Annotated in this window: 27 protein-coding genes; 22 read left to right on the top strand and 5 right to left on the bottom strand. The window is 51.2% G+C overall.

What is annotated here, in order from left to right; genetic code table 11:
* The first annotated feature begins 134 nt into the window (after window positions 1–134).
* Both NFR55_RS08665 and NFR55_RS08670 read left to right on the top strand, forming a co-directional pair.
* A complete protein-coding gene (locus NFR55_RS08665; RefSeq protein ID WP_251548349.1) occupies window positions 135–2,786 on the top strand; it encodes a transglutaminase domain-containing protein in 2,652 nt (883 codons plus the stop codon).
* Window positions 2,787–2,884: 98 nt separating this feature from the next.
* Complete coding sequence (locus NFR55_RS08670; RefSeq protein ID WP_251548351.1) at window positions 2,885–4,234, top strand: CCA tRNA nucleotidyltransferase; 1,350 nt, start codon at window positions 2,885–2,887, stop codon at window positions 4,232–4,234.
* Between the two features lie 40 nt (window positions 4,235–4,274).
* Here NFR55_RS08670 and NFR55_RS08675 read toward each other — a convergent pair whose 3' ends face one another.
* Entirely contained in the window at window positions 4,275–6,218 is a 1,944-nt protein-coding gene (locus NFR55_RS08675) for a glycerophosphodiester phosphodiesterase (protein WP_251548353.1), read from the bottom strand.
* Between the two features lie 453 nt (window positions 6,219–6,671).
* Here NFR55_RS08675 and NFR55_RS08680 point away from each other — a divergent pair, with 453 nt between their 5' ends.
* The 12 genes from NFR55_RS08680 to NFR55_RS08735 all read left to right on the top strand — a co-directional run bounded on the left by NFR55_RS08680 (window position 6,672) and on the right by NFR55_RS08735 (window position 26,781).
* Window positions 6,672–8,309 (top strand): bacterial Ig-like domain-containing protein, encoded by a 1,638-nt coding sequence (locus tag NFR55_RS08680; protein ID WP_251548354.1) that lies wholly within the window; start codon window positions 6,672–6,674, stop codon window positions 8,307–8,309.
* Window positions 8,310–8,368: 59 nt separating this feature from the next.
* Window positions 8,369–13,411 carry a glycoside hydrolase 5 family protein gene (locus tag NFR55_RS08685; RefSeq protein WP_251548356.1) on the top strand — a complete coding sequence of 1,681 codons (5,043 nt, stop codon included), beginning with the start codon at window positions 8,369–8,371 and terminating at the stop codon, window positions 13,409–13,411.
* Window positions 13,412–13,424: 13 nt separating this feature from the next.
* Complete coding sequence (locus NFR55_RS08690) at window positions 13,425–14,951, top strand: extracellular solute-binding protein (RefSeq protein ID WP_251548358.1); 1,527 nt, start codon at window positions 13,425–13,427, stop codon at window positions 14,949–14,951.
* Between the two features lies 1 nt (window position 14,952).
* Window positions 14,953–15,858 carry a carbohydrate ABC transporter permease gene (locus NFR55_RS08695; protein ID WP_251548360.1) on the top strand — a complete coding sequence of 302 codons (906 nt, stop codon included), beginning with the start codon at window positions 14,953–14,955 and terminating at the stop codon, window positions 15,856–15,858.
* Window positions 15,858–16,700 carry a carbohydrate ABC transporter permease gene (locus NFR55_RS08700; protein ID WP_251548361.1) on the top strand — a complete coding sequence of 281 codons (843 nt, stop codon included), beginning with the start codon at window positions 15,858–15,860 and terminating at the stop codon, window positions 16,698–16,700. Before NFR55_RS08695 ends, NFR55_RS08700 begins: the two co-directional genes overlap by 1 nt.
* 5 nt (window positions 16,701–16,705) lie before the next feature.
* Entirely contained in the window at window positions 16,706–18,787 is a 2,082-nt protein-coding gene (locus tag NFR55_RS08705; RefSeq protein WP_251548362.1) for a beta-galactosidase, read from the top strand.
* Window positions 18,788–18,866: 79 nt separating this feature from the next.
* Complete coding sequence (locus tag NFR55_RS08710; RefSeq protein WP_251548363.1) at window positions 18,867–19,952, top strand: GntR family transcriptional regulator; 1,086 nt, start codon at window positions 18,867–18,869, stop codon at window positions 19,950–19,952.
* Window positions 19,949–20,902 carry a discoidin domain-containing protein gene (locus NFR55_RS08715; protein WP_251548364.1) on the top strand — a complete coding sequence of 318 codons (954 nt, stop codon included), beginning with the start codon at window positions 19,949–19,951 and terminating at the stop codon, window positions 20,900–20,902. Before NFR55_RS08710 ends, NFR55_RS08715 begins: the two co-directional genes overlap by 4 nt.
* A 160-nt stretch (window positions 20,903–21,062) precedes the next feature.
* Window positions 21,063–23,048, top strand: a complete 1,986-nt coding sequence (locus NFR55_RS08720; protein ID WP_251548365.1) for a leucine-rich repeat domain-containing protein — start codon at window positions 21,063–21,065, stop codon at window positions 23,046–23,048.
* Between the two features lie 61 nt (window positions 23,049–23,109).
* Window positions 23,110–24,591, top strand: coding sequence for an oligosaccharide flippase family protein (locus NFR55_RS08725; protein WP_251548366.1), 1,482 nt, complete (start codon window positions 23,110–23,112; stop codon window positions 24,589–24,591).
* Window positions 24,592–24,657: 66 nt separating this feature from the next.
* Window positions 24,658–25,917, top strand: coding sequence for a serine--tRNA ligase (serS, locus tag NFR55_RS08730; protein WP_251548367.1), 1,260 nt, complete (start codon window positions 24,658–24,660; stop codon window positions 25,915–25,917).
* Between the two features lie 12 nt (window positions 25,918–25,929).
* The gene (locus NFR55_RS08735) at window positions 25,930–26,781 is read left to right on the top strand and encodes a hypothetical protein (RefSeq protein ID WP_251548368.1); all 852 of its coding nucleotides are present in this window, start codon (window positions 25,930–25,932) and stop codon (window positions 26,779–26,781) included.
* 164 nt (window positions 26,782–26,945) lie between these two features.
* Here the strand turns inward: NFR55_RS08735 and NFR55_RS08740 are convergent, their stop codons facing one another.
* Window positions 26,946–27,926: a serine/threonine protein kinase gene (locus NFR55_RS08740; protein WP_251548369.1), complete on the bottom strand. Its 981-nt coding sequence runs from the start codon at window positions 27,924–27,926 to the stop codon at window positions 26,946–26,948.
* A gap of 97 nt (window positions 27,927–28,023) precedes the next feature.
* On the opposite strand from NFR55_RS08740, the gene trhA reads away from it, so the two are divergent.
* The 5 genes from trhA (at window position 28,024) to NFR55_RS08765 (ending at window position 35,346) form a co-directional block, all read left to right on the top strand.
* The gene (gene trhA, locus NFR55_RS08745; protein ID WP_251548370.1) at window positions 28,024–28,743 is read left to right on the top strand and encodes a PAQR family membrane homeostasis protein TrhA; all 720 of its coding nucleotides are present in this window, start codon (window positions 28,024–28,026) and stop codon (window positions 28,741–28,743) included.
* Between the two features lie 18 nt (window positions 28,744–28,761).
* On the top strand, window positions 28,762–31,872 hold the full coding sequence (gene ileS / locus NFR55_RS08750) for an isoleucine--tRNA ligase (RefSeq protein ID WP_251548371.1): 3,111 nt from the start codon (window positions 28,762–28,764) through the stop codon (window positions 31,870–31,872).
* Entirely contained in the window at window positions 31,869–32,741 is an 873-nt protein-coding gene (locus tag NFR55_RS08755) for a class I SAM-dependent methyltransferase (protein ID WP_251548372.1), read from the top strand. Before ileS ends, NFR55_RS08755 begins: the two co-directional genes overlap by 4 nt.
* Window positions 32,742–33,096: 355 nt before the next feature.
* Entirely contained in the window at window positions 33,097–33,804 is a 708-nt protein-coding gene (locus NFR55_RS08760) for an RluA family pseudouridine synthase (protein WP_251548373.1), read from the top strand.
* Between the two features lie 21 nt (window positions 33,805–33,825).
* Complete coding sequence (locus tag NFR55_RS08765; protein ID WP_251548374.1) at window positions 33,826–35,346, top strand: UDP-glucose--hexose-1-phosphate uridylyltransferase; 1,521 nt, start codon at window positions 33,826–33,828, stop codon at window positions 35,344–35,346.
* Here the strand turns inward: NFR55_RS08765 and NFR55_RS08770 are convergent.
* Both NFR55_RS08770 and NFR55_RS08775 read right to left on the bottom strand, forming a co-directional pair.
* Entirely contained in the window at window positions 35,309–35,677 is a 369-nt protein-coding gene (locus NFR55_RS08770; RefSeq protein ID WP_251548375.1) for a hypothetical protein, read from the bottom strand. The two genes, NFR55_RS08765 and NFR55_RS08770, sit on opposite strands and share 38 nt — an antisense overlap.
* The gene (locus tag NFR55_RS08775; protein ID WP_251548376.1) at window positions 35,674–35,946 is read right to left on the bottom strand and encodes a YabP/YqfC family sporulation protein; all 273 of its coding nucleotides are present in this window, start codon (window positions 35,944–35,946) and stop codon (window positions 35,674–35,676) included. The genes NFR55_RS08770 and NFR55_RS08775 overlap by 4 nt, the downstream gene beginning before the upstream one ends.
* A 327-nt stretch (window positions 35,947–36,273) precedes the next feature.
* Between NFR55_RS08775 and NFR55_RS08780 the strand changes: the two genes are divergently transcribed.
* A complete protein-coding gene (locus NFR55_RS08780) occupies window positions 36,274–38,622 on the top strand; it encodes a Tex family protein (protein ID WP_275556922.1) in 2,349 nt (782 codons plus the stop codon).
* Between the two features lie 305 nt (window positions 38,623–38,927).
* Here the strand turns inward: NFR55_RS08780 and NFR55_RS08785 are convergent, their stop codons facing one another.
* On the bottom strand, window positions 38,928–39,134 hold the full coding sequence (locus tag NFR55_RS08785; RefSeq protein ID WP_251548377.1) for a hypothetical protein: 207 nt from the start codon (window positions 39,132–39,134) through the stop codon (window positions 38,928–38,930).
* Window positions 39,135–39,377: 243 nt separating this feature from the next.
* Here NFR55_RS08785 and NFR55_RS08790 point away from each other — a divergent pair, with 243 nt between their 5' ends.
* A complete protein-coding gene (locus tag NFR55_RS08790; protein ID WP_251548378.1) occupies window positions 39,378–46,010 on the top strand; it encodes a leucine-rich repeat protein in 6,633 nt (2,210 codons plus the stop codon).
* A 162-nt stretch (window positions 46,011–46,172) separates the two neighbouring features.
* Window positions 46,173–47,294 carry an InlB B-repeat-containing protein gene (locus tag NFR55_RS08795; RefSeq protein ID WP_251548379.1) on the top strand — a complete coding sequence of 374 codons (1,122 nt, stop codon included), beginning with the start codon at window positions 46,173–46,175 and terminating at the stop codon, window positions 47,292–47,294.
* Window positions 47,295–47,522: the final 228 nt, after the last annotated feature.

Consider the following 47,522-nt stretch of genomic DNA (forward strand, 5'->3'; position numbering starts at 1 on the left):
TCGCAGTTCTGCGCACTGCTCGCAATGACAAATAAACCTAACCGTCATTGCGAGCGGCGTAGCCGCGCGGCAATCTCCCGCATTGAACCCATGCAATCATTGACGATTTTATTTTATTGTGGTACAATAATAAAATGAAAACCTTCTCTAAGAAAATTTCGGCGGCTTTGCTGTCGGTAATAATGATATGCTCGTTCGTATTCGTATCGGGATGCGGGCTTTTCGACGTTTCGGTTACGGGTATCGCGTTTGTTTCGCAGGGCGAAACTATATCGCAGACCGAATTGACTCTCGGCGACAGGTTGGATTTGAGCTCTATGGTTTCGGTTCGCCCCGCGCTCGCTTCAAACAAGAGTTTCACCGTTCGGAGCGATAACGCCGCCGTGCTCGAAGTGGAGTCGGTCACGTCGGGCGGAGTGCGCAGAATGTACGCGCAGTCGGTGTCGGTGGGAACGGCAACGCTTACCGCAACCACCGAAGAGGGCGGCAAGACCGCCGAACTCGAGGTTACCGTAACTTACGCCGAGCCGAGCGGCATAACCGCGCAGGCGGCGGGCGAGAGCACCGCGGTGCGCGGCACGGTGATAATAAACTCGCGCGATATAGGCAAAGAAATCGCCTTTGAGTCGGTGCTCGGCGAGAATACCGACCCGCAAACCGAGGTGAGTTGGAGCGTTAGCGGAAGCGATACCGTTGTGAAAAAGACGGCGGGCGAAACTTTCGCGTTTACGCCGCAGGCGGTGGGAAGATACGAAATCACCGCTTCGGTTAACGCGGCGCAAAACAAGTCTTTTTCCGATACGGTTGCGGTTCACGTTACCGATACCGTTACGGGCGCGATTTTGGAGTGCGACGGAAGCACGGAGCAGGAAGCCGAAAGATACACGGCGGTGCGGTTCGGCATTAAGCACGACCCGTTGCCCGAGGGTAATCCCGAGCCTATAACGGAGTGGCTCGTAAACGGCGAAGCCGCGGCGTACGGCTACACGTTCGTTTATACTCCGTCGTCGCCGGGACTGCACGAGATAGAGGCGCGGATTAACGGCGAGAGCGCGGGCAAAAGGGAGGTGCGCGTGAGCGGTACGGTAGTGCCGCAAAACGTGTACGTGGATTTCGACAACTGCTATCCCGAAATATGGATACGTTGGGATACCGTTCCCGCCAAAGTGGACTATAAAATTTCGGTTACGGATATTGCCACGGGCAGAGAGGTGAGCAACGATATTACCTCTCGCAATTCGGCTATTGCCGACAAATTCACAAACTCGGGCTTCAACGCCTCCGATTTTATCACCGATATATTTTCGAGCCGTTATGCGGTAAAGGTTAAAACGCTGGGCGACGGCGACTTGTTTGCCGAGTCCGATTGGTCCGACTCTTTCACAACGCCCGAGCTCTCCGAGCGCGCACGCGAATATCTTAACAGTAAGTTTTACGACGGCGCGCGCAACCGCTATATTGCGAGCCGCGACGAGTTTTACGAGTGGTTCGAATACGCCATGCTGTGGCGCACGCCGCAAGTAGAGAACGGCGAAAAGCTGTATCTTGCGTACGATTACGTTTCCGCCTCCGCCGAAATAGAGTGGGCGATGGGCGCACAGCACTTTACCGGCTCTTATCTTTACGGCGCGAGCGAAGACCGAAGAAACAGGCGGGAATGCACCTTTACCATAGAGTTTCAAACCGACGGTTCGCCGTCGTTGCGCACAACGGGTCACAGCGGCGAGGCTTGGAACGCCATGCGCCCGCACGTTAACTACGACTCGAGCAAAGCCCGCCCCGCAAAATACGAGTTTCCCATAGACAAACTCACGCCCGTATCGGTGAGCACGAGCGACCAACTTTATTACACGGCGCAGCTCGGATACCGACCCGTGCCCGTGAGCGGCAGCGCGGCGGAAAGGCTGTATAATTACGCGCGGCGCACTTTGCGATATATAATCACCGACGAAATGGACGATGTGGAAAAGTTGCACGCAATTTACGACTGGATAATGTGGCGCAACATTTACGACTACGAGGTTCTCTCTTACACCTCGCTTTCCGCGGCTGTGAAATACGAGGCGTATTATCTCGAAAGCATATTCACCGATATAAACCACTACGGCGTGTGCGACGCCATGAGCAAGGCATTCGCGCTCATGTGCAGTATAGAGGGCTTTGAGTGCATGCGCGTTACGGGCACTGCGGGCACCGGCAGAGACAGCGGCGGTCATGCTTGGAACAAAGTAAAACTTTACGGAAAGTGGTATATAGTGGATTGCACTTGGGGCGACGTGAACGTACAGCTCTTCACGGGCGGCGACGCGCGAGAGTCGGCGAGTCACATGTATTTCCTCGTTACCGACGCCGACGTTAAGAGCACGCATTTCGAAGACGATTTCATAGGTTTTCCCAAAACCGCGACTACGCGCTATCCGTGGTACGATAAAGACGAGGAGTTCGGCGACAAAACCGTTAACGGCTATTTCGGCAGCGAGATATCGGCTGCGGAGTTCGGTTCGCGGGTTGCCGACTATGCCGAATACATGGTGAGCGCCGCACGCTCTGCGGAAAAGACCTACAAAGTGGGGTTTGACGAAGCCAACCGCACCGCGCCTATGTATATCGCGTTCGAAATCGTGTCGTCTGTAAAGTGGGGAAGCGGCGAGCGTTCGGTGTTGAAAACCGCGCTCGAAAACGGACTCAAAAAGCAGGGGCTTTCTTACTCTCGGCACTACTATATAGTTACGAGCACAATGGGCACGCTCGTGCACGCAATGGTGTTTTTGAGTAACGCGGTATAGGCGGTTTGCTTACTGTACGAGTTGCACAAATTGCACAAACAAATATGTGCTTGTTTTCGTTGCCAAAAAATTACGGGTTTGTTATAATTAAATAAATTATGGATATTTTTATACCGGAAGCGGTCAAAAGACTTGCGGCAGCCGCGGGCACGCCTATTTATCTTGTGGGCGGTTGCGTGCGCAACGCATTCGGCAATTTGGGGGATACCGACGTAGACTTATGCGGTCCGCTGATTGCCACCGCGCTCAATTTGCCGCGCGGCGCGCGCGTTAAGATAGTGAACTACAGGCTCGGAACCGCCCTTATATCGTTTATGGGCGGCAATTACGAATACACTCCGTTCCGACTCGAAAAGTACGCCGAGGGCGGCGGGCACACGCCCGTGGAGGTGAAATTCACCACCTCTCTCGAAGCCGACGCAATGCGCCGCGATTTTACCGTAAATTCGATATACGTAAACGCATCTACGGGCGAGGTAAAAGACCCCGTGGGCGGCATTGCGGATATTGAACGAAAAGTTTTGCGCTCCTATTCGCCCGAACGCACTTTCGCGTCCGACGGGTTGCGCCTTTTGCGTCTTGCTCGCATAGCTGCGGAAACGGGCTACAAGATAGACGGAGCAACGGCGCGTGCGGCAATCGCGGCGGCGGAGAACTTAAAAGACATATCGGGCGAGCGCAAGCGCGACGAGCTCGAAAAGATATTGCACGCCGACCAAAAGTACGGCGTTGCCGACGCGCACTACCGCGGGCTCAAACTTATGTGCAAGCTCGGGCTGTTGCCGTATATACTCGAGCCGCTCGACGGCGCGGACTCCGTTCCGCAAAATCCCGAATACCACGAGTACGACGTACTCGAGCACACGTTGCGCACGGTGAAAGCCGCGCCACCCTCGGTACGGCTCGCCGCGCTTATGCACGATATAGGCAAGCCGTACTGCTACAGGCTGTACGGCAACTTTCACGGGCACGAAACGCCGGGCGAGGTTATCACCCGCGATATTTTGGGTCAGAGATATCTGCGTTATCCCAAAGAAACGGTGGAGCGCGTTGCCGCGCTTGTTGCCAACCACATGTACGACGCGGCGGGCAACACCCGCGAGGGCAAACTCCGCATGTTTATAGTGAAACATTTCGATATGATAGACGATTTGGTTGCGCTCATAAAAGCCGACAAAATCGCCACGGGGAAGGTTTCGGCGGAAGATATAGGACCGAGCAGAATTTTACAACTGCGCGATAAAATGCTCGACGAGGGCGTGCCGTTCACTCTTTCGGATTTGGATATATCGGGCGCGGACGTAACCGACATGGGCTACGAAGGACCTGCGGTAGGCGAAATACTCGAAGATATCTTCGGGAAGTGCGTGGCTAATCCCAAACTGAACAACCGCGAGTGGCTCATGGCATACGCGCAAAAAAGACTTGACAAAAGCCCGAGAAAATAGTTGATTATTTCTCGAGCTTTTGAGATTTACTTAAACCCGTTCAATTAATACGGGAGCAGGCGGGGCGCTTTTTCAAAAGCAGTGCGGCAACCGCAAGGAGCGCGAACGCCGCAACCGTGCCCGAAGTTGCCAAATCTCCGCCGCAGCCGCCGTCGGGCGTTTGTTCCGCGGGAGGGTTTGCGCCGCCGTCGGGAGCGGGAGTTTCTTCGTCGGGAGGCTCGGGGGTATCGGGCACTACCGGTTCGGGAGGCTTGGGGGTATCGGGTTTTTCGGAAGACGCGGGCTTGGTAATTACAAAACTTTGAGTTACCAAATTTACTATATCGCCGTAATAAGCGACTACTTTATAGCAGTCGTCTTTTTCTTCTACGGCTATAACCGTGCCCGAAATTTCGCGTTGCGCGCCCGCGTAGGTGGTTGTAATAACGCGCACTTTGTCGCCCGCGCGCACGGTTGCTTTTTCCGTTTCTTTGCCTTTAACCGTAATTACGGCGTTGCGGTAGGCGTCGGCTCGGTTTGTGGTAAGCCCCGTGTAGCCGATTTTGGTGTCGCGCTGCATTTCGGCGGCGTTGGCGTAAGTCCAGTACCAACCTATAATGCCGCGGTCGCGGAGCGCCGCGTTGAATTCGGCGCTTGCGTTGGGGTGGGTGGTGTCTACGCCCGTATTGTATAAGCCCATCCATTCGAGCGACTCCGTTAGCGTAGCCATGCTCGCCGTGTTGAGGTTTGCGGTGGGAACTTGGGGCAACACGTTTTTCATTTCTTGCAATATTGCGGTGTAAAACGAAATCACCACTACTTTGTTCCAAGCGTTAAGCTCGGTGAGTTTTTGTTTGAGCAGAGGAACTATTGCGAGGTCGTTGGTCTTTATTTCGAATATGAGTACGGCGTTCGAGCCGTCCATTGCGTTTATCACGTCGGTAAACGTGGGGATTTCTTCTTCGCCGAATTCGTCCAGTTTATAGCGGCGTATCTCGTCTAAAGTCATGTTTGCAATTGCGCCCGTGCCGTTGGTGGTGCGGTCGAGCGTTGAGTCGTGCATAATTACTATTTCGCGGTTGCCGTTCTTGTCCGCTTTGCAAATGTGACCGTCTATTTCGAGGTGAGTCGCTCCCGCGGCTATGGCGGCTTTTACGCCGCTCACCGAGTTTTCGTTGTGCGTTTCGGGCAGAGTGCGGTGCGCGGCGTTAAACGGCATGCGGCTCATAGTGTCGTTGCCGTAGCTTTCGAGAACGTCGTAAACCGCGTTGAAATCTTCGGACACAACGCCGTAAGCTCCGCTTCCCACGCAGTCGTATACGTCCATGGCGGAGTTGTTTCGGGCGCGTACCCAAACGGTTTTGAAACGCGCTTGTATGTAGCGAACGTTATCCACGCTTGCCGCGCTCTGCGGAATTATCGCAACGTTCGCAAAAGACGAATTGGTAGCGCTTACAACGCCGTAGAGTTCGTCTTGCGTGTTTTGACGAAACGCATCTTCGGAATATTCCACAATACCGCGCACTTTGGCGTTTTGCTCGCGCACGTATTTTACCAAATCGGGGGTTTCGCTCATAACGGCTAAATCGAGCATTTCGGGGTTTTCTTTCAAAAACTCCGAGAGCGCGTTTGCCGCGGCTTGGCTGTTTACCTTCAGCACAGGAATTATTTTGCCGTCGAACGCCGCGAGAACGTCTGCCAATGCGCCTAAGTCTTCGCCGCTTAATCCCGTAACGTGCAATTGTTCGTTAAGGCTCAAAACGGCGTTGCTCGGCTTTCTTTGACTTGCGGTTATGTTATCGAGCACGGCTTTGCCCGTTACGTCGCACACTACGGTGGGAGCGTTTATCATTTTAACGTTTTCGTTTTTGTATACCGATACCAAAGCCGAATTGCCGGAGTCGTTTTGTGCGTACGCGTTTTTCGCGCTTGCGCCTATGCCGATAACGGCGAGCGTCAAAGCGCAAACAAGCAACGCGCACATAAAGTTCTTGGTGTTTTTCATACATTCCTCCCTTTGGGAATACTTGTTTTGAAACTCTGATTCCATTATAACATGATTATTTTGTTTGTCAATATTGTTTTTTGAATTGCGATATTCCTTTTTGCGCCGCAATTTTATGCGTGCTATTTTTTTTGCGCCGTTTTTTCGCTTTTGCACGAATTCGTTTTTTAATATATCTTTTTTTTGGGCGGGAGCAAACGCGAATTTTACTTTGCCGCCGAACGCTCCGCAAGAGTTTATTCGCATAATCGAAAGTAATAGGTTAAGGATAAAAAGATAATGCAAAAAAATATGCCGCAATTAAAAAAATATGCGCCCGAAAAAAGAATAATGAATAAAAAAAATACATATTGACAAGCGAAAAATATATGTTATAATGACATTGTAGCACGATATGGCGGCGCACCTCTATGCGTTGCACGTGCGGGCAAATAATTCGATAGGAGAATAAATATGAGAAAATTAGGGAAGATATTGTGGTCGGTTTTTATGTGTTCCCTCGTGTTTTCTTTTTGCGCTTGCGGAGTCGACGCCGTCAAAACCGTTGCGGAGATAGCGGTGGGAGAAACGCAAACGGAGTATTTTGAAGGCGACGCGTTCGGCGGCGGCAAACTTGCCGTTACATATACCGATAATACTACCGAAACGGTAAATATAACAGCCGATATGCTTTCGGGGTTCGATACGAGCACTGCGGGAGAAAAGAAAGTAACGGTTACTTACGGCGGAAAGACGGCGACGTTTAATATAACGGTAAGAGAAAAGTTTACCATTGCCACCGAAACGAACTTTGACGTTACCGCCGCGCTTGCCGATACCGAAGAAAACAAGTGGGGCGGAGTTACCGTTCAAACGGTGTTCGACTCGCAAAACAAGTTTTTGAGCTTTCGCGAAAAGTCAAACGCGTCGGTTGCCTATCTCGCAAAGGGCATGAGCACGGGCGTTATGGAAATGAAGATGAAAGTAGACGTGCGCAGCGACACCACGGCAACGGTAACGTTTTCCAATCAAAGCAACGCGCCCGCGGATTTCTTTTACGAGCGCGGCGGCAGAAACTATTCGCTCGAGTTCGCTTCCGACGGAAAGATGTACGTTAAAAAATGGATAAACGGCGAAGAAACCGCGCTTTCGGGCGCGAAGCCTTCGGCGGATATACCCATGGTGCTGAGCAACGCTTTTACAACCGTTAAAATAGAAGTTGCGGAAACGAACGGCGCGGTTAATATAGACGTTACCGTGGACACGAAAAAACTTTTGAGCGTTACCGACGGAAGCTCGCCTATTTTGGGCGGCGGCGCGGTAGGATTTTCGTATATGGGCACGGGCGGCATGGCAATAGGCGGCGCCGACAGCGTTACGGCGAATTACGTAGCTCCCGAGCCGCTCGGACTTGACGTGTACGAGTCGCCGAACGTAGAAAAGGCAACCGCCGACGTGGATTTGCTTGCCGACTTTTCAAACACGTGGACGGGCAGAGAACGCATATTCAACACCGTGAAAGAAGATAACGGCGTGCGGTTCACCTCTAAAGACAACCCCGAAGAACCGCAAGCGGGAGTCACCGAGTTTCAGGGGCTGTATAACAACAAAATATTCGGCGACGTTCAGCTCGAATATTCGTTCAACGTGATATCGCACGGCGAGTGGATAATGTTTTGGTTCCGTTGCGTTCCCGAAAGGAGCGACAACGTGTCGATTTGGGGCAATAAGAAGACCAACGAAAACAGTAACAGTTATTCGGTGCTGATTACGCCCGACGGAACGGTGCAGTTCCACAAATGGGCGGGCAGAACGCAAATTTATCTTAACGGCACGGGCACGAAACTGCCCGGTTCGGTAACCGCGCAGTTGCAAGACGGCAAGGCTGTCAATACCGTTAAAATGAGCATAGAAAACATTACGCAGGCGGGTCGCGACGCTGTGGAACTGCGCTTTCAGTTGAACAACGGCGAAGTTCTCTCCGTTCAAGACACCGACAAAACCGTGTTCTTAAACGCGGGCTACTTGGGAGTGCAGGGCTACGCCATAAACAACGGAACAAGCTCGGTGCGCTTGCTTTCGGCAACGGCAAAGCAAGAAATAACGCTTTAACTTAAAATTCAAGTTTCGCTTGAAAAAGCGGATAAAAAGATAAAAATCAGGAGGAAATTATGACAAAATCGGTTAAACGTGCCGCAATCGTGTTGTGGCTTGCGCTTTGCCTGGCGGCGTCTTGCATTTGCACGCTGATTGCCGCCGCGGACAGCGAGGAGCCGGCACAGCCCGCCGCAATAAATTACACCACTGCGGCGGACATGGCGGCGGATAAAGACAACTTGTGGGGCGAGGCAAAAGTTCCGAACATACACCTTGCGGTGGGAAACAACAAGATAACGCCCAACGACAATCGAATATTTTACTATAACAACGCCGATACCAACGCCATAGATTTGGATTTCAAACTTACGAACAATGCGCCCGATATGTGCTTTGCGTTGCGAGTTCCGAATACCACTAATGGCGGCGTAGATAGCGTTATAGGCGGGTACTGGGCACATATAGTGCTAAAAAATCCGGCTGACAAGAAAATGAATAATCCCATTGCTATATATCTTCATTATTCCGACGGGACAAAAAAACCGAAAGAAACGCAACTTATATTGAAAGATTGGGTTGACGCGCGCATATTCGACGGAAAAATTCATAACGTAAAATTTTCAGCCGTGGATAAGGGCAACGGAAAAACCGATGTATCTATAATGTTCGACAATAAAGCCGCAACTACCGCTTCGGCAGAAGCGGACACGCTATCCGCCGAAAACACGGGCGTGTATATCCGTAGTCAAAATTTGAGCCCAGAAAATAATTTAGCGTTAGCTAATTTCGAAATTTATATAGAGCCGCCTGTTGAGAGCGTTAGTTATACAACTTCGGGCGCTATGGCAGAAAACGCGGAAAAGATACTCAAAGATTACGCGGGCGAAGCGGTAACTCTTACCGCCGACGGCAACATTCCTTCGGATAACGGCAAACTTGCCTACAACGCCGAAGTTCAGGGCATAGACAGCTATATACGTTTTACCAAAGCAACGCAAAAACACATGCTGTTCCATTTGCGCACGCAGGGCGGCAACGCGCCTTGGAACACCGGACACGTGAGTTACACCGCCGAGGTTAACGGCAAAAACGTAACGCTGTACCGCGCCGATTCTGGCGATAACGGTTGGGCTTCGAAAATAATTGCAACAAAGACAAATTTTGCAAACGATATTTTCGACGGCGACGCATACCCTATAAAGTTTTACGCAACCGAGAACTCGAGAGGGCATTGCGAAGTGGCGTTTACCATAGGCGACGAAACGGTTAGCGGCGTAGATACCGAAACTCCGCTTGCTGTGGCAAACACTAAGTTTTTTGTTCAACCCGTAACGCCCGGTGCGGCTGAATTCGAGCTTTTGCCGAATTACACGCCGCCCACAACGGCGCAATACGTTGACGCCGACGGCATGATATTCTCTAAGCTCCTTTACAGCGGCACAAGCGCAAACGCTACGCAGTTGAAATCGGTGCTCGACGCAGTTGACGTGCCGAACGGAACTTTGGTGTATAAAAAGGCGATAGACGCGGCGGACTTGGATATAAAAGTTACCGCGGGCGAAAGTTTGCAGTTTGCGCTCAGAGCGTCTTCGGACGATTTGAGCAGTACAGCGGGATATTTCTTAAAAGCCGAAAAGAGCGGCGAGGGCACTGTGTTTACTTTATATAAGCGTGCAACGGCGGGCGGACAGCTCGAAACTCTCAAAACGGGCGAGAGTGCGGTTAACCTGTTCGACGGCAACAAGCACAATATCCGCTTTAAGGCGTTCGGCAAGCAATCGGTAGCGATATCGGCGGAGCTTGACTCGGCAGTCGTTATAGAAGAATACACCGACGAAACCGCACCCGTAGTTCAGGGCAATACGGTATTCGTAATAACGCACTCCGCCGACTCCGCGCTTGCGTTCAAAATTTACGGCGAAAACGGAACGGATATAACAATTCCGCAAAAACCTTACAGCGTTTACACCACAAAGTCGCTTTTCAAAAGTTCGGCGCTTTGGGATAAGGGCGGCACGGCGTTCAAAGACGGCGAACTTACGAGCGTTGCAACAGAGCCGAGGGCAATGTATCGGCGTTCTTTTGAAAACGTTATGTACAAATTCGACGCTCGCATAGATTTGGACGGCGCTTGGTTTGCCGTTTATCTCAACGCCAACAACATGAACATGCCCTGGCAGACGGGACTGCGCACCGTAATGATGTTTGTGCAGGGAACGCAGGTTTCGATACAATATAATTTGGACACCGTATTCGCGAGTTTCGATATAGGCGACGTGGCTTTGAACGCTCTTAACACTTTCGAGTGCGGCATATACAAACTTACCGCCGACAACGGCAAAGAGTATGCGTTCGTGCGCGTGGCAATCAACGACAAAGAATACTATAACGAGCCGTTGCCCGAGGGAACGTATTCCGCGCCCGGCATGCTCGCGTTTGTAGGTTACGGCAGTTGCTCTTATACCGTTTATCCCACTACCGACGAAGCCGACAAGATACCTTCGGGCACCGACGGACAAGAAGAAACGCGCGGCGACGAGAGCGGCATGAATAACAACGTAAAAGTTACCGACTTTGCTCCCATAACCAACTCGTTCGCGCCCGCTTATTCTTATATAGAAAACGAGATGATACTCCGCGGCAACGGCGACGTATCTTACAAAGCGGCGGTGGACTTTACTAAGTTTGCGTTCTCTTTCAAATTGGATACCGACGCCGACGAAAAGGGGCAGTACCTCGAATTCTTCTTTAACCGCAAGCGGCAAGACCAGTTCAGAGGGGCGCAACTTGCGCTCGACGCGAGCAACTACGCTTACGGCGTGCGTTTGCTTCCCAACGGCTCTGTCGAGCTTATGAAGACCACTGCCGGCTCGGCGTTTACAAAGCCCATGACGTTTGAGGCGGGCATGGATATGGGCGTGGATTTTGCCGACGGCAATTACCACACCGTTACGGTGTACCGCGAACTTCTCGCGGGGGGGGGTCTTAAAATTACGTTGTTCGCAGACGATTTCGAGGTGGGCTACTCCTACACCGACACCGACTACTACGCCGACAATTACCCCATGCAAGGCTATATATCGTTTTGCCACTCTACCGCAAACGCGTATGCGAGCATAAGAGATATCGTGTTCGAGGGAACGGAGATAAGCCCCGCTCAGCCCTTTAAGGCTCAGCCGTGCAACTTTGTTACCTATTATCCCGATACTACCGAGCAAACGGGCGGCAGGATATATTTTGTGCCGCAGGGCGCGAACAGCGCAACCAAATGGACCGAAGCGTACGGGCTTGACGGCAACGGAAACTACACCGTTCTGCTCGGGCGAGCGTTCTTCCCCGAGCGCGAAATTACGTTGCCCAAAACGTATACCGGCAACTCGGTGCGCGTTGTAAGCGTGGGATTTACCGACGAGGCGAGCCGCTATATAACGATTGCTCTTAAAGACACCGAGGCGGACTACACGGTGCCTCAAGACGAAGTGGAGCGCATTGCCATACGCGAGAGCGAAGACGGCGCGTACTTTATATACGCGGAGTCGGGCAAAGAATATCTTCCCGTGGGCGGCAACTACATGGGGCTGCGCGGCGGCGACCATTCCACTTTCGACGCGGCAACGTCGTTTACCGAGGCGGATTACGACCCGATTAAAACCGACGCCATGATGCGCGAATTCGCGGCGGCGGGCGGCAATATGATACGAGTGTTCCTTATAGGGCGCACGGACATTAACCCCGGAATATCGGGCGACAAGAGCTATGCTATTGACGACGAACAATATTACTACGAGGGGCTTTACGTTCCGTATATGGAGAACGTGGCGCACTTCCTTTCCAAGGCAAAGCAGTACGGCGTTTACGTAATGCTCACTCTCGGCGACGCCGACGTGCCTAGCAACAGTTATTATCTCGAATTGCAGGGAGGGCAACCGCTCAGCCGCAACGAGATGTATCTTACCGAAAACGGCGTTAACGCCCGCGCGGCTTACGCTCGAAACGTTGTAAAGTACTTTACCGAAAAACACGCCGAACTCGTTCCCGCAATATTCTCCATAGCTTTTCAGAACGAGTTTGCAATGTACGGCAACGAGACTCCGTTTGACGATAAAAGCGCCGCTTCGTTTACGGCGGCTAACGGCGTAACTTACGATATGACCGACGGCGACGACAGGCAAAAATGTTTCGAAGACGGCGTTATATACTACTTGAACGCGCTTACGGCGGCGGTAAAAGAGATAGACCCCGACATGCTCGTAAACGAGGGCAGTTTTACGCTTAACATAGTGGGCAACGGCAACGAAGTGGGGTGCCCCGCTCGGCCCGAAAACGGCGACCCGCGTTATCCCGCGCGTTTCGACGTATACCTTTCGTCGAATATAGACTTTTTGGACGTGCACATTTATTTCCGCAACCGCGACAACAACACCATTCGCAGTTCGTTTGCCAAAGACCTTACCGATATGAATTTCTACGGCGAAGAAACGCAACAACTGCTCAAGAAAAAACCTTTGTTTATGGGTGAGTTCGGAGCGGCTACATCGTGGGCGGCAAACTGGGACGAACCCAACGGGGCTTTGCCGAGCGCACACGACGTATTTATAGAAACGGTGCGGCTTGCCAGAGAAGCGGGCTTTAAGGGCTTTGCCGTTTGGACCATGGAGTCGCACTTGCAGAACACCTGGTGGAACTTGCTTTCGTACGACGGCACGTTTGCTACCTTTAAGGAAATGATAGCCGAAATGCACGGCGTTGAGCTTATTACGGGAGTGAGCGCACAGGACGTGAGCGGCAAGGCGGGAGAGAACAACTCTATAACCGTTACGGGAGTTGCCGAGGGCGACAAAGTTTATTACCGCACGCAAGAGTTCGGAGAGTGGACTCTCGAAAATCCCGTGTTTACCGAAGAAGGCGTTTACACCGTTTACTACAAGGTAACGCGCGAGTTCGCGCCCGAATTTACGGGCAGCGCAACGGTTACCGTGGCGGCGGCACAAGAGCCTAAAACGGCCGGTTGCAACTGCGGCTCTTACGTTGTTACGGGCGGCATGCTCTCGGCGGCGGTAGCAGTGCTCGCGGTGGCGTTCGCGCTTGCCGCAAGAAGAAAGAAAAAGCAAAACTAAACGAGGACATAATATGCGTATTCACGTAAAACAAGGTATACTCGCCGTGCTTGTTGCGGTTTGTGTGTTCACAATGGGGTTCAACGTTTTCCGCTTTCGCGAAAATTCGTCTAAACTCAGGCTGGCGTTTTGGGGCACCAATCTGCCGTATTACAACGCTTTGCAAGAAGTTGCCGAAATGTATAACGAGCGGCAGGACAAATACCAAGTGGAGGTTCAGCGGCAAGACGCGGGCAATTACCGCATTTGGATGAGCTCGCAACTTGCCGGCGGGACCGCGCCCGATATTTTGGCTACCACGAGCGTATACGCCAACGCCGACGCGCAAAACGGATATTTGTACGATTTTGCCGAAGTTCTTAACGAGCCCAACCCCTATAACGCAGACTCCGAAATATCGTGGCGCGACAGCTTTGCGGGAACGTATCTCAGTCAGCTCGAAGACCCCAACAAGAAAGGGCGGTTTACGAATATTCCCACGTCTACCGTGTCGGTACGCATAGTTATCAACGAAGAAATGCTGGAAAGCAAGCGCGACGCTCTTGACGCGAACGGAATAAACATAGATACCGATATTAACGAAGACTGGACTTTTTCGCAGTTCAGAAAGGTGTGCGAGGTTTTCGAGGCGGACGGCAAAACCGCCATGCAGATAGCAAATCAGCAATATATAAATTATCACGTGAGCTGGCTGCTCGATATTTTCATGGCTCAGGTTAAGTACGACGAAATTACCGAGTGGGACGAAAACGACAACGGAATGATAGAGTCGGAGGAGATATGCGGCATGATACTCGGCGACGACGGCATGAATTTTTCTTCCGACTCCGATTTCAAAGAAGTTTTGCGCTTTATGAAATACTGGTCTAAGTACTGGGGCGACGGGTTCAACTCGCGCTCGGACACGAGCGAAAAGTTTTTGCGGCAGGAAGTACCCATGATGTTTTGCGGCTCTTGGGGCGTTGCGGGCATAGAGATGACGCTCGGCAATCAAAACCCCGACGCCGACCAAACCAACCCGTACACCATGTTCGAGTACAAGTCGCTTCCTTTTCCGCGGCTCACTCCTCAAACGTACGTAGACGGGCAAGACGGCGGCACTTTTACGTTTAGCAACTTAAAAGAAGGGCTTCCGCTACAGGAAATGGGCGAGCCTTCGGGATGTTTTTGTATTCCTCTTTCCACGCAAAAGAGCGGTAAAACGGAGGGCGCGGTAGACTTTTTGAGATTTTTCACCTCGCCCGAAATAGCCGCTTACATGGCTGACGCGGCTTACGAGATACCCGTTATGAAGGGCGTGGAAGTAAACGAGATAATGAGCGACTTTCTTCCGCCCGATAACAGCCAAACGGTGCGCATGCGTTTCGGGTTGCAAAATCTCTCGAGCGGCACCGCCGAAGAATTTCACTTTAAGCGCATGCAGATGTATTTGGCTACGGGGCGCGACGCGATAAGTTTGAATGCTTTGTGCTCCGACGTGCAGAAAAAGTACGTTGAAATAACGTCGCAACTTGCCGAAGACAACGGGTGGTACTTGTAAAATGAACTTGAAATTAAAAAAGAAACTCAAAGGCGACAAAATAGCCCCTTATTTGATGATTGCACCCACTCTGATATTGCTTGCGATATTCGCGCTTTATCCGGTTGTGCTCTCTATAGTGAAATCGTTTTTCCGCTGGTCGGGCGGTTTCGGCGGCAACGGAATAAATCAGTTTGTAGGTTTCGGCAATTATTTGCAGTTGTTCAAAGACCCCGTGTTTTGGCAGTCGTGGGGCAACTCGCTGTTTTTTATGGTAACCGGAGTCGTCGTAAATCTCATTTTTCCGTTTTTGTGCGGTTTCATGATATTTTCCGTAAAAAATCCCAAAGCCTCTTACAGGTGGCGAGTGGCGTTCGTTGTGCCTATGGTTGTGCCGAGCATGGTAATATTTTTGCTGTGGCAGTTCATTTACGACGTTGACATAGGCGTAATAAACAACATTATAAGAATTTTCGGCGGGAGCGGGGTGGACCTGCTCGGCTCGGCGTCGTCGGTTAAATGGGCGATACGTTTTATGGGCTTTCCGTGGGTGGGCGGCACGTTCTTGCTCGTGTATATTGCGGGGCTCGGCAACATAGACAATTCGGTGCGAGAGGCGGCGAGAATAGACGGCGCGAGCAGGCTAAGGCAATTGCTGTTTATAGATATTCCGCTGCTTAAGCCGCAATTCAAAATGGTGTTTACGCTCAGCGTTATAGGCGAAATTCAAGACTTTGTAAAAATTCAAACAATAACGGGCGGCGGACCGGGCTATTACTCCTACGTGCCGGGACTTTACATGTATAAAACCGCGTTCGACTCGGGAGAGTACGGGCTTGCGAGCGCAATGGGCGTGCTCATGATGCTCGTTATGTTGGGTTTTACTTACCTTTCAAACTTTTTGTTTAAGACGGAGGCGGCTGACTGATGTTGCAGGCATACAAGGCAAACAAGCGCAAGATATCGGCGGGCACGGTGATAAACCGCGTTATGCTTGTGATTTTTCTTATCTTTACGCTTGTGCCGTTTTACGTTCTTATAGTAAACTCTTTCAAAACTCAAAATCAGCTTTTGGGCGGCGTGCTGTTTTTCAGCTATCCTCTTTATTGGAAAAACTATTCCGACGCGTTCGTTAAAATGCTTCCGTTCATTTGGAACTCGGTTACCGTTACCGTGGTTTCCACCGCGGGCGTTACCTTTTTGGCGGCGCTGTGCGGCTACGCTTTCGGGCACTACGTTTTTCGCGGCAAGCGAGTGCTTTTTGCCGCAATACTCGTAAACATGATGATACCGTCTATTCTTACCCTTGTGCCGAGTTATCTCGTTATAATACGGCTGGGGCTTTACAACACGCAGTTTGCGCTGTTGTTGCCCTATTTGGCGGGCGGCTCGGTTATGGGAATTTATTTGGTGCGCGGCTTTGTGGAGCAGTTGCCCAAAACGGTTTTCGAGGCGGCTAAAATAGACGGAATAAGCGAATTCAGGTGCTTTATTTCTATAGGAATACCGTTGCTCGGAACGATACTCACCACCGTTTCCATACTCGCCCTTCTCAACTTTTGGAACGATATAGTTTGGCCGATGTTGGTAATAGAAAAGAGCGCGCTCAAAACCATACCGCTCGGGCTTTTGGAATTCAATCAACAACAGGGTAGCAACAAGGGTGCGTTGTTCGCAGGTTACATTTTGGCAAGCATACCGCTTTTGGTGTATTTTGCTCTCAACATGCGCAGTTTTATGGACAGTCTTACCGAAGGAGCAATAAAGTAGAGCATATGCAAAACGATAATTTTATACCGTTCGGCTTTCAGTATTACCGTGCGCCCACGCCCAAGGCGGACAAGTGGGAGCGCGACTTGAAAAAACTCAAAGCCGACGGCTACAACACCGTAAAATACTGGGTGCAGTGGCGTTGGAACAATCCCGAACCCGACCGCTACGACTTTTCGGATATAGACGAACTTATGGATATTGCGCACGAAAACGGGCTTAAAGTTGTGCTCAATTTGATTTTGGACGTTGCGCCCGTTTGGCTCGAAGAAAAATATCCCGACGTTGCCATGATTACCAACCGCGGCGAACGGCTTTACGGCTACGCCACCGAGTGCCGCCAAATAGGCGGCGTGCCCGGACCGTGCTTGCACCACGCCGATGCTACGCGGCTGAGAATGGAATTCATAGAGGAGTGCGCTCGCCGTTACGCGAACCACCCCGCGCTGTACGTTTGGGACGTGTGGAACGAGCCCGAACTTACCGTAGGACTGCGCCGCGAGCCGCATGTGGAAGACCTTGTTTGTTATTGCGAGCACAGCGTAAAAGAGTTTCGCGCGTGGCTTAAGAACAAGTACGGCGCAATTGAAAAGCTCAACGAGGTATGGGGGCGCAATTATCGGAGTTTTTCCGACTGCGAGCCTTCTCGTAGGCGGGGCACCACCATGGATATGGCGGACTGGCGTTTGTTCTTTTGCGACACCGTTACAAACGATATGAAATTACGCGCGGCGGCTGTAAAAAAACACGACTCGGCTCATCCCGTTATGTGCCACACCGTGCCGCCTCCGCTGTTTAATTCCGTAACCTGCGCGAGCGACGATTTTGCGCTTTCGCGCATAGGCGACATGGTGGGAAACAGCGTGGGCAGTTGCTCGCTTGCGGCGGGCATACTCGCAAGCGCGGCAAAGGGCAAACCGGTAATAAATTCGGAGATACACGCCGTGCCCGGCAATTCTTTGAACGGATTTCACCGCCCGACTCTTACAGACTTATTGCGGCACATATTCATTCCGCTCGGCTCGGGCGTTCGCGGGTTTATGTTTTGGCAGTACAATCCCGAAAAGTTGGGGCTCGAAGCTCCCGCGTGGGGCAATCTCGACCTTAAAGGCAACAGCGCTCCGTGGGACGAGCAACTGCAAAAAATAGTTAAGTTCGTGCTCGCCGAAAAAGACGCACTCGCCGCGCCGCGCCCGCAATCCGCTCGGCAGGTGGGAGTGTTTTTGGACGCTGCCTGCGAGATTAACGCATGGAACGCGAGTTTCGGCACCGACGTTTACAACAATTCGTTGCTCGGCGGGTTCAAGATGTTCCGTTCGTCGGGCTACGACGTTGGATTTTTCTCCCGCGCCGAGATAGAGAGCGGAGAAATATACGAGTACAAAGTATTGTATTTTCCCGCCGCTTTATGTTTGGATACGCGCATTACCGAAAAGATAGCCGAGTTTACCGAGGCGGGCGGCACGGTTATATTCGAGGCTTATGCGGGCATGACCGACGCCGATACGGGAATGCACTGCGAGGACCTGCCCGGTTGCGGACTTGCCGACTTAGGCGGCATACACGTGCGCGAGATACACGCCACCACCCGCATAGAAAACGGTTACGACAACGTTTTGCACAACGCGGCGGGCAGCCATTTGTTGCCGTTTACGTATAAAGGGCGCAAACTTGCGGGCGCAAAATATCTGCTTGCCTACAATGCCGACGAAGGGACCGAAGTTATTGCGAGTTTCGACGGCGGCTTGCCGGCGGTGTATGCCAAAAAGTCGGGCAAGGGCAAAATAATAAACGTTACCACTCTTCTCGGTTACGGTTGCCACGGTTACGCCGAGGCGAACCCTTCCGAGCTTTTGTACGATTTGTGCGGCGCACCCGCAATCGAATGGAAAAAAGACTTGCCGTACGGCGTTTGCGTGGATAGCGTTGAGGGTACCGATTTATGGGTGGCGTACAGCGAAGAAGACCGCGAACTCGAATTTACGTTGCCGTGGAAGGCGCGCGACGAGTTCGGTACGGCAAAAGTCACTAAAAAAGGGTTCGCGTTGCCGCCGCGCGGCATAGCCGTTTTGCGAAAAACGCAATGATTTGTATACAAATTTTTCGTTTCGTGTTATAATACGAAAGGGAGTACCCGCAACATTATAAATAACGGAAGAACGGAACATGATAAATCAGTGCTTTGCATACGAATATGTGTACGAACAGATACTGCGCGACATAGAAAACGGAGAGTTGAAAGAAAACGGCTATCTTTTGTCGGAAAAGGAATACTGCCGCAAGTTCGACGTGAGTTTGACTACCGTGCGCAGAGCGCTCGAGCGGTTGCGCGCCGAGTGCATTGTGGAGAAGATTAAGGGTAAGGGCACGTTTTTGAGCAGCAAGGTGCGGTGCGTATGTTGCCCGCCCAACCGCTACATAGGCATGCTTGTGCTTTCGCCCAGCGAACAAAACAAACCCGGTTCGCGCAAAACAAAGTACGTGAACATGTACGCGCACAATATTTACAAGTCTATATTCAGAGAGCTTAACGGAGAGTATAATTTGCTCATAGACACCATAGCCGACGACGAGGTGGAAAAACGTTTTCCTTCGTCGGTGCTAAGTCATATGGACAAATTGCTTTTAATGGGCGAAACTCGGCGGAGCGTGGTGGAATATTTGCACGGGCAGGGAAAGTGCGTTGTGGTATACAACTATTTCGAGCCGGACGTGCAGGTGTGCCGAGTGAACAACGACGAACGCCGCAAATTCGGCGAAGTGGTGGGGCAGTTCGTCAAACGGGGACACAGCCGCATAGCGTGCATAAACGGCACCAACAATTTCAGCGAGAGTTTGGAAAGATACATGGGATATCAAGACGCAATGATACTCAACGATTTGTATATAGACGCTCGCTACGTAAAGTGGGGCAACATGACTCCCGAAGACGGATACGACCTTACCAAAGAGCTTCTTGCCGTGGACCCGCGTCCTACTTGCATAGTTTGCATAAACGACGGCGTGGCAATGGGCGCGTGCGACGCCATAGCCGACGCCGGACTTATGCCGGGGCGCGACGTGCTTGTTTCGGGGCACGATAACGCGCTCGGAGATAATTACAAGTACAAGTTCACCACCATTGACCCGCTGTATGACAACGTTGGCAAGATAATAGCCGACAAATTGCGCCGCACCACCTGGATAGACGACGAAACGATTCAGCCCGGAACGCTCATATTCCGCGGAGAAGACGAGGAGAAAATTATATGAAAAGAATAGTTTGCGCTTTAGTTGCTTTGTGTTTTGCTTTTTGCTTGAGCGCGTGCGCTTTGCAACCTGCCGAAGGTCCGCTCGTTGTAACGGCGACGTCGCGCGAGGGGCATGACGCCGCGCTTGCCATGGACGGCGACGTTTCTACCGGTTGGATAGGCGCGCGCAAGGCAAACGACACCACGCCGCAAATACTTAATATAGATTTGGGGCGGAGAGTATCGTTTTCCAAAGTGACCATAGACGACTCTTTTGCCGACGGTTACACCAACCGCAAGCCCGAATACGTAGCCGCGAAACCCGCTTTTCGCAGGGGCGACGCCACAAGCATATCGGGCGGGACGTCGATACCCAACCTTTTCACGGGGACTGCCGACGGCAGGAGTTGGAAAAGCGAAGAAATTCCCTCCGACACCGCGCCGCAAAAGGTGTATTTTACGCTGTCGAGCGCGTTGCAGGTGCAAAAACTTACCTTCGATAACGATATGAACGGTACGGTGCCCGCAAAGTTCGCCGTTTATTACACGCCCGAGCAGGTAGATGGCGACGGGCTCGACGAAAATAATTACGAGTTGCTTGCCGAAGTTAAAGACAACGCCGACGCGGTGTGCGATATAGAGTTGCAGAGCGTTGTTTCGGTGCGCAGTATGCTTATAGTTATATATTCGCAAACCGGCGAGAACGGCGCAACCGAGGCGGAAATGGACGAAATATTCTTTTACGTTGCCACGCCCGACGATTATTCCGAACCGCATTATCCGGTGCGCTTTCATTTAATGGGCTCTGTCGACGGCGAAACTTACGAAATTTTTGCCGAGGAAAACGGCAATTACTCCGAAATATGGGAAAAAGAATTTTCGAGTGCGCTTGAATACAGATATATAAAATATCTTTTATTTGAAGAAAACGGCAATAATTATCCTTCTATATCCGAAATAAGTTTCGGGTGAGGAGTCGGCAACAAAAATTCCGCGGTTGAATACCTGCGGCAGAAAAAAAGTTCAAAAAACGCTTTCATTCGCTTGACGAAGTCGGGGGGGGGTATATAATAAGGTTCTTGATTGTTTTTACAAACGGTCGAGAACTTTTATATACACGGGAGGAATGAAAATGACAAAACGACTCAAAACTTACGCGGTGGCGTTTGCGCTTATGCTCGCTTGCTTTTTTTGTTGTTCGGCATGCGCGGGCGGAGGAAACGGGAGCGGTACGGGCGGCGAAAAGCCGGAAGAAAAACCGCAACACACGCATACATTTTCAACGGAGTGGGAAAGCGACGCAACCGAGCATTGGCATGCGGCAACTTGCGAGCATACAGAGCTGAAAGACTCTAAGGCGGCGCACGAGTTCGGCGAAGATTACGAGTACACGCTCGGCGGGCATTACAGGAAATGCACGGTATGCAACAGAGCGGAAGAAAGCTCGGCGCACGAATACGGAGAAGAGTATACGTTTGACGAAAACGGGCACTACCGCACGTGTAAAGTTTGCGGGAAAGAGGAAACAAAATCCGACCACGTATACGAGGGCGTAACGTGCAAAGTTTGCGGTTTCGAGCTTACCGAAACACCCGACTTATCGTATAAAGAAATTTCGGGCGGCTACGAGGTGACCGAGTATAAAGGGAAAAGCAAGATAATCATAATACCCGAAACATACAACGGCAAACCGGTTATTGCCGTAGGGGCAAACGCTTTCAAAAGCAAAAAAAATATAACATACGTAAAAATACCCGACAGCGTGAAAACTTTGGGTTCATATGCGTTTTACAGTAGCGGCGTTTCTTCCATGGATATCGGCAACGGCTTGGAAACCGTAAACGATTATGCGTTCGGCAATACCAAACTTACGGAGGTAACGCTTCCGAACAGCGTGAAAAAAATCGGCATGGGCGCGTTTTACTACGCAGGTTATTTGAAGCGTGTTAAACTGCCCCAAAGTTTGGTGTCCGTGCCTAAGTACACCTTTCGCAATTGCGTTTCTCTCGAAAGCGTGGATATGCCCGCCGTTACCGAGGTTGGTTTTAACGCGTTTGAAAACGCCGAAAAATTCGATATGGACGTTTCCAAACTTACCAAAATAGAGTCGTTTGCTTTTCAAAACAGCGGACTCACCGAAGTTACGGTAAACGCAGTGAACGCGATGGTTATAAATCAGTACGGCGGCATGGCGAACGGCGAGCAGAACATGGGCAACGACGTTTTCTCCGGTTGCAAAAAGCTCAAAAAAGTTACGCTCGGCGATAAAGTGGAAAAACTTTACGCGCAAACTTTTGCTTTTTGTCCCGCTCTCGAAGAAATAAACATAGGCAACGGACTCAAAACAATGGCGAGGGGAACGAATTACAGCGGAGTGTTCGCCGGTTGTAACGCAAGAAAAAAACTTACCGTTGGAGCAAACAACACTCATTACAAAGCGGTGAACAACGCGCTCGTATCGGCGAACGGAAAAATACTGTATCTCGCGAACGCGCAAGCGGAAATTCCCGCCGGCGTTACGCAAATAGAAGAGGCGGCGTTCGAGGGGCTTGAGGTTACCGAAATAACAATACCCGATACCGTTACTACATTACGCGCGCAAATTTTCAAGAACAGCACAATAGAGTCGATAACCATAGGGTCGGGCGTGAAAGACATTTCTTCTATAGGTTTGTTTTACGGTTGCAACGCGCTTACGAGCATAACGGTTAAGAGCGCGAACACAACCTACAAAAGCGCGGGCAATTGCATTTTGAACGCGGCCGGTACGATTGTTGTTGCGGGTTGCAAAACGAGCACGATACCCTCGGGCGTTATAAGCATAGGCGACAGGGCGTTTATGGGGTGCAAGGAGCTTACCGAAACAGTGCTTCCGAGCGGCGTTGAAAAGGTGGGAGAGAACGCATTCTTCGAGTGCTATGGGCTTAAGAAAGTTACTTTGCCCGCGAGCGTGAAAGAATTTTCGAATTATGCTTTCGGAAGTTGCAAGGCACTTGTAGATATAGAATATAAGGGAACTGTTTCGCAGTGGAACGCCGTGAAAAAGGCGGTGAACTGGGCGAACCAAACGGGCGAATATACCGTGCGTTGCACCGACGGAAACGTAAATAAAAGTTAGCGAAATAAATACGAAAAACGAAGGGTGCGCATACTAAAGGCAAATAGGACTTTGCCGACAGATGAAAAACACGCACGGAAAAAAATTCGGATTTTTGAGAGGGGCGTGGCTGCTTACCGCCGCCGCGCTCGCAAGCAAACTTATAGGCGGCTTTTACCGCATACCGCTTACGCGAGCTCTCGGGGCGCACGGCATGGGGCTTTATCAATCTGTGTTTCCCACTTACGCGCTCATAGTAACGCTCACTGGCGGCGGGCTTACCGCCGCGGTAAGCAAACTTACGGCGGAGTGCGACGGCAAAACCGACTGCGCCGCGCTCGCCGCGGTTGCCGTGGGGATATCGTTGCCCGTCACGTTTTCGGCGGCGGCGTTCGCGCCGCTTATCGCCTCGCTTTCGGGTGCGCCCGAAGCAACGGGCGCGTTGTGGACTCTTTTGGCGAGCGTGCCGCTCTCTGCGGTGTGCTCGGTTATGCGCGGATATTTTCTCGGAACTGCGAACGTGCGCCCGTCGGCTTTCGGTCAGCTTTTGGAACAAACGGTTAAACTCGTTGCGGGGCTTACGCTTGCCGTGCTTTTGGCAAAGCACTCGCTTACGGCGGCGGTTGCGGGGTGTGCCGCGGGCGTGTCGCTCGCCGAAGCGGCGTCGGCCGCGTACTACTTTTACGCACGCAAAAGAACCGTTGCCAAAAAGGACAATTGCGAGCAAAGTTTGAGCGCGGGAGAATGCGCCGAAAAGCAAAACGCGGTCGCGCTCGCCGAGGTTTCGGAAGAGCTTGCGCCCGCTATGGATATGCAGGGCGGCTCCGCGGCGTTGCCCGCGGTTGCGGCGGCGGACGCGGCGACTGTGAGCGGCGGCAAATTGCAGGCTTTTTTAACTTCGGCGGCGTTACTTGTAAAAGCGTCTTTGCCCATAACTCTCGGGCTGATAATCTTGCCGCTGTGTCAGGTTGCGGACAGTTTCACCGTGGTGAATATTCTTACCGCGTCGGGCGAGGCTCGCGAAACCGCCACGGCTTTATACGGCATAGTGACGGGGCCCGTAGGCTCGCTCGTGAATATGCCCGCCGTTCTCACGGTGGGGCTTTGCGGTACGCTGTTGCCCAAGGTTTCGCAGCTTTGCGGCAAAGGCGAAAAGATAGGCTCAACGGCTTTTCGCGCGGTTGCGTTTGCCGCCGCGCTCGGTCTTGCGGCGTTTGCGGGGCTGGGGCTTTTCGCGCCGCTCGTTTTGAAAATTTTGTACGGAAATTCGCTCGGAGTGGAGATTGCCTCCGCCGCGCGGCTATTGAGAATTTCGGCGTTTGCCGTTCCCGCCGTTGCCACTCTTCAAACCGCGGCGGCGGTGTTGCAGGGCGCCGGCAAAGCGTATATACCCGCGTTCAATCTTTTTGCGGCGGCGGCAGTGAAAGAGATACTCAATTTCGTGCTGATACCGCATTTCGGCATAGCGGGCTTCGCCGTTTCCAACGCGGCGTTTTATTTGCTCGCGTGCGCGGCGGATTTGGTATCGCTCGCCGTATTTATAAGAAAACGCCCCAAGCGATAAAAACAGTTGATTTTTTTTTGCTAAAGGGTTATAATCTTAGGTGAGAAATTTTTGAGGAACAAAAGCATGTTAGACTTAAAGTTCATCACCGAAAACGCCGACCTCGTAAAAAAGGCTATGAGCACGCGCAGCGGCACGTATGACGTGGACAAGGTGCTCGCGCTCAACGCCCGCAGAAAAGAGATACTCGGCAAAGTTGAAGCAATGAAAGCCGAGCGCAACCGCGTGTCGGACGAAATAGCGCGTATGCGCAAAGAGAAGAAAAACGCCGACGATATGATTGCGGCGATGAAAAAAGACAACGAAGAGATAAAGAGATTGGACGAAGAGCTCGGCGCGGTGGAAGCCGACTTGCGGCTCGCCGTGATGAGCATACCCAACATTCCGCACTCGAGCGTGCCCGTGGGCGCAGACGATACGTTTAACAAAGAGGTGCGCAAATACGGAGAGCCGCGCAAGTTCGATTTCGAGCCCCTCGCGCATTGGGATATAGGCGCGAACCTCGGAATACTCGACCCCGCCACGGCGGCGAAGATAACGGGCGCGCGCTTCACCGTATACCGCGGATTGGGCGCAAGGCTGGAACGCGCCGTTGCCAACTTTATGCTCAACGTGCATACCGAAAACGGCTACACCGAGATTTTTCCGCCGTTTATGGTTAACCGCGACAGCATGTACGGCACGGGTCAGTTGCCCAAATTCGAAGAGGACGCGTTTGCGGTGAAAGACACCAACTATTTCTTGGTGCCCACCGCCGAAGTGCCCGTAACCAACATGCACCGCGGCGAAATACTCGATAAAAAATCGCTCCCCATAAACTACTGCGCATATACCGCGTGTTTCAGAGCGGAAGCGGGAAGCGCGGGCAGAGATACGCGCGGACTCATTCGTCAGCATCAGTTCAACAAAGTGGAGCTCGTAAAATTCTGTGCGCCCGAAGACAGCTACGCCGAACTCGAGAGCCTTACCGCCGAAGCCGAGCTCATACTCAAAAAGTTGGGGCTTGCGTACCGCGTGGTGTGCCTGTCTACCGGCGATATGGGCTTTAGCTCCGCGAAAACTTACGATATAGAGGTTTGGATGCCGAGCTACGGCAGATATGTGGAAATTTCGTCGTGCTCAAATTTCGAAGACTATCAGGCTCGCCGCATGAATATAAAATACAAAGAAAACGGAAAGAATTCTCTTGTGCATACTCTTAACGGAAGCGGGCTTGCGGTGGGGCGCACCACAGCCGCCATACTCGAGAATTTCCAAAACGCCGACGGCTCGGTTACCGTGCCCGAAGCTCTCGTGCCTTACATGGGCGTAAACGTAATTAAATAGGAGAACAAACGCGTGGGTAAATTCATTCTGAGAATATTCGACGGCATAGCCAAAGTTTTGGCTTTTGTCCTCATATCCCTCGGACTGTGGTTGCCCGCGGCTTTCACGGTAGGATTTTTCATAACCTGCGGCGTGACGAACACCGCTTTCGCCGGTCTTACCGAAGGACTGTTTTGGGGCGGGCTTGCCGTAACCGCGGTGCTCGGTTTCGGACTCGCCATGTACGTGCGCAGCAGAAAACGCAATAAAGGCGTTTCGTCCGCGCCTTCCGCGCCAGCAGTGGAACGCAAGCGCAAAAAGAAAGATAACGCCGAAGAGTACGCTCAGCAAAACATAGCCTATTCGCACGGCTACATGCCGCCGCAACAGCCCTATCCGCCGCAAAACGCTTACCCTCCGCAGTCATACGGAGCGCCGTATCCTCCGCAGGGTCAGCCTTATGCGCCGCCGTATTCGCAACCCTATTATCCGCCGCCGCAGTCTTACGCGCCGCCTCCGCCGCCCGAAAGACCGCGTTCCGACGTGAGCGACCTCGAAAAAAAGTATTTTGCGGAAAAGCCGCCCGAGCGTTACGAGCGCACCGCTTCTTTCGACGAAGGCAGTTTCTTTCAGGAATACGGCAGAACCATGAGTAAGACCGAACAGCGCGAGGCCGACAGCAGACTCGATTCCGAGGAGCTTTGGCGCAGGCTTTCGGGTACGGACGTGCCCGACGAACAGCCGCTCGTGTTCCGCACCCGCAAAGACCCCGACTTATACGTGTACGAATATTCCGACCGCTATCAATATTGGCGGCGCACCAAAACGGGCATGGTTTTCGAGAACACCGAATATAAAAAAAAACAAACTGAAAACGCGCGATGACCGCGCGTTTTTTATTTTCAATGCATGAGATTGCCACGCTCGTAAACTCGCTCGCAATGACGGTTTAGCGTAGCCCTTGTCATTGCGAGGGGCAAATCGGGCATACATGTCATTGCGAGGGTGCTTGCGCCCGAAGCAATCCCTTGCATGAGAAAGATATCGCTCTAAATCTTCAAATCTTTTGCAAAGTCGCTTACGGTTTGGTAGCGGTCTTCGCTTTTTACCGCCATTGCTTTCATAACGGCGTCTTCCACGTATTCGGGCAGGTCTATTCCCAAAGCCGAGGGGCGGGGGAGTTTGTCTTCCTTTTCGCGCTCGGAGGCAACCGCGGGAATATAGCCCGTTACGCAGTTATACAAAGTTGCGCCCATTTGGTATACGTCCGTCCACGGGCCGAAGCCGCGAGGGTCGGCGCGGTAGAGTTCCACGGGAGAATAGCCCGCCTTTTGCACAACGTAAGGTTTTTCGTTGCCGTTCACTTTGTATAGCGCGGCGGCTCCGAAATCTATCAGTTTAACGTATTTGTTGAGCACTATTATAATATTTTCGGGGCTGATGTCTTTGTGTATCACGCCGTAGCCGTGGAGCACTGCGAGCGACTCGAAAACGGGGCGGAGTATGCCGAGAGCTTCGTTATACGGGATTTTGTAGTTGCGTTCGGTGAGATGGTTTCTGAGCGATTTGCCCTCGAGATAGTCGGTAACTATGTACGCCGTGTTGTTGTTTTCGAAATAGTCGAGCAGTTTCACAACGCCGTGCAGGTGCTTTATGCGCATTAAAACTTTGGCTTCTTCCACAAACGCGCCCAGCCAGTGATTGAACGGTTGCACCACTTCGGGAGAAAGCACGTTTACCCGCGAGTCGCCTTTTTCGCGCGTGGCGTAGCCCTGCGGAAAAAATTCCTTTATGGCTACTTTTCGGCTTTCGTTCAAGTCCCAGGCAAGATAAGTTATGCCGAAACCGCCTATGCCCAAACTTTTGCCCGTCATGTATCTGCTGCCAATCACCGAGCGTAAAGGAAGCGCGGCGGGAGGGTTCGCTATGCTTTCGGGCCGTATGCCGCACGAACGGCAAACGCCGACGCCGTCGAGCGTGCCGAAACAGCTCGGGCAAATATTTTTTATACTTCTTACGTCTTCGCGCATGATAACTTAATTATACACCCATTTTCATTCGCGGTCAATGAAATAGCGTGCCCGAATTTAATTGACACGGAGCGCATGAAAGGGTTATAATAAAATAATGGAAAACAAAGAGCGCAAACGGCGTTCGTATTCCAACCAAATCGCGTATTCGCGAGGAGAGGAAACGGCGAACATCATAACACATGCGCTCGGCGCACTCCTGAGCGTTATCGCGTCGGTATTCATGATAGTAAAGGTTTCTTATTCCGGTTCTCCGCCGGTTAAGGGAAACGCGCTTGCCATAGTATCGATATGTTTGTATTCGTTTTGTCTGATAGAAATGTACGTTATGAGTGCGCTCTATCATGCGCAACCGCTCGGTAAAACGCGCCGCGCGGTTTTTCGCAGATTCGACCATTGCGGAGTTGCGTTGCTTATTGCAGGCACATACGCGCCGTATATGCTCGTGGGACTTTCCATACTCGGAGCGCAGACGAGTTTTGCGAACTTTGTGTGGGGCATAGTGATTGCCTCTGTCGTGCTCGGCATGGCGGTGCTCGTAATTGTGTTCAACGCAATAAACGTGCAAAAGTTTCGCGTGTTTTCGCTCATAGCCTACGTGGTTATGGGGTGGGCGTGCGTGATAAGATTGCCCGCGCTGTACTCGGCGATGGGCACGGGAGCGTTTTGGTTTTTGCTCTCGGGCGGTATCGTATACACGGCGGGTATAATATTCTACCGCATAAAAAAGATACCGTGGCACCACTTTATTTGGCACTTGTTCGTGCTTGCGGGCAGTGCGCTTCACTTTATTTCGATATACTGTTTTATTCTCTGATAAAAGGAACTACTCACCATGTATGACAAAGCTGAACCAAACAAAGACTTTACGGAGCGCGAGCGCGAAGTTATAGAGTTTTGGAAGCAAAACGACGTTTTCGGCAAAACTTTGGACGCAACCGCAAAGGGCAAAGAGTTTTCTTTCTACGACGGACCGCCCACGGCTAACGGCAAGCCGCACATAGGGCATATTTTAACGCGCGTAATGAAAGATATCATTCCGCGTTACAAAACCATGAAAGGCTTTCACGTGCGCAGAAAAGCGGGGTGGGATACTCACGGCTTGCCCGTGGAGCTCGAGGTTGAGAAAACTCTCGGGTTCGACGGCAAAGGCGATATAGAAAAATTCGGCGTAGAGCCGTTTATAGGCAAGTGCAAAGAGAGCGTTTGGAAATACAAAGGCGAATGGGAGAAGATGAGCGACCGCGTGGGATATTGGGTGGACATGGACAACCCTTATATCACCTACGACGATAACTATATAGAGTCGGTTTGGTGGGCGCTCAAAGAGATAGACAAAAAAGGACTCATATACAAGGGGCACAAGATAGTGCCGTATTGCCCGCGTTGCGGCACGGCGTTATCCAGCCACGAGGTTGCGCAGGGCTATAAAGACGTAACCGAAAAAACCTGCGTTGCGAAATTTAAGGTGAAAGGGAAAGCCGACACCTATATACTCGCTTGGACCACAACGCCTTGGACTCTTCCGAGCAACGTGGCTCTTTGCTTCAACGCAAACTACGACTACGCCGAGATAGAGCAAAACGGCGTGAAATACATTCTCGCGCAAGAACTCGTAAGCAAGCATTTCGAGGGCGAATACAAAACGGTAAGCGTAAAGAAGGGCAAGCAGTACGAGTTCACCGAATACGAGCCGTTGTTCCCTTACTACAAAGAAGATAAGAAAAAGTGCCGCTACGCGGTATGCGACGATTACGTTACACTTTCCGACGGCACGGGCGTGGTGCATATAGCTCCCGCGTTCGGCGAGGACGACGCCCGCGTGGGCAGAAACTACGATTTGCCGTTTGTGATGATGGTGGACGAAGCGGGCAAGTTCAAGCCCGAGGCTACCGACTTTGCGGGGGTATTCTGCAAAGACGCCGACAAGCTCATACTCAAGTATCTCAAAGAAAAAGAGTTGCTGTTTTCGGAAGCCATGTACACGCACAGTTATCCTTTTTGCTGGCGTTGCGACACTCCGCTTTTATATTACGCCCGCAGTACTTGGTTTATAAAGATGACCGAACTGCGCGACAAACTCGTGAAAAACAACGCGTCGGTAAACTGGATGCCCGAGAGTATCGGAAGCGGGCGCATGGGCAATTTCCTCGAGAACGTAATAGATTGGGGACTAAGTCGCGACCGCTACTGGGGCACTCCGCTCCCCATATGGGTGTGCGAAAAGTGCGGCAAAACCCACGTTATAGGCAGTAGAGAAGAACTCAAAAAGCTGGGCAAACTCGATAAGAACATAGAACTGCACAAACCTTACGTGGACGAAATCACGTTCGACTGCGAATGCGGCGGCACTATGCGCCGCACTCCCGAGGTGATAGACTGTTGGTTCGACTCGGGAAGTATGCCGTTTGCGCAGTACCACTACCCGTTTGAAAACAAGGACGTGTTCGAAAAAACTTTCCCGGCGGATTTCATATCCGAAGCGGTAGACCAAACTCGCGGCTGGTTTTACACATTGCTCGCAATTTCCACTTTGCTTTTCGATAAAGCTCCGTTCCGCAACTGCATAGTGCTCGGTCACGTGTGCGACAAAAACGGACTCAAGATGAGCAAGCACAAAGGCAACGTGGTAGACCCGTGGTCGGTGCTCGACGTGCAGGGCTCTGACGCGGTGCGTTGGTATTTCTATACCGCTAGCGCGCCCTATCTTCCCAGCCGATTTTATCCCGAGGCGGTGAGCGAGGCTCAGCGCAAATTCCTCGGCACGCTGTGGAACACATACTGCTTCTACGTACTTTACGCCGAGATAGACAAGTTCAATCCCACCGAGCACAAACTGAAAGACTGCGAACTTTCGGTTATGGACAAGTGGATACTTTCATCGCTCAACACGCTTATAAAAACCGTAGATAACGGACTTAACGAATACAAAATCACCGAGTCGGCTCGCGCGATAGGCGACTTTACCGACAGCTTGAGCAATTGGTACGTTCGCCGTTGCCGCGAACGCTATTGGGGCAGCGAGGAAACGCCCGACAAGATTGCGGCGTACATGACTTTGTACACCGTGCTCGAAACGCTCGTGCGCGTCGCAGCTCCTTTCACGCCGTTCATGTGCGAAAGCATTTATCAAAACATAGTGCGAAGCGTGGATAAAAACGCGCCTTTGTCGGTGCACTTGTGCACGTTCCCCGAATGCGACGGCAAGCGCATAGACGAAAAGTTGGAGAGCGATATGGCTGTGGTGCTCGAGGCGGCTACGCTCGGGCGCAGTGCGAGAAATCAAAGCCAAATAAAGAACCGTCAGCCGCTCAACAGACTGTTGCTTGCGGGCGATGGCGCGGCTCGACTTTCCGCCGATATGAAAGCTGTTATCGCCGACGAATTGAACGTAAAGAGCGTTGAAATCATAGACGGCGCGGCGGAATACGTTGCATACGAGGCAAAGCCGCAACTACGCACTTTGGGTCCCAAATACGGCAAACTGATAGGCAATATACGCGAGTATCTCGCCCAAAACGGCGAAGCGGCGGTAAAGGGCACTGCGGGCGGCAAAACGTACAAATTCACGCTTTGCGGCGAAGAGGTGGAGTTATCGGAAAGCGACTTGCTCGTTAAAGTGGTTAGCCGCGAGGGATTTGCGGCGGAGAGCGGAGAGCTCGTAACCTGCGTGCTCGATACGTCGCTTACTCCCGAACTTATAAGCGAAGGCTACATGCGCGAGCTTGTAAGCAAAATTCAGGCGTTGCGCAAAGACAAAGGGTTTGCCGTTACCGACCACATAGAGCTTACTTTGGGCGGCGACGAAGAAGTTACGAAAGCCGTAAAAGCGTTTGAAAAAGAGGTAAAGCAAGCCGTGCTGTGCGATAAACTTACGTTTGCGGACGGCGGCGAAAAAACCGACGTTAACGGCAAGACCGCCTTTGTGGGCATACAAAAGATATGAGCGACGCTATAGGCGCGGCAACGGGCTGGCGCGATTACGAGGTGCTCGGCACGGGCGGCGGCGAAAAACTCGAACGGTGGGGAAGCGTGATACTGCTTCGTCCCGACCCGCAAGTTATATGGCGGCAACAGTCCGACTTATCAAAACACAAGGGACTGTGCGCCCGATACGTTCGCTCGAACTCGGGCGGCGGCTATTGGGAAAAATACAAAAGTTATCCCGAGGAGTGGACGGTAAGTTATCGCGATTTGAAATTTGCCGTAAAACCCATGGGGTTCAAGCACACGGGCTTGTTCCCCGAGCAGTCGTATAACTGGGACAAAATGCGCTCGCTCATCGAGGGCGCGAACCGCGAAATACGCGTGCTCAACTTGTTCGCTTACACGGGCGGCGCAACGGTTGCGTGCGCAAAGTCGGGCGCGTTCGTCACTCACGTAGACGCGGCTCGCGGCATGGTGGACAGGGCGAAACAAAACTGCGAACTTTCCGGCATTGCTCAAGACAGAGTTCGTTACATTGTGGACGACTGCAGCAAATTCGTTGCTCGCGAAATCAAGCGCGGCAAGCGATACGACGCCGTTATAATGGACCCTCCGTCTTACGGGCGCGGTCCGGGCGGCGAAACTTGGAAACTCGAAGACAACGTATACGACCTCGTAAAACTCGCCGCACAGGTGCTTTCCGATAACCCGCTGTTCTTTCTCGTGAACAGCTACACAACGGGACTCGGCTCGCTCGTAATGCGCAACATACTCGAGCTTGCCCTTCCCAAAGGCGTTACCGACGGCTACGAACTTTATCTGCCCACGGCGGAGCGCGGAATAGTATTGCCGTGCGGCAACTCCGCCATATGGCACGGCGGCGTATAGCGGCACATCTGCGCACTACGAGCTCGTGAACTTGCCTGTCATTGCGAGCGTAGCGAAGCAATCCCCTGCATGGAACAGTATCCGCACCGTTCTCCCGCATGAGATTGCCGCGGGTGCAAGCACCCTCGCAATGACGTTGTGACCGTTAACCCGTCATTGCGAGCTCTCAACTGTCATTGCGAGCGTAGCGAAGCAATCCCCTGCATGGAACGGTATCCGCACCGTTCTCCCGCATGAGATTGCCGCGGGTGCAAGCACCCTCGCAATGACGTTGTGACCGTTAACCCGTCATTGCGAGCTCCCAACTGTCATTGCGAGCGTAGCGAAGCAATCCCATTCATAAGAAAGGAACATAATGGAACCCGTAATTCTCTACGAAGACAACCACATAATCGTTGCGGTTAAGCCGCAAAACGTGCCTACGCAAGCCGATTCGAGCGGAGACGCAGACTTTTTGAATATAATCAAAGAGTACGTAAAAGTAAAATACAATAAGCCGGGCAACGCGTTTATAGGTCTTGTGCACAGGCTCGACCGCCCCACGGGCGGCGTTATGGTGTTTGCCCGCAACAGTAAGTCCGCCGAAAGGCTTTGCCGTCAAATCGAGCAGGGCGATTTCGAAAAGAAATATCTTGCCGTAACCGTGGGCACTCCGCGCGACTACAGGGCAAGGCTGTCCAACTGGTTGGTAAAAGACGAAAAAGAAAATATCGTGCGCGTAACGCCCGCAAAAACGGAGGGAGCGAAATTCGCCGAACTCGATTACCGCGTACTCGAAACAAACGATAAAATCGCGCTCATTGACGTAAACCTTTACACGGGCAGAAGTCATCAGATACGCGCACAGTTATCCAACATAGGCAAGCCGATATTCGGCGACGCTAAATACGGCGGCGATACGCTCGCCAAAGGTCATAATCTCGCGCTTTGGTCTTATCAGCTTTCGTTCGTGCACCCCACAACCAAAGTGCCCATGGTATTCAAGGTTTTTCCGCCGCTTGAAAAAACGCCCTGGAAGTTCTTTCAGGTGGAAAAATATATAAACACAGTAAAACCCGAATAAACAACCAAAAGGAGTAAAAAAATGTTAATTTATCCGTCCGTTGAAAGCCTGCTCTATTACGCGCAGTCGCACCTGCTTTTAGACGACCTCGACGTGGTTTGGGCGAGAAACCTCATTCTCGACGAGCTCAAGCTCACCGACTACGTGCAGTACGAGGTGGACTACGAGGCAATAGAGTCGCTCGACCGCCCCGACACGGTGCTTGCGCCGCTCGTAAATTACGCAGTGGATAACGGCATAATCACCGAGGACAAGCGCGAATATTTCGGCGGCAAACTCATGAACATAGTTTGCAAACGCCCCGGCGAAATCGCCGATATATTCGACGAACAGCACCGCAAAAATCCCGTTAAAGCGTTCGATTGGCTTTACGACTACGGCGTAAAGAGCGATTACGTTAAACTCACCAAAATAGGCGAGAATATCAAGTGGGAAGCTAAAGGAACTCGCGGCAAGCTCGAAATCACCATCAACACCTGCCGCCCCGAAAAGAACAACAAAGACACCGAGGCCGCGCTCAAGGCTACGAAATCGGGGTATCCCGCTTGCACCATATGCAAAGAAAACGAGGGCTACGCGCACGGCTCGCAGATACGCCAAACGCTTCGCACCGTTCCTCTCGAGCTCGGCGGCGAAGAGTGGTTTTGGCAGTTCTCGCCCTATGCATATTTCAATCAGCACGGCATTGCGGTAAACTCCGAGCACGTTCCCATGAAGGTGGACGATTCCACCATAGTTAAACTGTTCGACTTTATAGACTTTATGCCCGGCTACTTTATAGGTTGCAACGCCGCGCTTCCGCGCATAGGCGGCAGCGTTCTCACGCACGACCATTTCCAGGGCGGCGCGAAGCTCATGCCCATGCACAAGGCGGGCGCGCTCGTAAAACTCAAGAACAAAGAGTATCCGTATATAGATATGTGCATTGTGGACTGGTACAACTCGGTGCTTCGTCTCGCTTGCTCCAACCGCGAAAAACTCATAGAGTTCGCTCAAAAGGTGAACAACGCATGGCAGGATTACTCCGACGAGAGCGTGGGCGTGATTGCCAAAACGAGCGAACAGCACAACGCCGTTACTCCCATAGTGCGCAAGGCGGACGATAAGTACGTAATAGATATAATCTTGCGCAACAACCGCACGACCGACGAGTATCCCGACGGAATATTCCACGCTCACCCCGAGTATCACAATATAAAGAGCGAGAGCATAGGGCTTATTGAGGCGATGGGCTTGTTCGTTCTTCCCGGCAGACTCGCTCGTCAAACCGCCGAAATCGAAAAATATCTCACCAAAGAGGAAAAATATTCGGAGGCGAAACTCGCGCCCGATATGCTTTGCCACAAAAACATGATAGAGCGACTTGTAAAAGCGGTAGGCTCGAGCAAAATAAGCCCCGTGGAAGCAAAGCTCAACATAAAAGACGAAATAAACCGCGTTTGCGAGGAAATACTCGTAAACACCGCGGTGTTCAAGCCCGACGAACAGGGCAAAGCCGCCTTCCTCAAATTCCTCGCAACTTTGGACATAGCCGAAAAGTAAACTTTATTGCTACGCGAAAAAAAGTCCTCTCACCGAGAGAGGGCTTTTTTTGCTTGCGGCGGGGAGTTAACCGTTTCAATATGAATTTAACCGCCGAACGGGCGAGAATAAAGCCGAGCAGTTCGGCGATAACGGCGTAGGGGAAGAACTGTCCGAGCGTAAAAAAATACATTACGGCGAGATGCGCCGTCACCGCCGCAAGAGCCACGGCAACGTCGGCGGGTACGGCGAACGCAAGCCCCCACTTTTTTCGCAGCGGCGAAAAAGCTCCTTCCGCTATGCCGCACAAAACGCCCGCGGCGAAACAGAGCAAGAAAATCCCGAGCGTCATTTGAAAATGCGTTTAATGAGCGACTGCTTTGCGCCGCTGTACTTGAGCGAGTTTACGGTCCCCTCGAAATCGAGAGTGCCGTCGTCGGCGTTGAACTTGATTATTTTGAGATTTTCGCCCGTAATGCTTAAGTTGCCGCAACTCGAAACGAGGCACAAAGAGGTATCGCAAGACGATATCACTTTTTCTATGCCGGTGAGATAGCCTTTGTTGCGCTCCGAAAGTTTCAGTTCGTGATTGCGGCGCGGTTTGTTTTCGGTTTTTTCCATGAATATCACCTCGACAATTTATATGCGGCGAGAGTATAAAATAACACATTTTGCGTTCAAATAGGTTGCTTTTTTTCGGCTTCTTTGCTACAATATATAGGCGTTTGCATTAGTGCGGATTGCTCATTATCCGAGAGGTAAAAGACTCGAGGAGATAATAGGCGTCAGAACCGATAACCTACTGTCCGAGAGGAAAAAGCTCGAGGAGATAATAGGCGTCAGAACCGATAACCTACTGTCCGAGAGGTAAAAAGCTCGAGGGGATAATGTGAATCCGAACAGATAACTCACTGTCCGAGAATTAAAAGAAATCCGAGAGGTAAAAAAATGGATATTGTAAAGAAACTGAGCGAAGAGTTTACCATGCGAGCCGACTACGCGGCAAATATAGTAACTCTTCTCGACGACGGCAACACCATACCGTTTATAGCGCGTTACCGCAAGGAAATGCACGGCGCGTGCGACGACCAAGTGTTGCGCGAATTTGCCGACAGGCTCACGTACTTGCGCAACCTCGTAAAGCGCAAAGAAGAGGTGCAAGCGGCGATTGAAGCGCAGGAAAAATGGACGGACGAGCTCAAAGTCGCGCTCGACGCCGCCGTTACGCTCACCGAGGTGGAAGATATCTACCGCCCGTATAAGCAGAAAAAGAAAACTCGCGCGTCGGTTGCAATAGAGAAAGGACTCGAGCCGCTCGCCGACGTAATAATGGCGCAGGAACTTACAAGCGGCGACGTGCTTGCCGTTTGCGCTCCGTACGTTAACGAAGAAAAGGGCGTTGCCACGGCGGAGGAAGCTCTCGCGGGCGCGAAAGATATTATCGCCGAGCGCATTTCGGACGACGCGAACATAAGAAAGAGTTTGCGTTCGCTCATGTACGAGATAGCCACGCTCGACGCAAAACTCGACCCCAAAGACCAAAACAACCCCAAAAAGGTTACTTACGAAATGTACGCCGAATTTTCCGAAAAGATTTCGGCTATACCCAGCCACAGAATTTTGGCTGTTAACCGCGGCGAAGCCGACGAGTGCCTTAAGGTGAGTCTTAAGGCTGACGAGGAAACCGCGCTCAATAAGATTAAAGCGTACTATAAAAAGGAAAGCATATTTTCCGCGGTTATGGACGACGTGGTTGCCGACAGCTACGAGCGACTCATTTTCCCGTCTATAGAGCGCGAGGTGAGAAACGAGCTTACCGAAAAAGCGGACGAACAGGCGATTAAGATGTTCGAGCAGAACTTAAAACCCCTTCTCATGCAACCGCCGCTCAAAGGCAAAGTGATACTCGGGCTCGACCCCGCGTACCGCACGGGTTGCAAAATAGCGGTTATAGACTCCATGGGCAACGTGCTCGACCACACGGTGATATATCCCACGCCGCCGCAGAAGAAAACCGAGGAAGCCAAAGCCGCGCTTAAAAAACTTATAGATAAGCACAACGTAGACGTAATAAGCATAGGCAACGGCACGGCGAGCAAAGAGAGCGAGATATTCGTAGCCGAGCTTATAAAAGAGTGCAGTCGTCCGCTTTCTTACGCGGTTGTAAACGAGGCGGGCGCAAGCGTGTATTCGGCGAGCAAACTCGGCGCGGAAGAATTCCCCGACCTTACCGTGGAGTACCGCAGTGCAATATCCATAGCTCGCCGTCTGCTCGACCCGCTTGCCGAGCTCATCAAAATAGACGTAAAGAGCATAGGAGTGGGGCAGTATCAGCACGATATGCCGCAAAAGCGACTCACCGAGGTGCTCACGGGCGTGGTGGAAGATTGCGTTAACAGCGTCGGCGTAGACCTGAACACCGCGTCTTACAGTCTTTTGGCGTTTGTGTCGGGGCTCAACACCTCCATAGCCAAAAATATAGTGAAATACCGCGAAACCAAGCCGTTCACCTCGCGCGAACAGCTCCGCGAAGTTCCCAAACTCGGACCCAAAGCGTTCGAGCAGTGCGCGGGCTTCTTGAGAATAACGGACGGCAACAACGTGCTCGATAACACCGCCGTTCACCCCGAAGCGTACGCCGCAACCGAAAAGTTGCTCGCCCGTTACGGCAAGAGCGACGAAGACGTAAAGGCGGGCAAGCTCGAAGATATAAAAGGCAAAGTAAACGCAGAGGGAAGCGGCAAAGTAGCCGAAGAGCTCGGAGTGGGCGAGCCTACGCTTTTGGACGTGCTCGAAGAGATAATCAAGCCGGGTCGCGATATCCGCGACGCCCTTCCGCCGCCGCTCCTCAGAGCCGATTTAATGGATATAAACGACCTCAAAGAGGGCATGGAGCTTACGGGCACGGTGCGCAACGTAATAGATTTCGGCGCGTTTGTGGATATAGGAGTTCACCACGACGGACTCGTGCATATTTCCGAAATTTCGGATAGGTTTATAAAGCACCCGAGCGAGGCTCTCAAAGTGGGCGACGTGGTGCGCGTGCGCGTTATAGGCGTAGACCCCGCCAAAAAGCGCATAAACTTGAGCATGAAAGACCCCAACGCCCCCAAAGCGGTGCGCGTTCAGCCCGAGCGCAGAAACGGAAACAACAATAACAACCGCAACCGCGACAACAAAGACAACCGCGCCAACCGCGGAAATTTCAACAACCGCCCCGACCGCAACGGCTCTCGTCCCGAACGCAGTTTAGACGATATGTTGAAGGCGTTGCAGAGCAAGTTTTCCAAGAAATAAAAATAAGCCTTTTGATGTCAAAAGGCTTGCGAAAACCATGAAGGGAGGGGCGATTTCGACGCGCCCCTCCCTTTCAAAACCCTCCTGCCACGACTTCTCTGCGAGAAGCAAAAAAGGCTGAAAACGAGTAAAACCTGATTTACCGTGATTTAGCCGTTTCGCTTCCCGAAGGGAAGTCGTTTAGAAGGGGGAGTTAAGAGGGGGAATACAATCGAAAGTATTCCCCCTCTTACCTTTTTTCGCTGAGCCTTTTTGAGGTCAAAAAGGCTCATTGTGGCAATTGCAACCAAATGCTATCGGAGCATTTAATTGCGGGCGGATGCACCCTTGGCTTTTGCCGACGTAGAGCTTTTCGCCGACTTCGAAGAGCAGCATTTCTGCGTTTTGCTTGCGGTGCTCTTAGCCGAAGTAGCTTTGCTTTGAGCAGTTTTACTCTGAGTCGCCTTGCTTGCGGCGGCTTTCTGAGTAGGTCTGTTCTGCGCGCTCTTGGTCTTGTTTTGCGTAGTAGCCATGTTCTTACATCTCCTTGGTAACGGGCTGCGTTACAGTAGTATTATTAACAACGCGAAAAAAACTATACACGTGTGTAGAGATTTTTTTGTGAAATTTTATGAGAAACTATTGACAAAACAATGCGCATTGTATTATAATTGTATGCAATAATATAATATACAACGGCAACGACGCTGTGCGAGGATATCTCGCGCGGCGTCGATTTGCATTATATTGTATATACTAATTCGGAGGTGCTCTGTATGAAAAGACCTGCAAAAAAGATGCTGTTGTGCGTGTTTACCGCTCTTTTGCTTGCGGCGAGCATGCTGTTTGTGGCTTGTTCCGACAACCCCGAACCTCAAAAACCCGAGCCGGGCGCGGAGTCGGGCGTATATTATTACGACTCGACGGACGGCGAGTATCTGCTCACGCTGTCCGACGGCGACAAGTTCGCGCTCGATATGGGCGAGGGCAGGAAATATTCGGGCACGTATTCGCTTAAGGGCGAAAAGCTCGAGCTTTCGTTTGCCACTCCCGTAGAAGACGCGAATATTTCGGCGACTTATAAGCAAGAGACGGTAACGCTCACTTTCGGAACGAGCACAATGCGCTTTATAAGAAAGGTTGAGTATAAAGTTACGTTTGACAGCAACGGCGGCAGTGCGGTTGCGGAACAAACCGTGATAAACGGCAAAACTCTGAATAAACCCGCCGACCCCGTAAAAGAAAACAGCACCTTTATTTGGTGGTATACCGATAACAATAAGTTCGAAAATCCGTTTGCGTTCGGCTCTCGGCCCGTAACCGCGCCGCTCACTCTGTACGCGCGTTGGGCGGGCATGCCCACGGAAAAGGAATATACCGTTAAGTTCGACCTCAACTACGAGGACGCGAACAACAATATTCCCGCGGTAACCACGATAGCTGGCAAACTCTATATCACTATGCCCGCGCCCGAGCGCGAGGGCTACGTGTTTAACGGCTGGTACGTTTCCACCGCTCACAGCGGCGACAAACTTTCGTATCCCGTTACCGAAAACATAACGTTCGAAGAAAATACCACCGTGTACGCTTGTTGGAGCGCAGTGCCTACGGGCAGTAAGCTCGCAACTCCCAAAGTAACCGTTTCCGCAAACGGCGTTTCGTGGGAGCGCGTTTCGAGCGCGGCGCAGTACGCCTACAAAATCACCAACCCCGATAATACCGTGTCGCAAAACGGACAGGGAAGCACTCCGAGCACCTCGGTTGAATATAATTTCGATAAACCGGGCGAGTACAAAGTCGAGATAACCGCCATACACAGTGCTACAGCCAACAATTCCGATACTGCCGTGCGTTACTACACGGGGAAATCGCTTGCTCGCGTTTCCCGCTTTACCGTAACCGACGGAAACGTGCTCACTTTCGATAAAGTTGCAAACGCAACGGGCTACAGAATTACCGTTGTGTGCGGCAACTCCGCCCACACGCACATAGACGAGAATATTTCGGATATAGGCGAGGGCGATACCGTAAGCTATAACTTTGCGGGTTGCCCCATGATTGAGGGCGGCATACGCTTTACCGTAACGGCTTTTGCAACGGGCTACGTTTCGAGCATAAGCGAAACTTTCGTATTCGACCGCACTCTTGCCGCGGTAGAAGGACTTGCGTTTAATGCCGAAACTTCGGTTCTCACGTGGAACGCCGTGGATAACGCCGAGCAATACGAGGTAAAAGTAGCAAACAATGCCGCAGTGAAAGTTACGGGCACGGAATACAGCCTTAAAGAATTAGCGGCAGGTGAATATACCGTTTCGGTTAAGCCCGTTGCCTTCGGCTACAATTCTCCCGCCGCCGCTACGCTCGAATGCGAAAAGGTCGGCAAAGCCGCTCCCGCAAACGTGAAACTCGAGGGCACCACTCTCAAGTGGGATAAAGTGGGCGAAGAAAATAACTACACCGTGCTTTTCAACGGCGAAGAAATCTCCGTAAACGGAGCTACGGAGATTAACCTTGCCCAAAAACTCACCGCTGTTGCGAACGGAACGGAATGTTCGGTTGCCGTAAAAGTAGCGGGCGACGGCAACGCCTACAGCCGCGCCATAGTAGGCAAAAAAGGCGTGCTCGAGGGCAAGATAGCGTATGCCGACGGCGCGATAAGTTGGCAACCCGCTTTCGGCGCAACCGAATACGAAATATCGGTTAACGGCGAAACCGCTAAAACTACCGCTAACACCTCTTTCGATTTGAATATTACCGCCGCGGGAACTTGCGAAATAACCGTTAAGGTAAGCGGAGCGCAAAACGGCATAAGCGATTCCGTTGTTTTCCTTCAAATTACGCTCAACGTAAACGGCGGAAATGCGCTCGATAAAACCGAAATTTATCTTGCCGACGGCGACAAACTGCAATTGCCCGCCGAAATCGTAAAAGATAACTACGTGTTTGCCGGTTGGTACGACTCCGCGAACGGACCGGAAGGCAACGGCAGAAAATACGAGAGCGGCGAAATCTTCCGCGGCGCTCAAAATATAGAGTTGTACGCCTACTACACGCCCAAGCCGTTTACCGTGCAGTTTGATTTGGGTGATGAGGGCAGCGGCTCTATAGCCGACGCAACCGTTTATTACAACGAAAACTTTACGTTGCCCGTACCCACGCCCCAAAACTCCGTAATGTCGTTTACGGGCTGGTATAGCGCGGCGGGCGGAACGGGAACTCAGTATACAGACGCTAACGGCGTAGGCATAGGAACGTGGAAATATACAGACTCCGACACCGTTACTTTATATGCGGGTTGGATGAACGGCGCGTTAATCTTCGAGCTTAATCAAACGGGAACGGGCTACAAACTTACATCGGGCGAAAAAGCGGGTTTACTTACCGAACTTACCGTGCCCGAGGAATACAACAGACTCCCCGTTTTGGAGGTGGGCGATTTCCGCTACGGCTACAATCTTAAAACCGTGAATATACCCAACACCGTAACTTATATTGCGCAGACAGCTTTTGCCAATTGCTCAAAACTTACCGAAATAAACATTACGGATGCGGGCGCGGAGACGCCTACGTATATATCCGAAAACGGCATAGTTTATTTGCCTGCCGACGCGCAAAAAGGACTTACAAAGTCTTACTATATTTTGCCTACGGCGGTTACGGGCGAGTTTACCGTGGATAAAGAAATAAACAATATCGCGGCGGGCGCGTTCTCGAGCACGAGCATTACGAGCATTACAATTCATGCCGACGTAACCTACGTTGCTCCCGAAGCCTTTGCGAATTGCAAAAAACTCGAAACCGTTACTTTCCGAAACCCCGAGCAAGGTGCGGAGAGCAAAGAGCTTACCATAGGAGCTAAAGCGTTTGCCAAGTGCGACTCGCTTACCACCGTTAATTTGTCGTCGCGCAAAATTAAAGACGGCTTACCGCTCAATAGATATACTCTCGGCAGTTTGGTTGGTAGCAGCGGCAACGCGAACAAAACCGTATACGACGATATAGACGGAATAAAGCACACCTCCGTAAGTCCCGAAATCACTAACGCCATAACAGATATTTTCTATACGGGCTACGTAAAAGAAGAAATTGCTACGGATGGAAACAAAGTAACAACCGTTATAAAACGTGCGCCCAACTCCCTGCAAAATATAAACGTAGACGCCGCCAACCCCGATTACAAAAGTATAGACGGCATACTTTACAATAAGAGCGGCGATACGTTGTTGTACTGCCCCGAAGCCAACGCCGCAACCGACGGCACGCTCAATTTGCATGCCGACGTGCGCACGATTGCGAACGGCGCGTTTATGCACAACACCGCAATAAAGACAGTTAACATTCATGCTTTGGGCGTAAATATCGGCGAAATCGCTTTCTATGCTTCCGCCGTGGAAAACGTAACCTTTGCGGGTAGCGACACTGCTCACCCCGTAGTTTTGGGCGAATACGCGTTCCGCGAAAGCAATATTACCGATTTGACTTTTGCGGAAAACAGCAAAGTTACCGAAATAGGCGACGGCGCGTTCTTCGACTGCAAATCGCTCGGAAATTTCACTATTCCCGCGAGCGTTACCAAAATCGGCGCAAGAGCTTTTGTTGACTGCAAGTCGCTTACCGAGTTTGCGTATGCGGAGAGGGGAACAAAACCCGAAATCGGCGTGTATCCGTTCTACGGCTCTGCGCTTACCGTTTATCCCGTGCTTGCCGACGAAACCGTGCTTCCCGATTTCGAAGGCATAGACAACCTGCAAAAAATAGAGATAGCGGCGGGCAACCCCAACTTTGCGACCGACTCCGACGGCGCTGTGTTTAACGCGGATAAAACCATACTGCTCTACACTCCCATAGGCATGAGCGGAGCGAACGGCGTATATACCTTGCCCGATACAGTTACCGAAATAGCGAATAACGCGTTCCGAAAAAATACTCAACTGAATAAAGTGATAATAGGGGCGAACGTAACCAAAATAGGGCAGAGCGTGTTTGCCGAAAGCAATATTTCCGCAGTGGAATTTTTAAGCGGCGGCAATGCCACTACTCTTTCCATAGGCTACAGGGCGTTTGCACTTAGCAAAATTACCGAAATAGTGCTTCCGCTTCGCACTAACAGCATAGACAGTCAGGCTTTTGCCGAAATGCCCGAACTTACTCGCCTTGTGTTCAACGAAGGACTCGAACATTTAGGGCATGTAGACAATGAAACTTTGTATCCCGACGTTTCGCAAATTGCCATAAAAAACCCTAAACTTGCGAATGTTGTTATATCGTCTACTTTAACTACTATCGGTGCCGAAACATTCATGATGAGCGGCGTGGAAGCCGAAACGGGTTTAACGGTAACCTTTAGCGGCAATTCGAGCCTTAGCATTATAGAAGGCGGAGCGTTCCGCAATGCAGGATTAAGAAATATTACCATACCCAAATCGGTTACTAAGATAAACGCATATGCTTTTATTGCAAACGCGCAATTAGCTACGGTTAATTTTGAAATCGGAGGCGCGGAAGCATTGGAATTGACCGACGGGTATTCGTACGACCCTAACACAGGCTTAAAAGGCAATCAATTTGCGAGTTGCGTAAATCTTACTACTGTTACGTTGCCGTCAAGACTTACTGTTATCGGACAGAATGCGTTTAGTGGTTGTTCGAGTTTGTTTAGCGTTGAGTTTGAAGACGCGGCAAATAGTAATTTAACAACGATTTCTAAATCTGCATTTTATGAGTGCGGCAGTTTGTATAGCTTTACCGTAACTCCTAAAGTTGACGTTAACAAAATCGGAAGCAATGCATTTAGGTATTGCAATAATCTTATCGAAATTTATAATATGACGCAGGTAGATATTGCAAATAACTCCGCATGTTATTATACAAGTTACCTTGTACGTTATGCCGAAAATATTTATAATGCGAGCGAAGGCAACAGTAATATAAACAGTTCCGACGATTTTGTTTTCTATTCGGATAGCAGTAGTACCGTGTTGCTCAAATATTTGGGGAATTCGGCTAATGTGACGCTTCCTGCAAAATATAACGGTAACTCGTATACGATAGCTTCTTATGCGTTTGTAAACAACAAAAATCTTACGAGCGTGGTTGTGCCCGACGGGGTAACCGAGATTGGTGAAAAGGCATTCTACGGTTGTGAAAAACTCGAGAGCGTACAACTGCCCGCTACGGTAACAAGTATTGGAAATAATGCTTTCGGCGGTTGTAGTTTGCGAGTGGCTCATTTGCCTGTGTCTGCTTTGTCGGGAATTGCTAAGAGCGGACTTGAAACCGTTGTTATAGTTAACGGCGAGAATTTGCCTGCTGACGCATTTGCAGGGTGTGAAAAACTTGTTTCGGTAACTCTGCCGAATACTTTGAAAGCCATAGGTGCTCGCGCTTTCAGCGGCTGTACCGCACTAAAGAGTATCTCTATTCCCGACAGCGTTGAGGAAATATTCGACGAAGCGTTTTTTGGTTGCGAAATGCTCGAGGAAGCCGAATTGCCGAATGGACTCGTAAGTTTCGGCAGCAGAGTGTTTGATAATTGTTCGGCGTTGCAGTTTAATGAATATAACAACGCCGTATACGCGGGAAATGCTTCCAATCCGTATATTGTTTTGTTGAGAGCAAAGAGTGTTACTATAGATACTTGCACTGTCAATGAAACTACAAGAATAATAGCTTACGGAGCATTTGAAAACTGTATAAAATTAACGCAAGTATCAATACCCGATTCCGTTGTTACGCTTGGCAAGAAAGTATTTTTCGGATGCTCGGGACTTAAAACCGTTAATTTGGGTACGGCTATTTCCGAGATTGGGGAAGACGTTTTTGCCGAGTGCTCGAGTCTTGAAACCGCAAATCTCGAAAATATCGAGATTATAGGCGATAGAGCGTTTAATAATTGCGCTAAACTTAAAACGGTTGACTTGTCGAGCATAAAAAGCATAGGTGTAAAATCTTTCGTGGGGTGTCCTATACCTTTGGTAAACCTGTCTGCAGAGTTGGAGTCTTTGGAAAGCAATTCGTTTGATGCAGTCACTGATATTACCATAGACGAAAGTAATGCAAAATACATGGCTAGCGGCGGTGGAATGTGGAAGAAGGGAGATAGACCGGAGTTATTGTTTATTCTTCCCGGCACTACAACTCTTACTTTGGTGGAGAACGCTAATATTTCGGATGGTAATAAGGTGCTTAAAGGGACGAGCGGCGACAATTGTCCTATTAAAGTTCTTATTATTTCCGCCGGCGTTTATTTGGGCGATGAGACTTTGCAGAATTGGAAGAAAGAAAATCATACGATATATTGTTTAACCGATAAATCACTTGCAGATACTTGGAATAAATGGTGGAACTGGAGTGGCAATTTTACGGTGGACGATATTGTATGGAACTATGTTCCGCCCGCTCAATCTTGAGAATAAAATACCTGTGTGAAAGAAAATTTCAAATAAATATAGTGTAAAACCGTTGGTGAATTCGGCGAAATGTGATATAATATAAGTAGTATCGCCGAATTTTCCGCGTTTCCGTGTCCTCATGCAGGGGAAAAATATAAAAAATTCGAAGGAGGCACTCCTATGAAAAATAACGGTATTTTCGATAAATATTATTCGCGACTTGTAAAAGAGGGCGTAATAAAGTCCGGTGCGTGCGGGCTTATTACGGGATTTGCCGTGATGTTTGCGGTTGCGCTCTTATCATGGATTTTCGGATTTGCGGGCGGTATATGGCTTGCGCTCGGATTGTTCGTTGCGTGTTCCGCGGCGGTGGGCGTTGCGTTTTACTTTCTCAAATTCAAACCCACGAGCAAGCAGATAGCGCGGCGTGTTGACGCTCTCGGACTCGAAGAGCGCACAATCACCATGCTCGACCTCGAGAACGACAATTCGTATCTTGCAATGCGCCAACGCGAAGACGCTCGCGAGCGGCTCGCGGCTGTGGGCAGCAAGAGTTTGCCTATAGTTTTGCCCACGCTCATGATAGTGCTTGTCGCGGTGTTCGGCGTGCTCGGCGCGTCTATGACCACCGTTATGGAGCTTGCTGCTCTCAACATTTTGCCGAGCGGCATGGAAATGGCTAACCCCGACTCGCGTTACGACTATATCGCCGTAAGCTACTTTGCCGAAGAGGGCGGAGAGATAGAGGGCGAAGCCGACCAAATAATAGAGCGCGGAGCGAGCGCAACCTCGGTGCTTGCCGTAGCCGAAGACGGCTGGGAGTTCATAGGTTGGGACGACGGCGTGACCGACCCGTACCGCGAAGACCTTAACGTATCCGAAGACCTGTTCGTAATGGCTATTTTCGAGCGTTTGGGCGACGGCAACGGTGACGAAGACGGCGACAGGATAGACAACGCGGGCGGCGAAAACGGAGATATTCCCACCGACCGACCCGGCGGCTCCGACAGCGACGGCAACGACGGCGGCGACGCCGAAACGGGCAACGGCGAAGGCGACGGCAAAGGCGAAGTAAACGGAAGCGGCGACGGCGGCGACGAAGGTATAGAGGGCGGCAACGGCACGGGCAACGGCGCGGGCGGCGGCAAGTACGACCCCGACAATCAAATAATAGACGGCAACACGCATTACGAAGACGAGCTAAACGCCTATCTCGAAACGCTCAAAGAGATGCTTGAAAACAACAAGGAGCTTACCGACGCCGACAAAGAATTTATCGAAAAATATTTCGGCGGTTTGTAATCCTAATGCATGGGATTGCCGCGCTCGCGTTGCTCGCTCGCAATGACAGCAACACCCAACATGTCATTGCGAGGAGGGCGTAGCCCGACGAAGCAATCTCAGCCGAAAGAAATGTACAGCCACTGTACGTGTTCCATGCAGGAGATTGCCACGCTCGCGTTGCTCGCTCGCAATGACAGCAACACCCAACATGTCATTGCGAGGAGGGCGTAGCCCGACGAAGCAATC

It is taken from the genome of Pumilibacter intestinalis, from assembly GCF_943193005.1.
Taxonomy (GTDB): domain Bacteria; phylum Bacillota; class Clostridia; order Christensenellales; family Pumilibacteraceae; genus Pumilibacter; species Pumilibacter intestinalis.

Excerpts from the sequence above, each read along its gene's own strand:
- NFR55_RS08695 (WP_251548360.1), top strand. The coding sequence starts at position 14,953 with ATGAACTTGAAATTAAAAAAGAAACTCAAAGGCGACAAAATAGCCCCT.
- NFR55_RS08690 (WP_251548358.1), top strand. The coding sequence starts at position 13,425 with ATGCGTATTCACGTAAAACAAGGTATACTCGCCGTGCTTGTTGCGGTT.
- NFR55_RS08685 (WP_251548356.1), top strand. The coding sequence starts at position 8,369 with ATGACAAAATCGGTTAAACGTGCCGCAATCGTGTTGTGGCTTGCGCTT.
- NFR55_RS08755 (WP_251548372.1), top strand. The coding sequence starts at position 31,869 with ATGAGCGACGCTATAGGCGCGGCAACGGGCTGGCGCGATTACGAGGTG.
- serS (WP_251548367.1), top strand. The coding sequence starts at position 24,658 with ATGTTAGACTTAAAGTTCATCACCGAAAACGCCGACCTCGTAAAAAAG.
- NFR55_RS08720 (WP_251548365.1), top strand. The coding sequence starts at position 21,063 with ATGACAAAACGACTCAAAACTTACGCGGTGGCGTTTGCGCTTATGCTC.
- NFR55_RS08700 (WP_251548361.1), top strand. The coding sequence starts at position 15,858 with ATGTTGCAGGCATACAAGGCAAACAAGCGCAAGATATCGGCGGGCACG.
- trhA (WP_251548370.1), top strand. The coding sequence starts at position 28,024 with ATGGAAAACAAAGAGCGCAAACGGCGTTCGTATTCCAACCAAATCGCG.
- NFR55_RS08770 (WP_251548375.1), bottom strand. The coding sequence starts at position 35,677 with ATGACGCTCGGGATTTTCTTGCTCTGTTTCGCCGCGGGCGTTTTGTGC.
- NFR55_RS08790 (WP_251548378.1), top strand. The coding sequence starts at position 39,378 with ATGAAAAGACCTGCAAAAAAGATGCTGTTGTGCGTGTTTACCGCTCTT.
- NFR55_RS08665 (WP_251548349.1), top strand. The coding sequence starts at position 135 with ATGAAAACCTTCTCTAAGAAAATTTCGGCGGCTTTGCTGTCGGTAATA.
- NFR55_RS08765 (WP_251548374.1), top strand. The coding sequence starts at position 33,826 with ATGTTAATTTATCCGTCCGTTGAAAGCCTGCTCTATTACGCGCAGTCG.
- NFR55_RS08780 (WP_275556922.1), top strand. The coding sequence starts at position 36,274 with ATGGATATTGTAAAGAAACTGAGCGAAGAGTTTACCATGCGAGCCGAC.
- NFR55_RS08775 (WP_251548376.1), bottom strand. The coding sequence starts at position 35,946 with ATGGAAAAAACCGAAAACAAACCGCGCCGCAATCACGAACTGAAACTT.
- NFR55_RS08785 (WP_251548377.1), bottom strand. The coding sequence starts at position 39,134 with ATGGCTACTACGCAAAACAAGACCAAGAGCGCGCAGAACAGACCTACT.
- NFR55_RS08715 (WP_251548364.1), top strand. The coding sequence starts at position 19,949 with ATGAAAAGAATAGTTTGCGCTTTAGTTGCTTTGTGTTTTGCTTTTTGC.
- NFR55_RS08680 (WP_251548354.1), top strand. The coding sequence starts at position 6,672 with ATGAGAAAATTAGGGAAGATATTGTGGTCGGTTTTTATGTGTTCCCTC.
- NFR55_RS08670 (WP_251548351.1), top strand. The coding sequence starts at position 2,885 with ATGGATATTTTTATACCGGAAGCGGTCAAAAGACTTGCGGCAGCCGCG.
- NFR55_RS08740 (WP_251548369.1), bottom strand. The coding sequence starts at position 27,926 with ATGCGCGAAGACGTAAGAAGTATAAAAAATATTTGCCCGAGCTGTTTC.
- ileS (WP_251548371.1), top strand. The coding sequence starts at position 28,762 with ATGTATGACAAAGCTGAACCAAACAAAGACTTTACGGAGCGCGAGCGC.
- NFR55_RS08795 (WP_251548379.1), top strand. The coding sequence starts at position 46,173 with ATGAAAAATAACGGTATTTTCGATAAATATTATTCGCGACTTGTAAAA.
- NFR55_RS08725 (WP_251548366.1), top strand. The coding sequence starts at position 23,110 with ATGAAAAACACGCACGGAAAAAAATTCGGATTTTTGAGAGGGGCGTGG.
- NFR55_RS08675 (WP_251548353.1), bottom strand. The coding sequence starts at position 6,218 with ATGAAAAACACCAAGAACTTTATGTGCGCGTTGCTTGTTTGCGCTTTG.
- NFR55_RS08705 (WP_251548362.1), top strand. The coding sequence starts at position 16,706 with ATGCAAAACGATAATTTTATACCGTTCGGCTTTCAGTATTACCGTGCG.
- NFR55_RS08710 (WP_251548363.1), top strand. The coding sequence starts at position 18,867 with ATGATAAATCAGTGCTTTGCATACGAATATGTGTACGAACAGATACTG.
- NFR55_RS08760 (WP_251548373.1), top strand. The coding sequence starts at position 33,097 with ATGGAACCCGTAATTCTCTACGAAGACAACCACATAATCGTTGCGGTT.